Origin of the sequence: Calothrix anomala FACHB-343 (assembly GCF_014696435.1) — a bacterium.
Classification (GTDB): Bacteria; Cyanobacteriota; Cyanobacteriia; order Cyanobacteriales; family Nostocaceae; genus Aulosira; species Aulosira anomala_A.
Genome location: NZ_JACJQG010000042.1, coordinates 1 through 57,671, shown reverse-complemented (window position 1 = coordinate 57,671; position 57,671 = coordinate 1). Strand labels below are relative to the sequence as shown.

The window sequence follows — 57,671 nt, the reverse complement described above, 5'->3', positions numbered from 1 at the left end:
CATAGTAAAAATGGTCTCTAAAAAGGCATAACTTTATATTGAGTACGTCAGTTTACAGTAGGGCTAACGACTTTTGTTTGACAACTGTTTTTCCTTAAGGATTTGAAGGCTAAGTATTTCCGCTTAGAAAAATCAAAACCTTTATTTTATACAACCTCTGGAGTTGAGACACGTTAGTCCTACTGTTTTTATAAATGCTGGCAAAAGTTGACACCGACTATTGAGGAATACAAATATTACAAAAGGTTGCATAGAAAAATTTAACAATTCCTTTAGGTGTATTTTGGACTGTGAATAAAAATCTGAATTAACCAAATAGGAGAAAACATAATTGGCTAGTAAAGATGATTTTCTCTACCCGCGTAGTCGCTACTACGGTCAAGTCCAGCCCAAAAACCTAGTTTTCAATGCAAATTTACAAGAATTTAGCCAACGCATAAGCTATATCTGTAATTTGGAAACTGGGGGAAAAATTCCGCCTGCGGAAGCTTATAAGCAAATTAAATTGCTGTGGAAAGAACTAAAACGCAGTAAAAAACAACTGCAAATTGGGAATAAAGATATTCTATAGCTAAATAGCATTTTTTTAAAGTTTTAGTTAAATAATTTAGGAATATGCCGTTTTGGCAATCTCGAATATTAGGCGATCTCTACAAATAAAGTAGCTCAATCAATTGCGTTAAGCTATCTTAGCCCTTTGCTTAGTCTTGCTATTTCAAAGGAGCTTTTGTGTAAAAATTATGATGCGTTCCTCTAAAGACAATTAACTAGCACAACTGAGTTGAAATAAAAGCCGATGACGGGATTTGAACCCGTGGCCTGCTGATTACGAATCAGCTGCTCTACCACTGAGCCACATCGGCGCATACAGTTCGTAATTATAGCATAGTTTTTACGCATGGTAGAACAAAATCCCAAAAGTCGCCTAAACTCGGAACAATATGCTCGCCTGAAAGCAGAAATGAAGGCTCCTTATCGTGGCTTAAGAAAATTTAGCTATGTTGCTTTTGGTGCTTCTGCTTTTATTGGCGCATTCGTATTTTTTTTCAAACTGCTAGCGGGAAAAGATGTTGAGAGTGGATTACCTAATTTCTTATTGCAGATAGGAATTGTCGCTTTGATGATATTTCTTTGGCGTTGGGAAGAAAACAGACAAAAACGTTCATAAATTAAGTCAAAGTTAAGCAATTAATTTGCAACTGCTTTTACTTTATATATGTTTATAGTCTTTAAATTACTTAACTTTTATTCAATTTTAGAAACCTAAAGACAGAAAACATAAAAAAAATATTAGAAAAACTGAAATTAAAAAAATTTCTGAGAAACTGAAAATTGTTCAAACGGGGTCAGCCCATATAAAGACCCTGAATATAAATCCATAAATAAGGGTCAGTTAAATTATGAGGCCCTGATTTAATAAAATTAGTAATTTTTAAAGCGTCAAGCTAACAAATTGTTAATCTTGGCGCTTTAATGTTGTATGGATTTTGAACTCTCCTGGCTTTGAAAAAAGCAGGATTTCAAACTGATGTTGCTGCGCCTGGGTAGGGGTGGGTTCACCGATATCTCTGCTTGTGAACAAAGATCCAATTAACAATTCAAAATTCAAAATTCAAAATTCAAAATTCAAAATTAAAGACATTTTCAGTCGGGGATTTAAACCCCGACTGAGAATGATACTACGTATAGACGCAGGGGTCTTAAACCCTTTTATTTACGATAAAAAACGCCACCTACAAGAGAATGGCGCATTGTGAAGAAATCACCAATGCCCCAAGCGGCGGGGCGGCTATCTTTCTCCACCCACGGATCAGAGTTTCCCGGCGCTTTCTATAAAAAGGTACCCTTCGGGGTACTATACATACTACTCTCCTGCCTAATAGTGTAAAAACACTGAAAGTTCAACCTTCTCAGTAATACACCTCGTTTCTTTATCAGAAAGTAACGAGTTAGTTTCTTTATATTTTCATGGAAGGAGATACTTATTATGGCAATTATTAACGGCGACAATAACCCTAACAATCTGCCCGGTCAAATTGATCTAATCTTTGGTATTGATCAACCTGATATCATTAACGGATTTGGCGGTAATGACACTATCAACGCTCTTGGCACTAACGATACCCTCAACGGCGGCACGGGAAGAGATACCGTCAACGGCGGCGCTGGCAACGATAGGGTTATCGATGACGATGCTGTAAGCTTTGATGTCCACAATGGTGGAACTGGTATCGACACGATTGATTATTCCAGTGTTAACTTCTCTTCCACAGTCACCATCAACTTGGCAACAGGTGTCACTTCAGTCAGTGGTGGTAATACGGAAACTATTCTCAACTTCGAGAATGTCGGGGGTAGCCAAGGCGGTGAGACAATCATTGGCTCCAGCCTGAATAACGTCCTAAACGGTAATGGCGGCAACGACACAATTAATGGCGGCGCGGGTGACGATATCCTTAACGGCGGCTTAGGTAACGACTCGCTCATCGGCGGCACTGGCAGAGATACCCTCAACGGTGGTGATGGTAATGACATCATCCGTTCAGACGGCGATGGCGGTACTTACCGTGGTGATGCTGGCAACGATGTGATGTTCTCTGGACTCGGCGGCGAGACGATGGATGGTGGCACAGGTGTTGACCTAATCGACCATACTGCCTTCAATGGGAACTATGTCTTCAACATGGCAACCGGTCTGACAAACTTTGGCGGTGAAAGCTACATCAACTTTGAGAACGCGACGATGGGTGGGGGTAATGACAGCGTTACGGGTAACGCCTCTGCCAACACGATCAACGGCGGTGCGGGCAATGATACCCTCAACGGCGAAGGCGGCAATGACACGCTCGACGGCGGCACGGGCAACGACTCACTCATCGGCGGCACGGGCAACGACTCGCTCATCGGCGGCAGTGGTAGGGACACGCTCAACGGCGGTGATGGTAATGACATCATCCGTTCAGACGGCGATGGCGGTACTTACCGTGGTGATGCTGGCAACGATGTGATGTTCTCTGGACTCGGCGGCGAGACGATGGATGGTGGCACAGGTGTTGACCTAATCGACCATACTGCCTTCAATGGGAACTATGTCTTCAACATGGCAACCGGTCTGACAAACTTTGGCGGTGAAAGCTACATCAACTTCGAGAATGCGACGATGGGTGGGGGTAATGACAGCGTTACGGGGAACGCTTCTGCCAACACGATCAACGGCGGTGCGGGCAATGATACCCTCAACGGCGAAGGCGGCAATGACACGCTCAACGGCGGCACAGGCAACGACGCGCTCATCGGTGGTACTGGCAATGACATCTTGACCGGTGGTGGAGATGGTCAAATAGATGTGTTGACAAGCGGTAGTTCCTTGGATCGAGATACCTTCGTACTGGGCACGGGCGGTATATTTGGCTCGATCCTCTATGACTCTGCCGGCAATGCTGATTTCGCTCGCATTACTGATTTTGACCTCAGTAATTCTCTAGGGGCACCAGAACCAACAAATGAGTTAGATCGAATTCAGCTTAGGGGGGCAGCAGCTGACTATCGGTTAGTAAATAGTGTTATTGCAGGAGGATTTACAGGAGTGGGTATTTATGACATAAATTCAACCGCCAGTACTACAGATGATGATCTAATTGCTCTTGTTCAAGGCGTTACCGCAGGTGCTGCTTTTGGCCAATTGAACCTCACCAACACAACTCAGTTTGTGTTCGTGTGACATACTCCCACACTGACTGCAAGCAGTACAGTGTGGGCTTCTCACCCAATCCAGCTATTGCTTCTCCTGACGGAGACGCTACGCGAACGGAGGCGATGAGCTTTGTTTTAAGTCTACGGAATGCCCTACCGCAGACTAAGTAATTTCTTACCTTGTACCCTACAAATTTTACTGTCCTGGATGAAATGCTGGCTTATTTGCACTATTGGACAAACCCGGAGGTGATTTGTATTTATCAAGATGTGCCTACTTACTTCGCTTGCTGTGCAACGGAGTCGCTTACCAATGGTCGCAATGCCACTGGGCAGAGGCTTATCAGACACCAATACGGGTGAAGTTAACCAAGCTTATTGTACCAAATTATGAAATATTTTGCTCGTTTCCTCCATGTCCTCCTGCCTAATTTCGCGCTCTGCGATTGGGTCGGTCACAGGACTGTCGTCATCTCGCTCGCAATTCATCTCAACACCTCCCTATCGGGTAGGTGTGAGGCTTCTTCCTGTTCTAGCTAATTTAAGAACGATCAAATAGTAGAGGGAGAGGTAAGCTAAATTTACCTCTCCCTTTTGATGCTAGGACTTTTTCAGCCCATTGCCGGTTCAAATTTTCGGCTTTTGGGTTGTGGACAATAGTCCTAACTACTGCTTACTGAGCTGTAACTAAATAGGCTGATGGAATGGCTGGCGCGCGTCCAGCATTGACTAGTGCTTGGTAGACAAAGGCTGCTACTTCAGCTCTGGTTGCATCCCGATTAGGATTAAGTTGCTTCACTGTAGGATAGTTAACCACTAATTGCTTGGCAGTTGCCGCCGCAATTTGATTTAGGGCATATTTGGGAATTTGGGCAGCATCAGTGTAGAAACTGAGGATATTTTGATTGTCTGTAGTTAAATTAAGACCACTAGCTAAAGCTACTAAAGCTTGTACTCTGGGAATTTGTTGCTGTGGTTTAAATGTGCCATCAGGATAGCCAGAAACAAACTGACTTTGGTAAGCAGATTGAATTGCTGCAAAAGCCCAAAAATCACTTTTGACATCCTTAAATTGAATGGCTGGGCGTTTTGCTGGCGGTGCAAAAGCTTTATTAATAATGGTGGCGAATTGAGCGCGAGTTACAGGATCGTTGGGTTTAAAGGTACCATCAGGAAAACCAGCAATAATTTTTTGCGAGGATAAGGCTTCGATATAAGCCTTAGCCCAGTAACCTGTTGGCACATCATTAAAGGCGGTAGCACCACCAACATTAGCAGCAACAAATTCTACGGAACCAAAGATGCGCTTTTGATCGATATCGTTGCCAATAGCACTAATCTTATTACTAGTTGTGGCATTATGCACATCATAACGGGTGTTATTTCGGATGAGGTTACCACCAGGATTTTCCGTAGTTCCCAAGTCTGGAAGGGCGCTAATAGTCGCTACCACCCCATCCCGCTTATTGCTCTGAATGATATTTTTGCGAAGGACAGGTTTAGCAGTTTCGGAGATAAAAAGACCATCTTGGTTTTGGATAATTTGGTTTTCGACTACTAAAGGTGTGGAAGCTCCACCGATCGCAATTCCAAAACCAGTATCCTGAAATAAGTTGTTGCGAATTTCACCTTGGGCAGATCTAGTTACGGAAATTCCATTACCTGTGTTCTGCACAAAGATATTATTTTCAATTTTGGGATTCCCTGTACCTGTGACAAAAACTCCGTCTCTTACACTTTTAGTAAAGGTGTTATTTGTAATCAGGGGATTAGTGGATTCTACCCAGACAGCCGTACCCCTTGTATTAGGGTTGGTGATAGTCAAACCGGCGATCGCTGTATTGTTTTCCGCCAGAATTGTAATATCCTGTCTGGCAAAGGTACGGCTAGTATAAAAACCGCCACCTGTAATTATGACGGTTTGCCCTTTGCTGGCTTCATCACCGCGCAGTGTAATCCCTGATTTCATTAACAGAGGGAAAGTTTCTCCACTTTGCTGGTTATAATTTCCCGCAGCGAGTTGAATCACTGTCCCTGCTTGAGCTTGACTCAGAGCAAAGGTAATAGTTTTAAAAGGTGCAGCTTGTGTTCCCCCACCGGCTGTATCTGCACCGGTGGCTGGGTTCACGTAAATTACAGTTCCAGTGGCGGGAACTTGGGCTATGAGATTTGGCGCGTAGGCGTAGCCCGTCGTAGACATCGCTTTCTGGGGACTGGGATCGGCATTGACCCCACCTGGTAAGATTAAACCAGTGGCAATAACTAATGCAGTAGTTAATCCGGCTCGCAATGGTAGATGAGATGTAGGACTACTGCCAAAAACAGAACTGAGATATTTGGCGGACAAAATTTCAAAACCCCGATATTTCATTTTTTAAGTCTGTGAAGTGCTGAATTAGGTTACCTTAAACAAGGTTTGAGGTAGCAGCTATCTAGCTACCAAACCCATGCAAAACTATACCGGATTGTTAGCGAATGATCAGCTAAATTCTGAAATACGTAAGTAAAAAACTTTTTTTGTTTTGTTAATAAATATTACAGTGCCAGAATTAATAGACAAAATATGGTAACAAAATCCAATAGGGCACGTTAACAAACTTTAACGCACCCTATTTATGAGTGAGATATTTTTTTTTGACGCTCCCCACCCAAGGGTTAGAAACTGTTGACTAAATTCTGCCCAGATACAGACAAAGCTTCCTAATCGTCCACATCTTGAATTAACTGATCAACATATTCTCTCAACCGTTCCTGCCAGTCTGGAACGGTTTTTAATTTCTCCCTCACACCTGGCAGAACTTTGAACTGTACAGGAGCTTTATCAAAAGCCACTTTATTCTTAGGCTGGAATTTGATTTTCGGCATACATAAAGAGCAATGTATCTGATATACTAGATATTATAGCCTACATTGAAGGTCGAGCAATGTTACTCAGTTTCAAAACAGCATTGATGCCAAATAATCAGCAACAAACAGCATTTAAAAAAGCTTGTGGTGTGGCGCGTCATGCTTATAATTGGGCAAATGCTGCAATTATAGAGGTTTTGAAACAGCGCGAAACTAACAAAGCTGTAAAAATTCCATCAGCAATTGATTTACATAAAAGATTAGTTGCAGAGGTGAAATCACAGCATGATTGGTATTATGAAGTTAATAAAAATGTTCCACAAAAAGCGTTAGCGGATTTACGGCAGGCTTGGGATAGATGCTTTAAAAAGGTATCAAAACAACCTCTTTTCAAAAAGAAAGGTCAAAGAGATTCTTTCTATTTAGAATCGGGAACCAAAGCCAAGCCAATGATTAAAAATGATGGTAAGCGTGTTAAATTACCGTCAATAGGTTGGGTAAAATTAGCCGAACCATTACCATGTACGCTCATTCATAATTGTGTCATTTCACGCCAAGCTAATAGATGGTTTATTGCCATCAAATATGAGATTGATAAACCATCTGTTGCGGCTAATAGACCGATTGTAGGCGTTGATATTGGTATCAAAGAATTAGCTGTAACCAGCACAGGCAAGGTGTTTAAAAATCCCAAAGCTTACAAACGTATGAATAGACGCATGAAGCGTTTACAGCGTAGTGTTAGCAGGAAGGTAAAAGGCTCTAAAAATAGAGCTAAAGCTGTTAAGAAACTAAGTAGAATACACGCCACAGTCAGTAATATTCGCCAAGATGCAATACACAAATTAACTCACTATTTAGCTAAAAACCACAGCGAGATAAAGATAGAGGATTTGTCAATCAAAGCATTCTTGAAAAATCATAAATTAGCAGGTGCTATTGCTGATTGTGGTATGTATGAATTCAAGCGTCAGTTAGAGTACAAGACTGAAAAATTTTCTAGCAAATTAACGCGCTTTTGATAGGATGTTTCCTAGTTCTCAGATTTGCTCTAATTGTGGTCAGCATCGTCATAAGATGCCTTTAAAAAATCGCGTTTACGTCTGTCCAGAATGCAATCACATTGAGGATAGAGATTTAAACGCATCAAAGAATCTAGAGCGTTGGTTTGATGGAATTCATATTCCAAAATGTTCAGATGTGGTGAGCCAGTGACGGGTACGCAGGGGTTTCTCGTAGGCGAACTGGCTCTCCCGTTGGGCGGTAAGCTCTACCGTGTCAGCTTGCGGAGTGGACAAACCTCTTAGGAGTCATCCTAAGACCACAATGAAACAGGAAGTTAACACCAAAATTTTGCATGTCCAGTTAAGTCTAGACTTGGGTAATTTTGGGTAGGTTTAACAGAGCGGCTTACGCTACATACGGGGATTTGCCCCGAAGCTTGTACCTCATTTATTTGAAATATGCTGTAAGTATTTATAATTCATTGAGGATTGCTATAGAGAATTGGTATGAGTAATTAAATTGCAATTTGAATGTAGAGACGTTTAAGGAAACGCCTCTATACGCTGAAAATGTTTTAAATATCAGCCGAAGGTTCTAACAACTGAACAGTGGTTTGTGGTGCTACTTTCACTGTGACTTTTTTATTAAAAGTCAGTCCGGTTTCACCTTTGTCAATCTGAATTGTGTCTCCAGAAATAAAGCTATTTTCTAGTAATTTAGTAGCGATGGGGTTTTCAATTTCCCTTTGAATTGCTCGTTTTAGGGGACGCGCACCATAAACGGGATCGTAACCTGTTTCTACTAAATAGTCGCAAGCAGCAGCAGAGATTTCAAAAGAAATTTTTTGCTCTTTCAGGAGATTTTCTACACGTTTCAGTTGAATGTAGATAATATTGCGCATTTCAGAACGACTGAGGGTATGGAAGATCACAGGTTCATCCACACGATTGACAAATTCTGGGCGGAAGTGCGATCGCAAAGCTTCCATTACCCGATTTTGCATCATTGCATACTTGGAGTCATCACCAGATACATCGAGGATGTGTTCGCTACCGATGTTACTGGTCATCACAATCACAGTGTTGCGAAAATCTACTGTTCTGCCTTGGGAATCAGTAATTCTACCGTCCTCCAATACTTGCAATAAAATATTGAACACATCGGGGTGAGCTTTTTCGACTTCATCCAATAACACCACAGAGTAAGGATGACGGCGCACAGCTTCGGAAAGTTGACCGCCTTCTTCATAGCCAACATACCCTGGAGGCGCACCTACCAACCGAGAAACCGAGTGCTTTTCCATGTACTCGGACATATCTAAGCGGATTAAAGCATCATCAGAATCGAAGAGAAACTGTGCTAAAGCGCGAGCGAGTTCTGTTTTACCTACGCCTGTAGGCCCCATAAACAAAAATGAACCAATTGGGCGACTGGGGTCTTTCATCCCCGCCCTAGCACGGCGAATGGCTGCAGCTACGGCTGTGACTGCTTCTTGTTGTCCAATTACTCGTTGATGTAAATGATGTTCAAGTTGCAGTAATTTCTGTCTTTCTGACTCCATCAGGCGATTTACGGGGATTCCTGTCCATTTAGCGACGATTTCCGCAATATCGGCTTCTGTAACTTGCTCTCGCAGTAGGGTAGCGCCTGTACTTTGAATTTTTAACAGTTGTGCTTCTTTAGCTTCGCGATCGCGCTGTACTCCTTCTAATTTGCCATACTTCAATTGAGCAGCTTTATTTAGGTCATAATCTCGTTCTGCTTGCTCAATTTGTACCCGTAAAGCGTCTTCTTCTTTCTTTAAAGCACTAATTGCTTCCAATAGCTGCTTTTCACCTTGCCATTGATCGTTAAATTTTTGCTGTTTAACTGTCAATGTGCTAATTTCTTCTTCAATTCGCTGCAAACGTTCCTTGGTTTGCGGCGTACCTTTATCTTCCCCAGCTAATGACAGCTTTTCCATTTCTAGCTGCATCAGGCGACGGTCGATAGTTTCCAATTCCGCCGGTTTGGAGGTGATCTCCATTTTCAACTGGGCGGCGGCTTCATCTACTAAGTCAATGGCTTTATCTGGTAAAAATCGGTCAGAAATATAACGCGCTGACAAAGTGGCAGCAGCTACTAAGGCGGAATCAGAAATTTTAACGTTGTGATGCACTTCATAACGTTCTTTCAACCCCCGCAAGATGGAAATTGTATTTTCTACAGTGGGTTGATCGACAAATACCTGCTGAAACCGCCGTTCTAAAGCTGCGTCTTTCTCAATGTGTTTGCGGAACTCATCTAGAGTAGTCGCGCCAATACAACGCAACTCACCCCGCGCTAACATGGGTTTAAGTAAATTCCCTGCATCCATTGACCCTTGTTGATTGGAACCCGCACCCACAACAGTGTGCAGTTCGTCAATAAACAAAACGATTTGCCCGTTTGATTCCGTAACTTCCCGGAGAACTGCTTTTAATCGGTCTTCAAACTCACCTCGGTATTTGGCACCAGCAATTAAACTACCAATATCTAGAGAAATTAGCTGACGGTTTTTTAGCGATTCAGGAACGTCACCGTTTACCATGCGTTGAGCTAAAGCTTCCGCGATCGCAGTTTTTCCAACTCCCGGTTCGCCAATTAATACGGGATTATTTTTACTGCGACGCGATAATACCTGAATCACCCGGCGAATCTCATCATCGCGCCCAATTACTGGGTCAAGCTTGCCTAATTTTGCTTGTTCTGTCAAATCTCTGCCAAATTTTTGCAAAGCTTCATAGCGAGACTCTGGATTTTGATCGGTAACTTTTTGACTACCACGCACAGTTTTGGTTACCGATTCTAGCTTACTAATATCTAAATTAAAGCCTTTCAGGAGTCGTCGCCCAATCCGCTCATCTTCAGCAAAAGCCAGCAATATATGTTCTACAGAAATAAAGCCATCTTTCATCCTGACGCGATTTTCTTCAGCGCGATCGAGGAGAACATCTAAACTACGTCCTAAGTACAGTTGATCGCTTTTACCCACTCTCGGTTGTTTTTTGGTAAAAGCTTCCAGTTGCTCTTGCAAGCGAATCGGATCGACCTCAGAGCGGGCGAGAATACGTATTGCTAAACTAGTAGGTTCTTCTAACAGAGCAATAATTAAATGTTCAACATCTAATTGCTGTTGTTGATAAGCACGGACTATATCCTGAGATTTAACAATTGCTTCCCAGGCTTTATCAGTAAATTTATTGGGATCTGTAGGTTGCATCTTGAGAATTTTCTGGTGGAGATTTCAAATTTAAGAGCCACTGTCAGGTTGACTTGACTGACATTAGGTGGCGAATTTTACTGTATAAATTGGCGATTAGGGAGGAATAAACGCACAAAAAGCGCAATATATAGCTAGGACTTACGCAGTGTCAGATATTTTTCATGCTTTTTGTCAATGGTCAATAGTCCATAGTCCAAAAACTTGAATTTTGACCATTGACTTTTGACTTTTGACCACCCTGGTGAGGGTTTTTGTGTTCGGTGCGTAAGTCCTAATAGCGATGTTCTTACTGCCTGAGAAAAGGGGCTAGGGGCTAGGGGCTAGGGGCTAGGGTTTTGGATTTAATGCAAAGGAAAAGCTTTATATCCTAACTTCATATCAAATATCGAAACATTATTGCCATGTATTAGCTTGTATCTGAAGTTGCAATTTAAACTTAGTAATTGATTGTAGTGCAACACATTACCTATTTTGTGAGATCTGCCTATAAGTCATGCTATCGCATAGAGTTGAGCTTTCTCACCGCATCTAGCTACTGCTGAGTAGACTCAGGAAAATCACAAAAGGCATTTACAGTGAATTTGTTAATCAATTTTCCGATGAGTTTGTTAACAGATAAATCTTTCAGTTCCATAACATAGAGATACTTCAACAAACAGCTATTTGTGGTATGAGTTTGTTTGGAGAAGTACGAAGTAATCGAAATTACTTCTTTACAATTTTGAGCGATCGCGATCGCAATGCCTGAGTCATCCAGTCTTGACTGAAAATCCGATAACTCGGAAAATTAATCTTTAGCCCCAGGCACTGCTTCGCGCTAAACTGGGCGAGCCGAATTATTTTTTGATAATTACTGCGCTACCAGTGTTTGTGATTCCTGTTTTTTCTCGTGTCCCTGAGTACCCAATTGAATCAGTTCTACTTTATACCCATCTGGATCTTCTACAAATGCAATGACGGTAGTCCCGTGCTTCATTGGGCCAGGTTCCCGCACTACCTTACCGCCACGTTTTTTGATTTCTTCACAGGTGCCGTAAATGTCATCAACACCAAGGGCAATATGACCGTAGGCATCACCTAAATTGTATTTTTCCACCCCCCAGTTGTAAGTTAGTTCGAGAACCGTATGGTCACTTTCGTCACCATAGCCCACAAAAGCTAGTGTAAATTTCCCATCTGGATAATCTTTTCGCCGCAGTAATTTCATCCCCAGGACTTCACTGTAGAATTTCAAAGACTCTTCAAGATTGCCCACCCGTAGCATTGTATGAAGTAAGCGCATCATTAACTCCTGATTAGTTCTTTACCGATTTTAATTTGCTACGCAGGGACAAGGGGGACAAGGAGGACAAGGGGGACAAGGAAGACAATTGTAGAGACGCGATTCATCGCGTCTGCCCCATGCCCAATGCCCAATGCCCAATGCCCAATGCCCCATGCCCATACCCAATTGTCAATCAGTTGACGTAATCACCGGAAATATTCTTTAATCTCAGCCTACAGCGTCACGTAAACGCCTATGCTAGCGATTGGGTAAATGACTGACTGTACTGTTGGCGATTGTTAAGCGATCGCATTTCTAAACAAGGAAACAAAGGATCAACCACACATGAGTACAATTTTAGATTCTGCCATTGAGGCAATTGTTGCCCGTGAAATTCTCGACTCGCGGGGTAGACCTACAGTTGAAGCAGAAGTACATTTGCTCAACGGTGCTGTCGGACTAGCACAAGTTCCCAGTGGAGCCTCTACCGGCACTTTTGAAGCCCACGAACTCCGGGATAAAGATAAAAGCCGTTATGGCGGTAAAGGTGTACTCAAAGCAGTACAAAATGTCCAAGAGGTACTGGCACCAAAGTTATTAAACTTGGATGTCCTAAACCAAGAACTCCTCGACCGGACAATGATTGCCCTCGATGGTTCTGCCAACAAAGCTAATTTAGGTGCAAACGCAATTTTGGCAGTTTCTCTCGCCGCCGCCAAAGCTGGTGCTGAATCCCTGGGAATTCCCTTATATCGCTATTTGGGCGGGCCTTTAGCGAATTTGTTGCCAGTACCATTGATGAACGTCATTAACGGTGGTGCCCACGCAGCAAACAACGTAGATTTTCAAGAGTTTATGATTGTCCCAGTTGGCGCTTCTTCTTTTAAAGAAGCTTTGCGCTGGGGTGCGGAAGTATTTGCAACCCTGAGCGAGGTATTGGATGAAAAGGGTTTACTAACTGGTGTGGGCGATGAAGGTGGCTTTGCACCCAACTTAGAATCGAATCAGGTAGCCTTGGAATTGCTAGTTGCAGCCATCGAGAAAGCAGGTTACAAACCCGGAGAACAAGTAGCCTTAGCTTTAGATGTAGCCGCTAGCGAATTTTACAAAAATGGGCAGTATGTTTACGATGGTAAACCCCATGCACCCACAGAATTTATTGATTATTTAGCCCAGTTAGTTAGCCAATACCCCATTGTCTCCATTGAAGACGGCTTACATGAGGAAGATTGGCAGAGTTGGCAATTGCTCACCCAGAAGTTAGGTTCCCAGGTGCAATTGGTTGGCGATGACTTATTTGTAACTAACGCTACTCGCTTGCAAAAAGGCATTGAACAAAAAGCCGGCAACGCCATTTTGATTAAACTCAATCAAATTGGTTCTTTGACCGAGACTTTGGAAACAATTGACCTCGCTACCCGCAACGGTTTCCGCTCAGTAATTAGCCATAGATCCGGCGAAACAGAAGACACCACAATTGCGGATTTAGCGGTTGCTACCCGTGCCGGTCAAATCAAAACAGGTTCTTTATGTCGTAGCGAAAGAGTTGCCAAATACAACCGCTTGCTGCGCATTGAAGATGAATTAGGCGATCGCGCCCTGTATGCCGGTGCAGTTGGCTTAGGGCCGAAGTAGGGGCTAGGGGCAGGGAGAATTTTAGATTTTAGATTTGCGATTTTGGATTCCAATCTAAAATCTAAAATCCAAAATCCAAAATTTTTTTCAATGCCCCATGCCCAATGCCCAATGCCCCATTACGGATAAAACCCCAACTTAGGCAACCCTAAGGTTTCATCCCAACCCATCATGATGTTTAAACACTGAATCGCTTGACCCGCTTGCCCTTTAATTAGGTTATCGATTGCTGACATCACAATCACGCGCCTGGTACGCGGGTCAACTTCTATACCGATATAGCAAAGATTGCTACCGCTTGCCCACTTAGTCTGCGGGTATACGCCGCTTTCGCAGACTTTGACCCAAGGAGCATTACGGTAAAAGGCATTATAAATTGTTACCATATCATCCCTGACAAGACCGGGATCGCGGAGTGTGGCATATACAGTAGCCAAAATCCCGCGCACCATTGGGATGAGATGGGGTGTAAATTGAACTGTGAGTTCGTGTCCTGCCAATTCACTACAAATTTGCTCAATTTCTGGGGTATGGCGATGACGCGCAACTCCGTATGCAGCGAGGGAGTTGTCTGCCTCAGCTAAGAGCATATTAATTTTCGCTTGTCTTCCGCCACCAGATGTACCAGATTTTGCGTCAATAATGGCGGTTTCGGGCATAATTAAGCCCTGCTTTAAGAGTGGTGAAAGCGCTAGAAGACTAGCTGTGGGATAGCAACCGGGACAGCCTACTAGCTGCGCTTCGGCAATGCGATCGCGATAAAGTTCTGGTAATCCGTAGACTGCTGAAGCTGCTACTTTTTGATCGCTTCTCTCTGTCCCATACCAAGTGGTATAGGTTGCCAAATTCGTAAATCGATAATCAGCACTGAGATCCAGCACTTTAATGCCTTTTTCTATCAGTTTTGGCGTAATTTGGCAAGCCAGACCATTTGGTAGAGATAAAAATACTGCTTCACAGCGCTGGGCGATAATTTCTGAATCTACCGCTTCAATTGGCAGGTTAACTGCATGAGCCAGATGGGGGTAGAGATCCGCAAAGGGTTTACCTGCACTACTCTCACCGCCTAAATAAACTAGTTCGACTTCTGGATGATCCATTAGTAAGCGAACTAACTGTACTCCGCCATAGCCTGACGCGCCAACAATCCCAACTGGTACGCGTCCATTTTTGCCCATAATGATAAAATCCTTATCCGCTTTTGTTTATGAGTTCTTAGCTATCAACATATCAGCGACCAGAAGCGCAAGGCGCAATTAGCCACGGAATTGAGCCAGGGTATAGATGGCTCCAAACTTAATAGCAATGAGATTCTATGGTCTCACCAAAAGTCAGTTTTTGCGTTTTTTCTTCCCAGGGGTGGGAGTATCAACTGCTTGCTGACTTCAGTACATAACAAATCAAACCTTGTGAAAATGTCATATTCACACAATCCCACACCTGTTATTTAATGGTATGAGCTTGACAGTATACTGCCGTTAAAGACGTATTGCTGCTGCATTTGAGTAATAAACCTTAATTTTAAAGCACAAATTCTGGTCATGATATCAATTCAATGCCAATGTACTCCTATGCCCATTAAACGAGCTACAATCTAAAAGAAGAAATTGTAAAAAAAATTTACTTTTGGTAGCTGGAATTACTCTGTGTCAAAGCCTAAGACTAAACAGCAGTCACAAGCCACTTCTTTAAACTCTAGCGACCAGAGCACTGGAATCGCTCCGCTAGAGCAAACGCTCGATCGCTCGCCTGAGTCAGAAAATGATGGCGCAGCGTCAGCTGATAACGGTAATAGTTCACCATTTAAGTTTGATTCCATTGATGCAGCTTTAGCGGATTTAAAAGCTGGTCGGGTGATCGTCGTGGTAGATGACGAAAATCGGGAAAATGAAGGCGACTTAATTTGTGCAGCCCAATTTGCGACACCCGACACCATTAATTTCATGGCAGTGGAAGCTAGGGGATTGATTTGTCTGGCAATGACAGGCGATCGCCTCGATGAACTAGACTTACCGTTAATGGTGAGCAAGCTTACAGATACTAACCAGACAGCTTTTACCGTCAGCATTGACGCTGGGCCGCATTTGGGTGTCAGTACCGGGATCTCCGCCGACGATCGCGCCCGGACTATTCAAGTAGCCCTGAACCCAGCCACCAAACCTTTAGATTTACGTCGTCCTGGTCATATTTTCCCGATTCGCGCTAAAGAAGGTGGCGTACTCAAGCGGGCGGGACATACAGAAGCAGCTGTAGACTTATCTCGATTAGCAGGGTTATATCCGGCTGGGGTCATTTGTGAAATTCAAAACCCCGATGGTTCAATGGCGCGGTTACCCCAGCTCATTGAGTATGCTCGCAGTCACAATCTCAAAATTATTAGTATTGCTGACTTAATTAGTTATCGGCTCCAGCACGATCGCTTAGTTACTCGTGAAAGCATTGCTGAGTTACCGACTCAGTTCGGTCACTTCAAAATCTATGCTTACCGCCACACCCTCGATAATTGCGAACATGTAGCCATTGTCAAGGGCGATCCCGCCAGCTTCAAAGACCAAGAAGTGATGGTCAGGATGCACTCAGAATGTTTAACTGGCGACGCCTTAGGTTCTTTGCGCTGCGACTGTCGAATGCAGCTGCAAGCCGCATTAAAGATGATTGAAGTGGCTGGACAAGGTGTTGTCGTATACCTGCGTCAAGAAGGACGAGGAATTGGGTTAATTAACAAACTCAAAGCCTATTCCTTACAAGATATGGGCTTGGATACAGTAGAAGCCAACGAGCGCTTAGGATTTGCGGCTGACCTGCGAGATTATGGTATGGGTGCGCAAATGCTCATGGATTTGGGTATCAAAAAAATCCGCCTGATTACCAATAATCCCCGGAAAATTGCGGGGGTTAAAGGCTATGGCTTGGAAGTAGTCGATCGCGTTCCGTTATTGATTGAGGCGAATGACTACAATTCTTACTACCTAGCCACCAAAGCACAGAAACTAGGTCACATGCTACTGCAAACTTATTTAGTCACAGTAGCAATTCATTGGCAAGACGATCCCGAATCGGTGACACAACGCTATGAACGCCTAGAAAAAATTCGGAATTTGGCGAAAAATCATCACCTATTGCTACAAGAAGAAGCGCGACCATTAGCGATCGCTCTTTTTGATAAACCATCCTTAACAGTACACTTAGGTTTTGACCAACCGAAAGTAGCTGCTAGCGATTGGTATCAGCAAAGAAATCATCCTTATCTCCAAGCGATCGCCCAAATTCTCGACCATTTACTGAGTTTACCGGAAATTCAAAAACTCGAATTTCTGATTTCAGTCGGTAACGATCCGCTAACGAACCTACAAGTTCAACTAGATCGCCAGACCTTTACAGATGGTACATTACCCTCAGCAATTTGCGATCGCTTAGAAACTCAGCAAATCTATAGCTTTAGTAATTCGTAATTCGTAATTATCATGAATTACAATCCTCCTCTTCTCTCTGTGTTCTCTGCGCCTCTGTGGTTCAATAAAATACAGCAGATTGCAACTTGGTGAGGTATAGATAATTATTAAGGGCATGGCAGTGCCCATTGGTGTCAACTTAACGAGAAACCCTTGCCAAGACTCGATTTTTAATTCCATCACTTACCATTAAGCTCCGCGTTACCCCACCCCAGTTTTGTCTAAAGCCAAAACTTCCCCTCCCCTTGGCAAGGGGAGGGGTGAGGGGAGGGGTAAAAGGCTTGTGGGGTAAGCATTTTAATTTAAGTTGACACCAATGGGCACTGCCATGCCCCTACTCGCCATAAAATATGCTGTATAGGAATCCGATTTGATTTATGAAAAAATCTATGTATCTGTAGTGGCGTGACAAGCTTAAAATAGTGCATTAACAAACCGCAGAGGCGCAGAGAACACAGAGTAGAAGCAGAAATTTATTGCAACATTTTAGCCTTGCCATGCCACTACGTGTATTTCAGAAATCAGATATGAGTCCTATATCGTGTGTAAATAATTACGAATTATCAATTAGGAAATACTTTGACGGTAAGAATGAAGTAAATAGAAAAACTTATTAAAATCAAAACTGAGCGGATCGACTCTTTGACCTGAACGATCTACAGCTTGATGAGTTGTGATGCGATCGTCAGGAACTTGGCTTTGAGCAATTAACCAAGCCAGAGAATAATATTGTGCATCAGTATAGCCACTATGCGATTGGATACGATTATTTCCCCAAGCTTCCGGCGGTGTTTCCAATGAAACATGATAGGCAAAATTGTTCACCGATGGCGGTAAATTCGGGTTAGTTTTCACCGTTTCCAAACCATCAGACCCCTGAAATACCGAATTACCTGCACCAAAAGCCCGCTTTTCTGGTGGAATGAGATAAACCACCGTTCCATCTCGCCTAATTAAAGTGTGATAACTCGCTTGGATATTTTCATTGTCATGAGGTGTTTGAAAAAAGTTAATCGCGCTCGATGCAGAATTACTCGTTTCATGTAGCACTATAATCGGCTGATTGCGTAATACTGCACCATAAATATCTTTAGCGTATCTTTCACCGTAGTTAGTTGGATTTACAGGTCGAACTTCATACCGAGGTTTGTATTTAGCAAAAGCCGCAGTTGTTTTATACCTAGCTAAAGGCGGACTTTTTTTCACCCGTGATTTCAGTAATTCCTCCTGAGATTCACGCTCCTGAGTTTTTGCTGATTGTAATTGTGCCTTAGGATACTCACTCCACGATGTAATATCTGACATCGCGCTTGCAGTATCGCTCTGTGGTTTGGTGGATTTTCCAGCAAACAGCGCCAAAATTAGAGTGGCGAACAATAGGCAAATTAGCATAACCTTAGTCGCCCATTCTCTAAATCTCATTTTTTTATACTTATAAAACAGCTATTGTAATTTTAATATCTTGAATTTATTGAAAACTAGGTTACTAGTATACTTGTTAAACTTCCGTAATTTTGTTAAGCCAGCCTGATATTGTTTGTAACTCAGGATTTTAGACAGTGGCTTAGAAAACCAATTGCTCAACTAACAGAAACGCTAAAGCCGCACTTCCTAGAGGAACTGTTAAATTATCAATACCTAACAGCGAAACCGCTTCTAAAGCTGTAGCTACAACCGCCACTAACAGAGATATTACCCAAGTTTGCCAAATATTCCCTTGAACGCCGAGCAAAATTAAACTGCTGACGAGGTAACTAACTAGAGTCATCGTCAAAGAACCTTCCCAGCTTTTTTGGGAGCCAAAAACTTTATACTTATGTTTACCAAAGCGCTGACCGATTAAAGCTGCTAGTCCATCTCCCCATGTCATGACTAAAATACCTAAGGCTGCGTAGTGGGGTTGTTGCAAATACCAAAAGCAAGCAATGAGGACGCCAAAACTAACAGCGTAGAAAAATGTCCCCAAACTTTGACGCCCAACGCTATTAATTCCTGGGAGAATCGGCAAACGGTAGGACAATAAGGTGACTGCGCTACCTAAAATTGAAGCTGTAATGCCAAGACTAGCCGGAATATTTAACCACCAAGCGAGTAAAATCACATTACCAATGCCAATATGCGCTATCTTGCGGACAATTTCTGGATCTTTATGGTCGAGGCGATTAACTGCCCAAGCGATCGCTAAAATAAATAACACCCAAACCGCAACGATCGCAATTTGTAGCCATAAAGGAGAAATTGAGTCTAAAGCAGGAAAAGTATTCACCAAAGATATTACTAGAAAGAAAAATTGGCGTCCTCATTCTACTTTATTAGATTTGGTTGCGACTATGAAAATAATATTGATTTGGCTGATTCAGGGCTACAGAATGTTTATTTCACCCCTATTTCCCCCAACCTGTCGCTTTCAGCCGACTTGTTCTATGTACACCATGCAAGCCATTGAGAGATTTGGTGCTTTACGGGGGACTTGGATGGGAATTCGCCGCATATTACGCTGTCATCCCTTTCATCCCGGTGGTTACGATCCAGTACCAGAGGTAGTTGAAAAAACCAAAGATTGCTGCTGATGTTTCATTTGATGAATTTTGATTTAACCTCGTCCATTTTGAAACCAGGAGTAGTGCGGGCATCTTGCCCGCTACTACCACCAGGGAGCAAGATGCTCCCACTACTTTTAAAACTATGGTTCTCAAAATAGATGTGGTTTTGTTTCTAGATCCCCGACTTTTAGAAAAAATCGGGGATATAATTAGCACTCTCAATCCAAAATCTAAAATCCAAAATCCAAAATAGAGAATGAGACCCTATCACCAAATCCAAATCTGCGAATGTGGTGAACCATTAGTAGAGATTCCTTTACAACTATTTGCTGTGGAATCTCCCCATCCTTATGAAAAATTAGGCGCACCTTATGGAGTACATTCTCCCTATTATTTGCGGCAGACTGTGGTAGAAAATTTAATTCAAGCGCAAAATTATCTTCAATTACTGCGTCCTCATTGGTACATTCAAATATTTGATGCTTATCGCCCGGTAGCTGTGCAACAGTTTATGGTCGATTATAGTTTTGCTCAAGCCTTAAATGAGAGAGGATTGACTGAAGCGGAGTTATCACCAACCCAACGCCAAGAACTGTGGGAATTAGTTTATCAAATTTGGGCGGCTCCTAGCTTAGATGAGAAAACGCCCCCACCTCATAGTACAGGTGCAGCAATAGATGTGACTTTGGTAAACGAGCAAGGACAAATTGTTGATATGGGTTCGCCAATTGATGAAATGTCAGCGCGATCGCTTCCTGATTACTATGCTAATAATCAAGATCCACAAGCACAGCAATATCATGCACATCGTCAGTTATTATGCGATGTCATGTTAAGAGCTGGTTTTCAACGCAACCCTAGAGAATGGTGGCATTTTTCTTTTGGCGATCAAATGTGGGCTTGGTTATCTAATCAATCTAACCCGGAAAATTCTTTCACAGCTCGCTATGGACGCCTAAAAATAGATGCTTAATATATTTTTGAGTTAGAATTCTCTTACTGAGGAGGTTATTTGAAACAGCGTTCATTTGGCTTAAAAGCCATTGTTTTTTACAAGGCTTTTACTGCTTCACTATTGATGATTACTGCTATAGCTTTATTATTTGCATTAAAAAATTATCAATATCTGCAAGACTTTTCTCAAAATTATGTTTTAGAAGGTAAAGCCAGAATTATTGATTGGATTGTAGAAAAAATTCTCAACTTTAATCCTAAAACTTTAGCTTTTAGCGGAATTGGTGCTGGTATTTATGCCATTGTTACTGCCATTGAAGCTATTGGTTTATGGTATGAAAAGCAATGGGCACATATTTTAGTATTAGTCCTAGTTGGTATCAGTATTTCCCCAGAAATTTATGAACTAATTCGGGGAATATCCCCCATTAAATTAATTGTATTTATAATTAACGTAGTGGTTTTATGGTATTTATTTCGGAATTTTCCTAAGCATAAATAATCAATTAACAATGTCTTTAATTTTGAATTTTGAATTTTGAATTTTGAATTTTTATCTTCTCCCCTTCTGCCATCTGCCCTCTGCCTTTCTTCCCTGACAATTATTTTTGCAAAAGCGCGATCGCACAATGCATAATTTTAACTTCATTGACAATCCGCTCTAACTCGGTGGATAGGGTAGTTTGTTCGCGCACGGCTTGTAATGTCGGCGTTACAGCATGAGGATTTGTGGCTATTTCTGATATCCGCACTGTATGTAGCTGTTCAATTTCATTGTGAATTGCTTCGAGATAACTATCTAGTTCTGGTAAGGGTTGTGGTGACTGTTGTTGTTGCAGTGCTTGGGCTAAGTTCTCTAAAACTTGGATAATCGCATCAGCTAATCGCTTGAGTTCAGTAAATTGATAATCGCCGCTAAATTCCTGTAAATGTTCGCCTAAGGTTGTCACTGAACTAAAAAAAGCGCGAATATAAATCATTAGCGTCATTACAGGTTCGATTTCACCTTGAACGTGACGGGGTTCGCTAAATAATCTTTGTGCAGACGCCTCAGCATTGACGTTTTCTATTGCAGCTTGATGGCGTAGCTTGTTAATAGCATCAGTAGTATCTTGTCGAGAATTGAGATAATTAGCAATGACTTGTTGAAAGTAGACAAGATTTGCACCTATGGTTTTTTCTAGTTGGGTGGGGAGTTGCTGACGTTCCCAACGGGGAAACAACAAATAACTACCCAGCAGTACTAATACTCCCCCAGCGAGGGTATCAATAATCCGCAATACTCCAATCTGCCAGCCACCTGTACTAATAACATTCAGTAACAGAATGATTACGGGAGTCTGCATCATAGTAAATAGGCTGTAGCTTAACGATCGCACTGACATCGCCGTAAACATCAGCAGCAAAATCCAAATTGCGATCGCCACGGGATTCTTGATCAGCACAACCAGAGTAATACCAATTATCCCACCAATAAAAGTACCAAGGACACGTTGCACTGTTGTCTGGGTAGTTCCGCCAAAATTCGGTTTAAGTGCAACTACGGCTGTTAGCGTTACCCAATAGCCTGTGGGAAATTGCAATATTGAGGCTACCAGTTCGGCAATTGTGGTAATTAATGCTAGGCGTAGGGCATGACGAAACAAAACTGAATCAAAATTAAGATTATCCCGTAGCGTATTTATCCAAGAAAAGCCCTCTGATGGCTGTGGAGGCGAAATTTCTCGGCAAATGTGGCTATGGCGTTTTCCTGTACGCAAATTAGCTACAATCTCACCATCGGTATGAAGCTGTTGAGTCAGCTTTGTCAGACTAGTTGCAATCTTCCGTAAGTTAACTAAATCCGCATATTCATCTATTTGCAGATCGTTTGTTCGACTAACAACTTGACTGCGCAATATTAACCATTGATGTTCTAATGCTTCAATCTTTCTATCTAAATCTCCCAGGTGAACTGAACTTCTACCTTTAACAATTGCGGCTGAGAGAGTTTGTAGTGCAATTGCCAACTCTGCCATTACTTGCCAAATTTCCTGCTGTAACCCAGAAAACAAGGGGCTTGAAGAAGCGATCGCTAATAATTCTACCTCAGCCACCACAGAATTAATAATTTGGTTGGCATCCTCGATTAAAATTAGTAACTGATTGCCCCGTAAATTCACGGTTTTTTGTCTAGTCCACACAGATGCCCAATTATTCCGCGCATCAGTTAAATCCTGTGTCACAGTATCCTGGGCTTGCAAAAATTGTTGTGCCCAATTTTGCATATCTTCCAGATTTAACACTCTCTGGCTGGCTAATTCCACGAATTTACTCAATGAGAGATAACATTTAGCAACAGACTCCATCACGGGTGTGTAAGGACGTATCGTCCACAACCCTAAAGACAGCACCATTGCCCAAATTCCCCCAGCTAGAGATAACAAACATTGCCACAACACAGCAGATAAATCGGGAAATGAAGCAAATTTCGCCAGCGCCACCACATACATAATCGAAATCACCAAGCTGACAGAAGCCGCCACACTGCCAAACAGCCCCGCTAAACCTGCGAAAAAGATGACAATGAATGTTGTGGGAAGTGCTAACCAAATAGTGCTGCTGACTAAATTTGCTAACAGGAACGCTACAGTTACCCCAATAGTTGCTGCCATCATCGCCGTGGCTTTTTGACGATAAGCGCCGCCCACATCCACCATATTCACGAACATCGCCGCCATAACTGCGATCGCACTAGCTGCACCATAACCAGTGATAATTCCGACAGCAATCGGAACACCTAGCGCCAAAATAGTCCGCAATCCGTAGACAAATGCTGGCTTACCTGGCTTGAGTTGAAACTGTTGTAACAGCCAACTAAAAGAACCTATATCTGTAGATGGCATTATTTAGGCTGGGATTGTGGGAAACAAGTAAAGCGCGATCGCTTCTTAGAGAATTGTAACTAGTGGAAGACGGCAGGAGGCAGACGGCAGAAGGCAGAAGCTAAGAAAATTTTGGCAGTTACAGCTTTGAACATGAATTTTTGAGAAAAAAGAGTGACAATTCGAGTTGCGAACACCATCGTTCAAGTTCGGAACTCGGAAGTTGCAGCTTTGAACATGAATTGTCGAGTAAAAAAGGCGAATGTTTGACTTGCGAACACCATTGTTCAAGTTTTGAACTCGGAAGTTGCAGTTTTAAACATGAATTGTCGAGCAAAAAGGGCGAATGTTTGACTGGCGAACTCGGAAGTTGCAGCTTTAAACATGAATTATCAACTAAAAAAGGCGTAAGCGCATCCTACCGCAGGCATTACACGACTTCAAAACGCGATCGTTCCAGTTTTGAATTCTGTAGATATAGTTAGAGTAACGCCAGAACCATCCGCAGACCATCTTCAACGAGAAACATTACGCGATCGCTAACTTGGCTAACCTGCTCCGTCAAAAATGACTTGTCTAAAGTAATGATTTGAGACACATTCACAACAGAATCTTGGGGTAAACCTGTCTCATCAGTAGTAACTAAAACATTACCCGGAGCATCAGCCAATCGCAGGTTAGTAGTTAATGCAACTACAATCACAGTTCTAATTCGGCTGCGATTAAAATCATTAGATTGAACAATCAAAACTGGCCTGCGGTATCCAGGTTCAGACGCAACAGATGTTGGCAGTTCTGCCCACCAAATTTCACCTCGTTGCATTACCAGGTGTCCTCAGACAAAGTTTGAAGCTCAAGCTGAACAAGCAACGGATCGAGGCTACTGTCTTCCTCAGCGTACACAGCATTCAACTGTTCCGTAATGCGATCGCCGCTATGCGCTTTTAAGTATTCTTGGATTGCCTTAGCATATAACTCGCTACGGGATAGCCCCATTCGTTTAGCAAAATTTTCCGCAGCTTCAAACAGTGAATCGGGAATGGAAATGGCTGTTTTCATAGACTGGTATAACTACGGTTATACCCTTATCTTATCGCTCAGTTTTAACCTAATGGTGCGGAATGCGATCGCACTTCTGATTTTATATTTCTTGAGTTTTCTTTTCGACTATGCCAATAAAGCATTAAATCTCATCAGGATTATTGGGAGGTTCGCCAAGAGTTTGCTGTGCAGCATGACGTATATGAAGAACTCGAACTGTAGATACTTCTTGATTCTCCAAAATTGTAAAAAGTATACGGTATGAGTTACGTCCTCGACCATAAAGAATCTGACGAATTTCTTGGCTAAAGTACTCGTTTTCTCTTGCTAGAGAACATCGCTTTGGCATTTGCGACAAAGATTCAATCACCAGTAGTAATCCTGCATACCATTGACTCGCTTTGCTAGGGGATGTAAGTTGAGACAACTGTAAAAAAGCACGATCTGCCTCAGCCTCAGCCACACTAGAAATTTCAATGCGGTATTTCATGAATCAGCTGGCAGATTATACTTGCGACGTTTTTCTTCAGCAAACTCCTCAAAACTACGAAACATACCTGCATCAAAGTCATTTAATCCTTGCTGAATACCCTGGATAGCCTCCTGTGAGTCTTGCAACTCCCACTCAAGAGCGCTAGCTAGTAATTCGGCTGCTACAAAACTCACATCTTGCCCTTGTCTTGCAGCTTTCTCTAGCAATCGTGCTTCTAATTCAGGACTAAGGGAAACAACAATCGTCATATTGGTATATTCTGCCAAAGGTTGCTCAATATCATTCTAGGGAAGAACTGACGAAAAAGCTGCTGAATCAGGTGCAACATTACCGCTCAACCCGATCCCAGTCAGTTGTATTTAAGTCATCTAGGAGAATATCATCCTGTTATTCTGCCATTGCTGCAAAAGCTTCGTCCCAAGCAACCCGTAATTTTGGCGCTGGACGAAGAATTAGGTGTCACGTTTTTATATATAAATGTGTAGGCGTAGCCCAACCAAAGCATCACTTTCCCTCACTTACACTGTTACCGTTTCCGGTACTGAATCAGGAGAAGTTGGTTCAAAATGTAACACCATAATTTGCTCTGAGCGTAAACCGACAGATTCGTATGTGCGCCCATTGCGATCGCTAAATTCAACCTCAAATGCAGCTCCACCAGCTAATAATTCTACTACTGTGCCAACTTGACCACGCCACAGATTATATTCAGGTAGATCAACTGTCAGTGCTATTACATCCAGTAACTTAATTGTACTTTTAGTCATCTTGTATCACATCCAAATATTACAGAGGATAGCAGGTAGTTAATCTTGGTACATCAGAACCTTCTTCGATAATCCAAGCACTGCGAATGGTCGCACTTCTATCTTGCCATTCCAATGTGAAATCTAGAGTGTAGCGTTGTCCAAATTCATCACGCCTTCCCAAACGAACTTCATGAGTTTTGACAACTTGAAGAATAATCTGACGCAATTCCTCAGCATTGTCAGCTGTCATACCCAGAATTGATGAAAAGAGACGGGCTTTATGTTTGCCTTCATCATGCTCTGGATTGAGGCAGTAGTCACGCAATTTACGAATATCAACGACTGCATTTTCTGCATTTGGAAGCAAATTAAGTGAATTAGACATAATTTTTATTTTTAGAGTAATTAGAGATTCTGGGGAATATAAACATAGAAAATGCCTAATAATGGTATTACCACTTACAGTAGTTACTGAATTCAAAATGGCCAACAAAGAATTTCCGGTAAAAAAGCGAGTATGTGGATGGAATAAACCAGGATAATGAACGATAATTAACCTCTATAGCTAAAAGCCATCAGCCATAAGCTGAAATGCTGAAAGCTTTCGATTCAACTCCACAAATTGACTATGAATCCAGAATCAGTCAAAAATTCTCTTAATATTTCGCCAGCGATACGAGTAGGAGTACTGGGTTTCGGCGGACTCGGACAAGCAGCCGCCAAGGTACTTGCTGGTAAACGGGAAATGATTTTAGTAGCAGTAGCAGATCAAAAAGGCTTCGCTTATGCTGCTGAAGGTTTAGATATCAAAGAATGTATTGCTACCTACCAATCTCAAGGTTCGGTGGGTTATTTAGAGCCAGTTGGGACTTTAACAAACAACAGTATTCAAGATTTAATCGATACTCAGCAACCTGTAGATGGGTATTTTCTAGCATTACCTAATTTACCCAACGATTTTATTCCCTCTGTTGCCAAACAATTTATCGCCGCAGGTTGGCAAGGGGTTTTAGTAGATGCAATTAAGCGCACCAGTGCAGTGGAACAACTACTGGCGATGAAAGCAGAACTGCAAGCCGCAGGTATCACCTACATGACAGGATGTGGCGCGACACCAGGATTATTAACAGCCGCAGCCGCTTTAGCCGCCCAAAGCTACGCCGAAATTCACAAAGTAGAAATTACCTTTGGGGTAGGAATTGCCAATTGGGAAGCTTACCGCGCTACCGTTCGTGAAGATATTGGACACATGCCTGGTTATTCAGTAGAAGCAGCTAGGGCAATGAGTGATGCGGAAGTCGAAGCCCTACTAGATAAAACCAACGGTGTGCTGACCTTAGAGAATATGGAACACGCCGATGATATTATGCTAGAGGTAGCCGGGATATGCGATCGCGATCGCGTCACTGTTGGTGGTGTAGTGGATACGCGCAATCCCAAAAAACCCCTCAGCACCAACGTTAAAGTTACAGGACGCACCTTTGAAGGTAAAATTTCCACCCATACCTTTACTTTAGGTGATGAAACCAGCATGGCAGCCAATGTCTGCGGCCCTGCCTTTGGTTATCTCAAAGCCGGTCAGCAATTGCACCAACGCAGCATCTATGGAATCTTTACTGCTGCCGAAATTATGCCGCAATTTGTGAAATAGGGGCATGGGGCATGGGGCATGGAGCATTGGGCATGGGGCATTGAAACAATTTTGGATTTTGGATTTGCGATAGCGCAGCGTAAAGCCTTCTCCTGTCGGAGACGCTACGCGAACGGCATAGCTTCGCTTAGAGCGAGTCCGCGAGCGTCTTTTGGATTGTATTTGAATCTAAAATCCAAAATCTAAAATCTAAAATTCCTAGTCCCTAGCCCCTAGCCTCTAGCCCCTCTTCATCCCTGTTTTCATCTTCATCTAGGTATTCCGGCTTTTGCATAATAAAGGGTAGTTCTGCACCTACTAGTCCCCGTTGAATACGTTCGGAAGTCTCGCTAAAGACTACAAACAAGGGATAAACAGAATTAGCCCCTTCACTAAAAATATGATGGTGGCGTTCGGGCATTAACCACTCATAATTACTATCGAGAAGAACTTGAGTTTTGCGCCACCGTCCCAACAAATCAGAAAAATCTTCATGGGGACGATGAATAAAAATTAAAATCTCCGCTCCCGTTTTAATTTTCCATTCTGGATCGCACATTAATATAGCGATATCACAAGGCACACAAGTTGTTTGGGCAGGTGTGGTTTCAGTTTGACGCAGACGCACAATAGGTAATGGAATAGAGATCACACTTTCATGAGGACGGCGCAGACTGGGAATCATCTCTAAGTATGGTCGATACTGTTTTAATAAAGCGATCGCTGCTTGATGATGACTATACTCTGCTAAAGTAACTTCATAATCAGATTTTTGCACAGGCATATTTTTACAAGTCGAAAATATGAATAGTCAATAATAAAGTCGGAAGCAGAAACATTTCATACTTCCGACTTTGTTGTACAATCTTTTTTTTAGCCCATCTTTTCAAATACTTTGAACATCGGCAAATACATTGCTAACAAAATCGTCCCCACCATTCCCCCTAAAACCACAATCATCAGTGGTTCTAATACACTCGTTAATGCTTTAACAGCTTGCTCAACTTCATCTTCATAGAAATCGGCAACTTTCATTAACATTCCATCCAATTCCCCAGTTTCTTCACCAATACTAATCATCTGAATAGCCATAGCTGGAAAAACTGCCTCTTTTTGCAAAGCAACACTAATCATGCCACCTTGCTGAATTTCTATCCGGGCTGCATCTATGGCATTAGCTACAATTTGGTTACCTGATGTATCCCGAACAATTTCTAAACAAGTTAGAATTGGTACGCCAGAACGAGTCAACGCCCCAAAAGTCCGGCTAAAGCGGGCAACTGCGGTTTTTTGAATCAAATCACCAAACAAAGGCATTTTCAAAGCAACACGGTCCATAGTAAGTTTACCAACGGGGGTTTTGTAATACTGGTTATAGGCAATTTTCAATCCTATAAATCCAGCAATAATTACTAGCGACCAAAAACTGCGTAAGACCTCACTACAATTCATCAAAAATTGTGTTAGAGCAGGTAATTCTATACCGATATCTTTAAAAATTTTGGCAAAAATGGGAATCAAAAAAACCGTCATCCCAACGAAAATACTAGTTGCTAAAAAACCCACAACAACTGGATAAGACAATGCTGCTTTAATTTGGTTTTGTAACCGAGCAACATCTTCTAATAACTTAGCTAAACGATTTAAAACTTCATCGAGAACACCACCAATTTCCCCAGCTTGCACCATACTGACATATAAATTATCAAAGCACTGAGGATGTTTCCTCATTGAATCGGAAAGATTTGTACCGGTTTGGACATCATTCCCAATGTCAGTTAAAGCCGCTTTTAATTTAGGATTGCTGCACTGCTCTGCCAGTACACCTAAACTTCTGACAATAGCTACACCTGCATTAGTTAAAACGGCAAATTGACGCGAAAAAACCGCTTTATCCTTTACAGACACACTAACCATCGAGTTCTTGAATTTCTGTAGATCAAAACTGAATCTACCTTGAGATTCTTTTAAGTCTTGAACCACAAAACCTAAATCTCTTAGATTATTACGGGCTTGAGCCAGAGATTCAGCCGTTAATTTTTCAGTTCTGGATTTTCCTTGTGCATCCCGAACACGGGCAACATAGTTAGGCATAGGCTATAAATTCACAATAGTCAAGAGTCAATAGTCAATAATTAAGGGTAAAGAGGCAATATGTAATCAGCAATAGTTCTGATTTATTGTGCAACTGATTCCTCTGCCTCATTTACACCCTTTGCCCTCTCATTTGTGCATTAATTAGTGGTGAGCTTTAGCCCCAGCACCAGCAGCTTGTGGTGGCGCTCCACCAATTAGACGTTGAATTTCATCCGGTTTAGAAGTCTTAGACATCGCTGCTTCAAAGGAGATAGTTCCAGCTTTATATAAATCGGCTAAAACTTTTTCTAGAGTTTGCATACCCAATTTACCGCCAGTCTGAATTGCTGAGTAAATTTGCGATGTTTTTCCTTCACGAATCAAGTTAGAAATAGCGGGGGTAATAATCATAATTTCTTGTGCCATTACCCGACCATATTCACCTGGTTTAGGATTTTTCTTGGGTACTAAAGTTTGGCTAAATACTGCCACTAAAGAGTTAGATAATTGTACCCGCACTTGAGTTTGTCTTTCATGGGGAAAAACGTCAATAATCCGGTCAACTGTCTGAGCAGCAGAGCTAGTGTGTAAGGTACCAAATACTAAGTGTCCGGTTTCCGCAGCCGAAATAGCCAAGGAAATTGTTTCTAAATCTCGCATTTCCCCTACCAGAATAATATCTGGATCTTCCCGCAAAGCTGCTTTCAAAGCATTAGCAAAACTTTTGGTATCCTCACCAAGTTGGCGCTGATGCACCAAGCTTTTAATTGGTTCATACACAAATTCAATCGGGTCTTCTACTGTCAAAATATGCTCGGCTTTGGTGCGGTTAATTAAGTCAATCATCGCCGCGAGAGTAGTTGTTTTACCAGAACCAGTCGGCCCAGTCACCAAAATTAATCCTCTGGGCTTTTCTGTCATTTCCCTAACCACATCTGGTAGTCCCAATTTATCAAAGTTGGGAATTTTGGAACTCAGCGCCCGCAAGCAAGCAGCATAGGAACCACGATCCTTATAAACATTGACGCGAAAACGAGCCAAACCCTTGACCCCATAAGAACAATCCAGTTCCCAAGTCTGCTCTAAGGTTTTACGTTGGGTATTATTGAGCATACTAAAGATCAGTCTCTGACACTGATCTGCGGTTAATACATGGTCGCCTATGGGGGTGAGTTTGCCACTGATGCGGAAATAGGGAGGTAAACCTGCGGATAAATGCATATCCGAACCACCCATTTCAATCATCTGTTCCATCAAGTCTTCAATCATCATTTCCATAGTTTTACTTCCCTAGTTAGTTGTTAGTTGTTAGAGACGCGATTAATCGCGTCTATACAATTTTTAGTTGTTGTTCGTGCATAAATATTTAGGCGATCGCCAATAAGCAATAACCAATGACTATTGACTAATCCGAAAAACGCGGTGTCATACAGTAGGGACAATCTAGCCATTCTGGTTGTAATGTGGCGTCACAAGTGCGACATGTTAATCCACTCTTGCGTTTAGCTTTTAATTCAGCTTCTAAACCGGTATCAGTGAATGTCACCCGCTCAACTTCTTCTAGGGTGGTGGAACCTTGGCGAACTAAATCCAAGCTGTAAGCCAGCAAGGTTTTCATTCCTTCTTCCACAGCTACTTCTTTAATGCGTTCTGTTGGTGCTTCTTCGTTAATCAGGGTTTGTAGGTTTTCGGTGATTCTCATGACCTCGTAAACACCACAACGTCCTTTGTAACCAATACCACTACAAGTTGGGCAAACCTGACCTTTAGCTTTGGCTTCGGTTTGGGCTTCGTTGGATAAGGTGTTAGCTTTGTAAAAAGTGACATTCACCTCTTGAGAAGCAGATAAACCATAACGCGCTAGTTCTTCGGTTGTCGGAGTATAGGGAACACGACAATCAGGACAAACACGTCTCATCAAGCGTTGTGCTAATACCCCAATCAAAGAACTGGAAACCATGAAAGGTTCAATACCCATTTCGCCCAAACGAGCGATCGCGCCTGGGGCATCATTGGTGTGTAAGGTAGTTAATACTAAGTGACCTGTTAAAGCTGCTTCAATCGCTGTTTTCGCGGTTTCCTTGTCTCGAGTTTCACCCACTAGTAACACATCCGGGTCTTGTCGCAGAAACGCCCGCAAAGCGGTGGCAAAATCTAGCCCTTTTTCCCGAATTACCTGTACCTGGGTAATCCCTGGCAAACTGTACTCAACCGGGTCTTCCACTGTACTGATGTTAATTCCCGGAGAGTTCTTTTCGGCTAATGCTGAATACAGCGAGGTGGTTTTACCAGAACCAGTCGGGCCTGTGACCAAAATCAACCCAAAGGGACGACTAACCATGTCCTTAACAATATCTAAGGTTTCCTGGTCAGTAATCAACTTATTCAAACCTAGTTGGGTGGAGGAGTTATCCAAAATCCGCAGACAAACCTTTTCCCCATAGCGACTGGGTAGAGTATTAACTCGGAAATCCACCTTGCGTCCCTCAAACATCCGGCGAATGCGTCCGTCTTGGGGTAAACGTCTTTCGGCAATGTCTAAGCTAGAGATGATTTTGAATCGAGCTGTAACTGCCGGAATGATTTTTTTCGGTAGCGGATCGAAAGCTTCACGCAGCACCCCATCCTTACGAAAGCGAATGCGCAGGTTTTCTTCCTGTGGTTCAATATGAATATCTGAAACCTTCTCGTGTAAGGCTTTCGCCAAAATTCTATTAACCAGATTGATCACCGGCGCATCTTCTGCACCCTTCATCGCTGCGCCTAAGTCAGCTTCCATCTCATCCGGCGCATCATCTATATCGAGATTGTTAAGATTTTCCAGATCCTGATTGATATCTGTAAACTTTTCTTGCTCTAGATGTTTTTGCCGAATAGCTAATTCATCTAGGTATTGATTGATCAGCTTTTGGTAGTCCTCTTGGGTAATTACCATGCGCTGCAAAGCTAAACCTTGGGGGCGCAAGATGCGATTCAGGTCATCAGAAGCTTCCAGGTTATCTGGATCGACCATTGCCACTAAAACACAGGGTGGATTTTGGTCTTCATGTTTTGATAGAGGGATTAAGCGATGGCGACGGCAAATATCTACCGGGATGAGGGTTTCAATGAGTTTCCCCACCATCGTATTACCTAGCTGGTTGACTTCCGGATCGAGGAATTCAACACCGTATAGTATTTTGAGTTCAAATAACTGCTGTTTCTTGTATTGTCTGAGTAACTCAGGTGATAGTTGTCGCCCAGTAATTGACTCCAGCGTCTCCGTTAACGGAGTGCCGGATTTGCGGCTTTCCATCAAAGCCTGCCGCATCTGTTCGCTATTAACATAGCCAGACTGCACTAGCTTATTGCCAAAGGGCGAAAACTCTGTTTTGGTAGTGAGAGCGGTACTGCGCCGTTGCGGGGACGAGTAAGTCATAATTGAGCAATGAATAGGGAAAAACCTCTGAATAAAGTATTCCCAGGCTGTGGCAGATAATTCTCATTGACATTGAGTAAATTCCTGACAAAAATTTTCCTTGCTGCCGAAAAAATCCAGCACCACCAATCCAGCAGAAGCCATCTATACTCGATCCGCAACAGCAGCACTATAGCTTTTGCGCAAGCTAAAAATTTTCTTTTCAGTATTTTTATGTTAAAAACAATACTTGTATCTCAAAATTAAGGACAAAAAATATTAATTACCACTCATTCTCTGGATGTACTGCTAAAGCTACTAAATCCGTTCGGGTTACCGCCCTTGGAAGGTCTACGCTAAGACCTTGGCTATTTGTCACAATAATAGGACAGTGACATCACTTCCTAGAAAATTTGGCAAAAAACTCGCCGCATTCATCAGCCGTAAATCCCAACGGTTGCTAGATGTGGTGTAATGCCGTAAATAGTATCTGGGATGAGTGGACAATGATAGACGAAAATAAACAGGTAAACAATACAAGCCAACAATTGGGTGAACCCACAGAGGTAAAGCAAGCAATGAAGAGTGACTCCCCAGTCGAAATCAACGCCAACGACTCTGGCAGCGAAGTAACTGAGCCAGTAGCGCAAGATAATCTATCGGGAACTGCATTTACATCAGAAAATTCTGCCGCAGCGACTGAGAAAGTTGAACCGAATACAGCAGCTTTAGGAGAATTGACTCAACAAATCGAGTCACTCAAAGCGCAATTAGAAGAACGCGGCAATCAATATATGCGAATTGCGGCAGATTTTGAGAATTACCGTAAACGTAATCAAAAAGAAAAAGAAGATTTAGAAGTGCAGGTGAAGCGCAACACGATTACGGAACTATTACCAGTAGTCGATAACTTTGAGCGGGCGCGATCGCACCTCAAACCACAAACCGATGGTGAAATGACTATTCATAAAAGCTACCAAGGCGTTTACAAACAATTAGTCGATTGCTTAAAACGTCTTGGTGTCTCCCCCATGCGCCCTGAAGGTCAAGAATTCGACCCTAATCTCCATGAAGCTGTAATGCGCGAACCTACGGATGAACATCCAGAAGGAACAGTGTTAGAAGAGTTAGTACGTGGTTATTACTTGGGCGATCGCATACTGCGCCATGCAATGGTGAAAGTAGCTGCGCCTAAAGAAGATGCACCAGCACCAGACGATCAGTCGAGTCCCGCTAACTCATAAACTGTAGTTGCTCGCCTCACTGACCAAAAGTGCCTTGGTTTTTGTCAGGGCGAGCAAAACTGAGCTGAAGTGCAAATAAAGATACTAACTGATGGATCGGATAGGAGAAAGGGAGACGAGGAAATTATCCGACAGGGAAACAAATTCCCCAAGCTTTATGCCTCAGACCCGATCTCTTATCAATATTTCCGTCAGTATTTGTCTGTCACAAAAAAATCAAATAAGATAGTCCGCATAGTCCGCAGAGATTTGTAGCTACAAAAATCCGTAATAATACTGAATTGTATGGGAAAAGTTATAGGAATCGATTTAGGCACTACTAATAGTTGCGTCGCTGTTTTGGAAGGCGGGAAAGCAGTTGTAATTGCTAATTCCGAAGGTGGGCGCACAACTCCAAGTATTGTAGGATTTGGCAAGGGGGGCGATCGCTTGGTCGGTCAGCTAGCCAAGCGGCAAGCCGTGACTAATGCGGAAAACACAGTCTTTAGTATCAAAAGATTTATCGGTCGTCGTTGGGAAGAAACCGCAGCAGAACGCGAGCGATCGCCTTATACCTGTGTTAAAGGTCGAGATGATACCGTAGATGTACAAATTCGCGGACGTAACTATACACCCCAAGAAATATCTTCCATGATTCTGCAAAAGCTGAAGCAGGATGCAGAGAATTTCTTGGGTGAAACTGTAGATCGGGCAGTAATTACCGTACCAGCCTATTTCACCGACGCTCAAAGACAAGCAACTAAAGATGCTGGGACAATTGCTGGGCTAGAAGTTTTAAGAATCATTAATGAACCTACAGCCGCAGCTTTAGCTTTTGGTTTAGATAAACAAGACCAAGAGCAGCTAATTCTTGTCTTTGACTTGGGAGGTGGCACTTTTGACGTATCCATCCTGCAACTGGGAGATGGGGTTTTTGAAGTTAAGGCGACTAATGGTAATAATCAGCTAGGCGGCGATGACTTTGATGACTGTGTATTGCGCTGGATCATTGAAGGTTTCCTAGAACAAGAGAAGATAGACCTGTCACAAGATAAAATGGCATTGCAGCGCCTGCGCGAAGCTGCAGAAAAGGCAAAAATTGAACTTTCGAGTATGCTGAGTACCTCGATTAACTTGCCTTTTATCACCGCCGATGAAACAGGCCCAAAACATCTAGAACTAGAACTTACCCGCTCAAAATTTGAAGAACTTACAGGACATTTAGTCGTAGCCACCATCGAACCGATGACTCAAGCGATGAAAGATGCCGAGTGCAAAGCACAAGACATCGATCGGATTATTTTGGTTGGTGGTTCTACTCGCATTCCAGCAGTCCAAAACGCCTTGATCAAGTTTTTTAATGGGAAAACTCCCGATCGCTCCGTTAACCCCGATGAAGCAGTAGCTCTTGGTGCGGCGATCCAAGCTGGGGTGATGGGTGGAGAAGTTGATAATCTTTTATTGTTGGATGTCATTCCTCTATCTTTGGGTATTGAAACCTTGGGTGAGGTATTTACCAAAATCATCGAACGTAACACCACAATTCCTACCAGTAAAGGGCAAATTTTTTCTACAGCCGTTGATGGACAAACTTCAGTAGAAATTCATGTCCTGCAAGGTGAACGAGCAATGGCAAGAGATAACAAAAGTCTGGGTAAGTTCTTGCTAGCAGGAATCCCGCCAGCACCCCGTGGTGTGCCCCAAATTGAAGTTGCTTTTGATATCGATGTCAATGGTATCCTCAAAGTTTCTGCCCAAGACAAAGGCACAGGTAGAGAGCAAAGTATCAGAATTACTAATACTGGTGGTTTAACTAGTCAAGAAGTTGAAAGGATGCGCCAAGCTGCTGAAGTGTTTGCTGAAGATGATAGAAGGCGTAAAGAACTAGTTGAACTGAAAAATCAGGCTGAAAATCTATTCTTTAGCTACGAATCGACTTTAAAGGATAATGGCGAGTTCATTCCCGAAGAAATGAAAAATTTGGCTAATGAGAAAGTCAAACAACTGCAAGCAGCCATGACTAACTCTCAAATTTCTCTACAGGAATTCCAGCAGAACTTGGACGACTTCCAAAAAACTCTTTTTGCTATCGGTGCTAACGTCTACAACCGTGCTAACACCCAAACTGGGGAAGAACCAAAAGTTGCCCAACAAGAAGTGGTTTCAGAACCAGAACAACCAATTAGTGGAACACTGATACCACAATTTAACTTTGATTTTGATGAAGAAAATACTGCACAGGCTGATTATGAAGCCATAGATTAGAGATTAGAAATTGGCGACAGGAAATTGACGACAGAGAATTGGCGACAGAGAATTGGCGACAGGTAATTAAAAAATTAAGAATTAAGAATTTACGTTTAATGTGAATTAAGATTTAAAACCCTTGTAATTTGGTTGGTAGCCCCAAAATCATTATTTTGGGCACATCTAGAAAAATTGATGGGATCAAAGGTGTTTCTAATTCGCATCAGGCGTAATTTAGTATTAGGGCTTGGGAGATAAGGTTCTAGGGATTGGTATGAGGAATTAGAGATCAAGTCTTTCCTTGTCCCTAGATCCCGATCCATAGTTCCTCATCTCTAATTTTGCTAGATTGTAGAAACAAATTGCCGTGGGCTAGATACATCCCAGCACAGATACCAAAACACTAAAGGGGGGTTTTCCACACCTAATAGTGCGGCTAGCCCCTCTGGTGGATGGGCGGGTTTTTCCTTACCTACGTAGCACAATTGTAAAAGAGACAGCATCAGGTAGTGAGAAGTCAGAGCAGGGTTCTGCTTTGCTCGTCCTTTCCGTAGCTTTTATCGTCTCTCACGAGCAAAGCACCTGTTGCTTAATACTTGCTGGTGATTTTTGTAAAGGGGAAAAGGTAAAATCAATTATTAACAAAATTTAACTACTACCTTTTGCCCTCTACTTTCTGCCACGCCACATCCTACCAAGCTTATACAAGCTGGAAAATCTCTAAGGACGCAGTGGCTCTTGTGCTTTCTTCCTTCTAACTTTTACCTTTGCTATATGGCCCGCGACTATTATGAAATTCTGGGTGTCTCTCGTGACGCCGACAAAGAAGAAATCAAACAAGCTTACCGCCGATTAGCCCGGAAGTATCACCCAGATGTGAACAAAGAACCGGGAGCAGAGGAGCGGTTCAAGGAAATTAACCGCGCTTATGAAGTGCTTTCTGAGCCAGAAATGAGAGAGCGTTACAACCGTTTTGGAGAGGCTGGTGTCTCTGGTGCGGCGGCGTCTGGCTTTCAAGATATGGGTGATATGGGCGGCTTTGCCGATATTTTTGAGAGCATTTTCAGTGGCTTTGCTGGGGGAATGGGCGGCCCGACTCAAAGAAGACGTAGCGGCCCGGTGCGGGGTGACGACCTGCGATTAGACCTGAAGTTAGATTTTCGAGAAGCGGTATTTGGTGGTGAAAAGGAAATTCGCATTTCCCATCTAGAAACCTGTGATGTTTGTAGCGGTTCAGGTGCGAAACCAGGTACTCGCCCACGCACTTGTTCAACTTGTAGCGGTTCGGGTCAAGTCCGCCGCGTTACCAGAACGCCTTTTGGTAGTTTTACCCAAGTTTCTACTTGTCCTACCTGTAATGGGACAGGAATGGTGATTGAAGATAAATGTGATGCCTGTGAGGGTAAAGGCACAAATCAAATCACCAAGAAGCTGAAAATTACGATTCCGGCTGGTGTAGATAACGGTACTCGTCTGCGCATTTCTCAAGAAGGAGATGCAGGTCAAAGAGGCGGCCCTCCCGGAGACTTGTACGTCTACTTATTCGTGAATGAAGATGCCGAATTTCAGCGTGACGGCATTAACATTCTCTCAGAAATCAAAATTAGTTACCTGCAAGCAATTTTAGGCTGTCGTTTGGAAGTAGAGACAGTTGATGGCCCGGTGGAATTAATCATTCCCGCAGGTACTCAACCCAATACAGTGATGAAATTAGAAAATCGTGGTGTACCGCGCTTAGGTAATCCTGTGAGCCGTGGCGACCATTTGCTGACAGTGCTGATTGATATTCCTAACAAGGTCACCCCAGAGGAGAGAGAATTGTTAGAGAAGCTAGCTAAAATTAAGGGAGAGCGCACTGGTAAGGGCGGTCTAGAAGGATTCTTGGGTAATCTGTTTAAGTAATGACTGTATCTTCTCTATCATCTCCTGATGCTCAATTGGATTTGCGCGGTACTCCTTGCCCGATTAATTTTGTGCGGACAAAGTTACGTCTGGAAAAAATGCCACCGGGAAGTTTGCTAGAAGTGTGGCTAGATCCTGGCGAACCAATTGAGCAGGTTCCTGATAGCTTGTCTATGGCAGGCTATCAGGTAGAACAAATTGCAGATTGCACTGGTTATTTTTCCTTGTTAGTACGCCGTCCTGCGATCGCCCAATGACAGGAACAGTTAATTTCACCACTGGACAGTTATTAGGTACAGTGCTAGCTGTACAAGCTAATTTTTATCAAGTCCAGTTGGATGTCACAGACAAGGAACCCCAGGAAAATAATGACGCAGAGAATTTATCACCAACAATTTCTGCGTCTTCCACTCCCCCTATGCTCCTCTGCACCCGCAGAACGCGCTTGAAAAAAATTGGTCAGCAGGTAATGGTGGGCGATCGCGTCGTCATTGAAGAACCAGATTGGGCTGGGGGACGCGGTGCGATCGCTGATGTCCTACCCCGGCAAACTCAGTTAGATCGTCCGCCAATTGCCAATGTCAACCAAATTCTCCTCGTCTTCGCTGTTGCCGATCCACCTCTGGAAGCTTACCAATTAAGTCGCTTTTTGGTGAAAGCGGAATCTACAGGCTTAGATGTGGTTCTATGCCTGAATAAAAGCGATTTAATCTCGCCACAAATGCAACAGCAAATTAGCGATCGCTTGCTAGCTTGGGGTTATCAACCGCTATTTATTAGCGTGCAAAACAGTATAAATATTGACCAAATATCTCATTACTTAAATCAGAGAATCACTGTAATTGCTGGCCCGTCTGGAGTTGGCAAATCTAGTCTCATTAATTCCCTAGTTCCCGATGTAAATTTGCGCGTCGGTGAGGTTTCGGGTAAATTAGCGCGGGGTCGTCACACTACCCGCCATGTAGAATTATTTGAATTACCTAGCAAAGGTTTACTCGCAGATACTCCAGGTTTTAACCAACCAGACCTCGATTGTACTCCCGAAGAATTAGTTTATTATTTCCCTGAAGCCAGAGAGCGGTTAGCAACGGGTAGCTGTCGCTTTAGCGATTGTCTGCACCGAGATGAGCCTGATTGTGTGGTGCGGGGAGACTGGGAACGCTATGAGCATTATCTCGAATTTTTGGCAGATGCGATCGCCTATCAAACTCAACGCCATCAGCAAGCAGATCCTGAATCTACCTTAAAGTTAAAAACTAAAGGTAAAGGTCAGGCTCAGTACGAACCAAAGTTAGAAAGTAAAAAATATCGTCGTGTAGCTCGGAAAACCCAACTCCAAGCTTTGCAAGATTTGTATCAAGATAGTGAAGAATAGGCGGATAATAAAGCTGGTAACGCTAGCAGAGATCCTCAATTATCTTATTACCTATACTTTTTTACACCAAATGTTCTGATTTTGGTAGTCTGTGTAGTCAGGAATTTATTTTTTGGCTTCAGAGTTGTATTTACTCGCTAAAAAGTCCAAAAACTTTTGTGCAAAGTTTATCTTAGCGATCGCCCTACAGCAGATCATTTCTGCTGTGGAAGAATATTTATTGAGGAAAAAAACATTAACTAATGTCACAATCCCAATAAAGTCTTAAAATATTGTTAATTTCTGCCAAACACCTCTCGACCTTCAATTTACACGTACCACCCCAGAATAATTATGGCTATAGGCTACGTCGCGCTTGTTCTCCATGCACATCTACCCTTCGTTCGTCACCCAGAAAGTGATTATGTGTTGGAGGAAGAATGGCTATATGAAGCCATTACAGAAACTTATATTCCCTTATTGAAAGTATTTGAAGGACTAAAGCGAGACGGCATCGACTTTAAAATCACGATGAGCATGACACCACCTTTGGTATCAATGCTCCGCGATCCTCTGTTACAAGAACGCTATGATGCACATTTAGCCAAGCTAGAAGAACTAATTGAACTAGAGGCTGAACGTAATGTCCATAATGGGCATCTTAAGTATTTAGCAGAACATTATGCTACGGAGTTTAACGAAGCGCGTCAGGTATGGGAACATTACAAGGGTGATTTAGTAACAGCATTTAAGCAGTTCCAAGATACTAATAACTTAGAAATTATTACTTGTGGTGCTACTCACGGCTACCTACCACTGATGAAAATGTATCCCGAAGCTGTTTGGGCACAAATTCAGGTAGCTTGCGAACATTACGAAGAAACTTTTGGTCAAGCACCTAGAGGCATTTGGTTGCCTGAATGTGCTTACTATGAAGGTTTAGAAAGAATGCTGGCTGATGCAGGCTTGCGTTACTTCCTAACTGATGGTCATGGTATCCTTTACGCCCGTCCTCGTCCCCGCTTTGGTACCTATGCCCCCATTTTTAGCGAAACTGGTGTAGCTGCTTTTGGACGCGATCATGAATCTTCGCAACAGGTATGGTCTTCTGAAGTAGGCTATCCTGGTGCAGCAGAATATCGTGAATTTTACAAGGATTTGGGCTGGGAAGCAGAATATGAGTACATCAAGCCCTACATCATGCCTAACGGGCAGCGTAAAAATACTGGTATTAAGTATCATAAAATTACTGGGCGAGGCTTAGGACTTTCCGATAAAGCACTGTATGACCCTTACTGGGCAAAGGAAAAAGCAGCAGAACATGCTGCTAACTTCATGTATAATCGGGAACGGCAAGCTGAACATTTACATGGAATAATGCAGCGTCCGCCGATTATCGTTTCACCCTACGATGCTGAGTTATTTGGACATTGGTGGTATGAAGGCCCCTGGTTTATTGATTATCTGTTCCGTAAATCATGGTATGACCAAAAAACCTATGCCATGACTCATTTAGCAGATTATTTACGCGAACAGCCAACTCAGCAAGTATGTCGTCCTTCCCAATCGAGTTGGGGTTACAAAGGATTCCATGAATATTGGTTAAACGACACCAATGCATGGATTTACCCCCATTTGCACAAAGCTGCGGAACGGATGATTGAAATCTCCCATATAGAACCAGAAGATGAATTGCAATGGAAGGCTTTAAACCAAGCTGCAAGGGAGTTACTATTAGCACAATCTTCCGACTGGGCATTTATCATGCGGACAGGGACAATGGTACCCTATGCTGTAAGAAGAACGCGATCGCACTTAATGCGGTTTAATAAACTCTACGAAGATGTGAAAATTGGCAAAGTTGATAGCGGTTGGTTAGAAAAAATTGAGTTGATGGATAATATCTTCCCCAATATCAACTACCGTGTTTATCGTCCTTTGTAATCAGTTTTTGTCATTACAGCATCTTCCTATAAATAGACCACGCTGTAGGGGCACGGCATCAGTAAAATTATTGTATGTACCAAAAGATTGTCGGTGTTCCCTACGATAGATGTGGTTCAAATAGGTGAAAACTGCTGTAAGTTTACAACCAACTCCATAGAGGTAAACATTTTAGGGTGGGTAATACCTACCCTAATTTTCTTGGCGAAATTTGATTGTTGGTTTTTGCTTTTCCACATATCAAAAACAATGTGCGGCTGTTAACATTCACAGGCGCACATCAGGTTTTTAGGTTTTCATGGAAATGGCGATCGCAGATGGTTGTAGTATGTATATTTAACCAAATCTGCCGCTTACATAATCTCTGGTATCTTCCTGCTTAGGATTGTTAAAGATTGATTCGGTAGCATCATATTCTACCAAGTAACCACTACGACCACCTTTTTCTGAGCGTTGGACGTTAAAGAAAGCTGTCATATCGGAAACCCGCGCCGCTTGTTGCATATTGTGGGTAACGATGACAATGGTATATTGCTCTTTTAACTCATGAATCAATTCTTCAATCCGCAGAGTCGAAATTGGATCGAGCGCAGAGCATGGTTCATCCATTAAGATAATTTCTGGTTGAACTGCGATCGCTCTAGCAATACATAAACGCTGTTGTTGTCCGCCAGATAAAGATAAACCACTTTGGCGCAGTTTGTCTTTTACTTCATCCCATAAAGCTGCTTGACGCAAACTTTTCTCAACCAATTCATCCATATTACCTTTGTAACCATTAATTTTGGCTCCAAAAGTGATATTGTCATAAATTGATTTGGGAAATGGATTTGGCTTTTGAAATACCATTCCGATTCGGCGACGCACCTCTACTGGATCGATATCAGGGGCGTATAGGTTCTTATCGTAATAATAAACCTTACCCTCTGCCCGAAAAGATTCAATCAGGTCATTGAGACGGTTATAGCATCTTAGTAAGGTACTTTTACCACAACCAGAAGGGCCAATAAAGGCTGTAACTCTATTTTTCGGTATATCTAGCCAAATATCCCGCACAGCTAGGAAATTGCCATAGTAAATATTTAGGTTTTCTGTACGTAATACAGTTTCGGTACCATTCACTGTGCTAATGTTAGAAGCCATAAATAGTCTAGTGTAAGTTTGGGGGTAATAATATGCCCAGAAAACGATGCTGCACTAAGCTTTCTGGCGAGTTGCCCAACGGGCGATGATACTGGTTATCAGCACCATTAACACCAAAATCAGAGAAGCTGCCCAAGCTAGTGACTGTAAGTTTTTAAACGGAGTAATGGCGAAGTTATAAACCAATACAGCCAGAGAAGCTGTGGGTTTAAATAGCCCATTCGGCCAAAACTGAGAGAATAAAGCGGTAAACAATAAAGGAGCCGTTTCTCCAGCTGCGCGAGCGATCGCTAAAGTTGTTCCAGTAACAATTGCTGGTAAAGCTGCGGGTAACACTACTTGCGTTACCGTTTGGAATTTAGTTGCGCCTAAACCCAAAGATGCTTGTCGCAAATCTTGTGGTACTAACTGCAAAGCCTCATCAGTAGTGCGGACAATAATTGGCAGCATTAAGATAGATAGTGCAAAACCACCACCTATCGCTGAGTAAGAACCTAAGTTTAGTTTTACTAGAGTTAAAACTACAATCCCATAGGCAAACACCCCAGCAATAATAGAGGGCACTCCACTTAGGATATTAGTTGCAAATCGTACTACTCTTGCTATTTTACCAGAACTAAATTCTGTCAAATAAATTGCTGCTAAAACTCCAAAGGGAATGCTAATGAATGCACCAATTCCTACCATCATTAGCGTGCCTAAAATCGCATTACCAAAGCCGCCGCCTTTGCGCAATGGTGCCGGTGGTAGTTCAGTAAATATACTAGGACTAAGACTGCTAAAACCTTGGATTATCACATAAGACAAAACTGCCAGCAATGGTAGTAGAGCCAATATGCCACAAGTAAATGCTAAAACAGTCATCACTGTATTAAACAGCGTCCTCTGAGACATAGGGGCGCGTATCAGGCTGCTTTCCGGATAACTACTAGAAGTCATAATTCAACCCACAACTACCCTAAATTCGCTTCATGCGCATCACAATCAATTCTGCAAATATATTGACTATGAGCGTTAACACAAACAACACTAAAGCTGCATACATTAAAGCTGCTACTTGCAAACCGCTAGCTTCGGAAAATTGATTTGCTAGTAGAGAAGAAATTGTATTGGCTGGTGCTAAAAATGAAAGACTAATATTGTTAGAGTTACCAATTAACATTGTTACAGCCATAGTTTCTCCCATAGCTCGCCCTAGTGCTAGCATCACAGCACTAACTATGCCAGAAAACGCTGCTGGAATTAAAACTTGAAAAATTGTTTCCCAACGAGTCGCACCTAATCCCACAGATGCTTGACGCAAAGTCGGAGGAATCGAAATCAAAGCATCTCGTGATATGGCTGTGATAATAGGTAAAGTCATAATTGCTAGGATCACTCCAGCCGGTAGCATTCCTGGCCCTGTAGGTACGGTACTAAAGATTGGTAAAAAACCCAAGGAACTATGGAGCCACTTTCCTAAGCCCGTGACAATCGGTACTAAAACGAAAATGCCCCAGATACCATAGACCACGCTAGGAATAGCTGCGAGCAATTCTACCAAAAATACCAATACCAATCTGACTTTTGATGGCAAAAAATCTTCGCTCAATAAAACAGCAGTACCAACACCAATAGGTACAGCTAACAGTAGACCAATGAAAGAACTGACTAAAGTTCCGTAAACTTGCGGTAGAACTCCATATTCATCATTAACCGGATTCCAACTACTCTGAGCTAAAAAGCTGACACCAAAAGTTTGGATAGCCGGCCAAGCACCTATAGCTACCTGTATTGTAATCCACAATAAGGTAGCCGCAATGGATATCGCAAAAATCCGCGTCAGCCAAATAAAGCTCCGATCTAGGGATTTTTCTACTTCTGAGCGATTTTTGATGACTGATGGCAGATTGTGTGTGTTTGTAGCCATGTATACTGACTGGAAAAAGTTAGCTCAAAAAAATGTGGAAGAGAACCAGACTGAATAGAATTGTCGCCAGGTAAACTATTGAACCTGAAATCAATATTTTCAGATGGGAGCAACAAAGCGACAAATCTAGCAATTAGTTAACACTGAATTGACTTATAGCTCCCCATCCTTTGACTTTTGACTTTTGTTGTCAAAAAGCCTATTTACTGCTAGCGCTAGTAGCACCGCCAACAGCAATCTTATAATCGGGAGTGATTTGATCGGCAGCAGCAGCTACCTTTGTAATCACATTTTGAGGTAAAGGTACATACCCTAGTTCGGTAGCAAGTTTTTGACCATCAGTTAAAGCGTACTCGATTAAGGCTTCCATTGCCTTACCTTTTGCCGCATCATCATACTTTTTGTAAGCCAAAATCCAGGTATATGTAACTACAGGATAGGAATCTGCACCTTCTGGATCTGTAATGAAAGCGCGAAGATCTGCTGGTAGGGTTACGGATTCCAGAGTTTTAGATGCGGACTGATCGGTAGGTGTAATAAATTTACCGCCTTTATTTTCTAAAGCTGCAACATTGAGTTGATTTTGTTTGGCGTAGCCATACTCAATGTAGCCAATTGCACCTTGAGTTTGTTGAATTTGGGCTGTAACGCCTTCATTACCCTTAGCGCCAACACCTACTGGCCATTTTACACTCTTACCATCACCAACTTTTGTTTTCCACTCTGGGCTGATAGCGCTCAGATGTTTTGTAAACACACCTGTAGTACCGCTACCATCAGAACGATAAACAACTGCAATTGGCTGTTTAGGCAGTTTGGCATCAGGGTTAGCCTTAGCAATTTGGGGATCATCCCAGGATGTAATTTTTCCTAAGAGAATGTCAGTGTAAACGGCTCGTGGCAGATTGAGTTTAGGAACATCAGGTAAATTGTAGGCAAGAACAATGCTACCTGCGGTCACAGGTAGTAAAATTACACCTTTATCTACCTTTTGAATTTCTTCATCTTTCATTGCCACATCGCTAGCACCGAAATCTACAGTGCCTTTGATAAATTGCTCAACACCAGCGCCGCTACCAACCGATTGATAGTTAACTTGCAAGTTGGGATATTTTTTATTCAAATCTGTAAACCAACTTGCATACAGAGGTGCGGGAAAAGATGCACCAGCACCTGTTAAGGAAATGTTGCCACCCAGATCTAATTTTTTACTAGGGTTAGAAGCAGTAGCATCTGTAGCAGTACTAGGTGTCTCTTTAGTCGCTGTATTATCTGGAGCTTGTTGTCCGCCACAAGCAGTTAAGCCAATTGTCAGTGCTAATACTGATAGTGTTTTAACTACTAGAGTATTTTTTTGCACACTTAAGTATGAAAGCATTGGTGTCAGTTTTCGTCAACTTCCAAGTTAGCGATTCTACGATACCTCTAAAATGTCACCTTGAGGGTAAAAAAGAGGTTAACAAACTCCAAAAATTTGTCTTTTTTTGGTAAATTTTATATTTGGTAGTTTTGTAACTTAAGCTAAAATTTATACATAGTGCTTAAAGCAACAAAATAATACTTAAGTAATTTATGTATTCTAGATTTAGAAAACAATCTCTAGTTCTGTGGTGTTTGGTGCTATGTCAAAAAAATGCGATCGCAGCATAGTTCAATTCCGAAAGAACAAGGTACTATCTATGAAAAAAATTACAGTTCAGCATGATAGCTAGGCATAAGCCATTGAGGTGCTAGCTTGATTTCACTAGCATTACAGAATATATAAAAATCTCAAAAACTCTTGCTCGATTTAGCTGTAATCAGCTCTAGCTTAATTCAATCTGAAGCGCTTCACTGTTCAGCAATTACTAATTATCCATACATAAATGTGATTAATACACAAGATTGACTTTCCCTGCAAGCTTTAGTGCTTATACGCCAATACCTCACAGTTAGCGCCGAAAGCCTTCAAAAATGTAGGTTGGGTAAAAAATAATTTTGAAGTAATCTGCGTTGCCTTGACTACCTTGCTGGGGAATGGTGCGATGCTTCATAATATTATTCTCTACGATGAGAATATATATTGCTTGATATAAATCACTCCAACTGTGAAGCTTATTTACAGAGGATGACTATTAACCGAGTAAATTGGTAGAAAATTTCACAAAAAACTTGATTGTAACCGCCTACGAAAAACCAGGTTTATTTCTGAAATCTGAGTTTGGTTGAGTTTCAGAATTTGTAATCTTTGTGCTTGTTTTTGACCAAGATTACAAATATAGCAAATTGCACCTGCAATAAAACCTGTATCGAGGTTGGGTTTTTCCCATAATTTAGTTAGACTTTTTACCCAATTCGTTAGTTGGATGAGGTAAAAGAGATAGTAAAAGATATGCAGCAATTGAAAATGTATATTTAGTATAAAAACTTACTTTATATCCGAGAGAAAAACACTGATAACCCTAATTTTGAGTATTAGATGAGTATTTCAGATACAAACAAGGTTGAAAGCCCTATAAATATGGCAACTGTTCAATTATTATGGTCTATGATTGGCTTACTCTTGACTATGGGTAGTACTTTCCTCGAAGCCTATGGAATTACATTACCTTGGAGTTGGAGTAAGCACGGAATTCAAACTTTTTCTTTAGGTGTCAGCTATCAAATTGGAGCCGTACTTCTCGTAGGTTGTTTAGGTGGTAAAAATGCTGGCGCGCTTTCACAAATTGCTTATTTAGTTATGGGCTTAACATTTTTACCAGTTTTTTCTGAAGGTGGTGGTATCGGTTATGTCAAGCTAGCTCATTTTGGTTACTTACTGGGTTTTATCCCCGGTGCTTGGATTTGTGGATTTTTAGCATTTAAAGCTAGACCTAGATTGGAAACTCTGGGATTTAGTTGTTTGTGTGGATTGTTATCTGTGCACATCTGCGGTATTACTTATTTAATTATTAGTTATATTTTCCAATGGCAAGGCACAGAAGATTTGAGCTTAATGCAAGCAATTATTAAATACTCTTGGTCTGTGCTACCAGGACAATTGACTGTAGTTTGTGCCGTGACTGTAATAGCATATATATTGCGACATTTAATGTTTTATTAGTTATGGGGGGCTGAGTAGTGAATAGTTTGGGTTAAACAAACAAAATTACAACCTATGCTTCTCATTCCTACATCCCATTCCATATTGCCTAATCCATAGTTTCTAGTCCCTAATTTCATGCGTTTAAAAAATCACCTGTTCTGGCTTGCAGCCTTCATAGCTTTTTTTATTGACCAAGTAACAAAATACTGGGTGGTGCAAACCTTTAAATTGGGGCAAACCTTACCAATTTTACAAGATATATTTCATTTTACTTATGTAACCAATACTGGTGCAGCTTTTAGTATTTTAAGTGGAAAAGTTGAGTGGTTGCGCTGGCTATCTTTAGGAGTGAGTTTGGTTTTAATCTGCCTAGCATTATTTGGTTCCTTATTAAATTTTTGGGATCAGCTTGGCTATGGTTTGATTTTAGGTGGAGCAATGGGTAATGGTATCGATAGGTTTATTTTAGGTTATGTTGTCGATTTCCTCGATTTTCGCTTGATTAATTTTGCTGTTTTTAATATGGCAGATTCTTTTATCAGTATTGGTATTGTTTGTTTGTTAATTGCATCTTGGCAAAAGACACCAAGTTCTCCTAATAGATAGGGCGATAGTAATTCTATTTGATTTGCGAACAAAAGAAGGAAGACAAAGGAGACAAGGAGGACAAGGAAGATAGGTATTTATGAATCATTGAGGATATTGAATACTAGTTAAAATATCTTATCTGAATGTAATTTTTTACATAATTAAGCCTGAGAGTGTTGACTCTCAGGCTTATACTTTGATCATCCTGAATTTTAGGATATGCAACGAGAATTTGAGATATTTACTTTCGCCACTTGGTATTGCATATTATGCAACTTTATCAACTAGTGCGATATATCAGATGAACTGACTATTGATAAGGGCAAATTAATCTCAAAATTCTGTTTTACCTGTTATTGTCCGGTAGATGGAGTTGATGGCGAACTAGTAGCTGGAACTTGAGTTGGAGAAGTTGCACCTGGTTCGCTAGTAGTACCTGGGTTGCTAGGATCGGGTGTAGTTGTGCTGCCTGGTGCTACACTTCCTGGATTGCTAGAATCAGGTGGGGTTGTGCTGCCTGGTACTGGAGTTAGACTACCAGGGGTAGAAGTACCTGGTTCAGGAATATTAGTGCTACCTGGTACTGTAGTTCCAGGTGTGCTACTACCTGGTGCTGGAGTGCTGTCAGTAGGGCTAGTAGATCCTGGTGTGGTAGGGTTGCTGGGAGAAGTTGTATCGGAAGGACTAGACCCTGGTGCAGTATTGCTGTTTGGTGTTGTACTTTCAGGTGTGGGGCTGGTTGTACTACCGCTATTAGGAGAGCTAGTATCAACTGCTGTGCCACCTTGACAGCGTGAATTTAGCGGAAAATGTTCACACAGAATTTTCATTCCTTCTGGTGACATCTGGATTTCCGTTGGTGAATTAGTGGATGAGCTATTAGATTGAGCTATGGAGGATTTACTTGATTCGGCACCAGCAACATTGGCGCTTAGAGCTAATGTTAGGGCTGTACCAATCAGGCTCAGAGTTTTTCCCTTCATTCTGAATTAACCTCAACGGAACACTCCGCCCATTAAACCAAACAAAATTATTTATAAAATCTGTCTAAATGGGGATGTATATTTTTGCTGCGATGTATGTGGATTTATTAAAGCGGTAAAATTTACACCGGGAACTTTTTGATTTTGAGTTTAGACAATTACAAAAGCAAATCTGCTATCTTAGGTTTTGATTATTGCTAATAGTATATATAATAGGCATTTTAGGCGAAAAATACAATGAATTGTTTAGGTAAATAATAGCTCAAGACAAATTTGGTAGATATGCTGAATAACTATATTTTAGATGTAAAATATATTCAAAAAAAATCAGTACAACCAATTTCTCCTTAGGCTTATGAGTAAAATGGTGTAAGACTACCATTAAAATTGTAAATCTTCTGATTGTTAGTTAATAGGCGTAATGTAAATAGCCAATGAGTTCCCCGCAACCTCCTCAAAAGCCCCAAACCATACTTGGTCAACTGACGCAAGCAGTACATACAATTCAAGCTAGGGTGGATTTTTCCAAACTAGCACTTAAGCCCAATGCCAAAGTACCGGAACTGTGGGTGCAGGATGCGGGAGCAGATAAGGCGGAGGTATATCCGTTGTTAGGCGATCGCTATGTGTTAGGACGCAGTTCCAAATCTAGCGATATTGTGGTGCGTAACCCGGTAGTTAGCCAAATTCACCTGTCATTATCGCGGGATTCTAGCCAACGTACCCCTGTTTTCATCATTAAAGATGAAAACTCTACTAATGGTATTTACCGAGGTAAGCGCAGGGTCACCTCTTTAGAATTACGTCATGGCGATATTCTCACCTTGGGGCCACCAGAATTAGCTGCTTCCGTGCGTCTCCAATATGTCGATCCACCAGCTTGGTATGTGAAAGCCGCAACTTGGGCGACTTATGGCGTTGGTGGGGTGGGAGCCTTATTCGCTTTGGTGATTGGCGTGGAATGGCTGAAATTTTCCGTCAGACCGTTACCTACAGCTACCCGTGCGCCTGTGGTTGTTTACGCCCGTGATGGTTCTACACCACTACGGGAGCCGAGAACTACTTCTCACATAGATTTAAAGCGATTGGATGATTTTGGCCCTTATTTAGCAAAAGCTGTGGTGGCTTCGGAAGATAGCCGTTATTTTTGGCACTTTGGCGTCGATCCTTTGGGAATTATGCGTGCTTTGCTAATTAATAGTCGAAGCGGTGATGTGCAGCAAGGAGCCAGTACAGTTACGCAACAAGTTGCTCGCAGTTTGTTTCGGGATTATGTAGGTAGACAAGATTCTCTGGGGCGGAAATTGCGGGAAGCTGTTGTGGCTTTGAAGCTGGAAACTTTTTACAGCAAAGACGAAATTTTGCTGACTTATTTAAATAGAGTATTTTTAGGTGGAGATACCTCTGGCTTTGAAGATGCGGCTAAATATTACTTTGAAAAGTCGGCTAAAGAATTAACTTTGGCGGAAGCTGCAACTTTGGTAGGCATTTTACCAGGCCCCAACGCCTTTGATTTCTGTGGAGAAGGCCCGAATAAACTAGAAGCGGCTGAATACCGTAACCGCGTAATTAAGCGGATGGTAGAAATGGGTCAAATTAAACCAGAGGAAGCAAACCGCGCTAGACGTTCGACTGTACAAGTCAGCCCAAAAGTTTGCGAACAGCAAGCAAAAACAATCAGTCCTTATTTTTATAATTATGTCTTCCAAGAACTAGAAGAAATCTTGGGGGAGGGAGCAGCGAAAGAAGGCAATTATATTATTGAAACTCAGCTAGATATAGCTATTCAAGCGCAAGCGGAAGCCGCGTTACGTAATTCCGTAAATACTGCTGGGTCAAGTTTTGGGTTTTCCCAAGGAGCGATCGTTACCTTAGATTCCAGCAATGGCAGTATTTTGGCTATGGTTGGGGGAACAGATTACAGAAAAAGCCAATTTAATCGGGCGGTGCAAGCCAAAAGGCAACCAGGCTCTACTTTTAAAATTTTCCCTTACACTGCTGCTTTAGTGCAAGGAATTTCCCCATTTAAAAGTTATTCTTGTTCGCCTTTAACTTGGCAAGGCTTTACATATAAACCTTGTCGCGTGGGTGGAGATACGAGTTTAGATATGACCACAGGGTTTGAGTTGTCAGAAAACCCGATCGCTTTACGAATAGCACGAGAAGTTGGGTTGGACAAAGTGGTAGCAATGGCTCAACGTTTAGGTGTCAAATCAGCACTCGATCCTGTTCCTGGCTTGGTACTGGGTCAAAGTGTTGTCAATGTTTTGGAAATGACTGGTTCTTTTGGGGCTATTGCTAATCGGGGGGTATGGAATCCTCCCCATGCAATTAGCCGGATTTTAGATAGTGGTGATTGTCGCGAGCCTAAGGATCTTAAAACCTGTCGTGTAATTTACTCCTTTGACCAAGATCCCGATGCTAATAAACGAGTGCTATCTAATGATGTAGCCGATCGGATGACTACAATGATGCGGGGGGTAGTGACCAGGGGTACTGGTCGGGGTGCTTCTCTGGGATTAGGGGAAGCTGGGAAAACAGGTACAACAGATAAAAACGTTGACTTGTGGTACATTGGCTTTATTCCCAGTCGGCGCTTGGTTACTGGGATTTGGCTAGGTAATGATAACAACTCCCCCACATCTGGTAGTAGCGCCCAAGCGGCTCAGTTATGGGGTAATTATATGAGGCGAATTGTTAAGTAATTGGTCAATGGTCAATGGTCATTTGTCATTTGTCATTGGTAAAGAGTTGTTCTCTTGTCGGTAATACCTCTATTTCCTGTTTCATCATTGATATCCATTCCAGGGAGAGATTTCTAGTTTACCGCTAGGCTGAAATATGAGTTGGAAATGGGCTAGGGGTTCTTTGGTGTTGGGGGCGACCAAATTAGAGCCGTAAGCTGCTTGTAGCAAGACAGGAAGGGGAGTTTCTCTAGCATAATCATAGGCAACTTGGTTAAGCGGTTCATAATCTGCGATCGCACCATCTTTATTTACCGCTACCCGATATTTCAAATCTCGGTCAAAGCTGGGTTTGCCACCCCAACGTTGGCGAACTGTATTATAAAGGTTCTGGCTTAAACTCTTGACTGCATTTGGTTCAGTAATTTTTACACCTACAACTTCTGGTGTCTTGGTATATCCCCGCCAAGGACTTACTTGCAATTCACCTGTTCTTGTCAAGACAACTTTAAATTGGGCAATTGGTTCTTTGCCAATAGGGGTACCTTGAGCAGGATTGTACAGTAAGTTAGGTAAAGGAGTTTTTTGGATATCATCATTAGCTTTTTTATTGACTGGTTTATAGCCAATAATTGCGCCATCTGCTGCCGTACCTACACGATAAACTAAATCCTCTTGTAAGCCTGAGCGATTAGTCCAAGCGGGGTTTATTTGGTTATACACTTGGCGATTTAATGCCCGCAGCTTCGATGCATCTGTAATTTCGGGAACGGTGGTTAATAATGCTTCTAAATCTTGAACTGTGGTTGCTGTTGTAGGTGCGGGACTAGCTGTGGGAGTTACTGAAGCCGTTGGTGTAGCAGTATCAGTAGGTGTCACAGTTGGGCTGGGTGTAGGCGTAGACTCAACAGCCACAGGAGTAGCGCTAGGGGTAGCTGTAGGCGTAGACTCAACAGCCACAGGAGTAGCGCTAGCTATAGGGCTAGGGGTTGTAGAGCTAGTAGGCTCTTGTGATTTTGTCTCTGGTGTACGTAGTTGCGGCGATGGTACCAAGGTTAAAGCTAATGCTGCAACTGCCAAACTAGAAACGCCAACACTAGCAGGTACTACTTGCTTTAAAAGAGCTTGGTTGGCAATACTACCGCGTCTAGCAACTGGTTGTAATTCCAGTGATAATTCTGGTAAAGTTTGGGTGTCAGCAAAAAACTGATCGACTGCTTCTACTAAGTCAAATAACTGAACCGTATTCAAATCTACTTCAATAGGTTCTTTACTCCGGTTAGGGTTAGTATCAAAACCTTCGGCTTCGCCCTCAGAATGGACAATCAATCTGTGTCTATTGATGTCTATTTTCTGGATTTCTACTAACTCGGAATCGCGATTATGTGCTTGGGGATTGGGAACATTACTCAAAAATTCTTGAGCATAACCACTAACAGCTCTCACCAAACTTTCAAAAAATTCTCTTCCTCCCCTTAAGGGCTGCTTATAGCTAGATAAATAGCATTCTGCATTTACCAATATTGATAATTCTGGACGCAGTTCTTGAAATTGTGCAGCCCTAGTAGCATCGCTTAAGCCTTCTAATAGCAATGTACAATTAGGTAGACTATATTTACGTTGAATATTCATTCTACTTCCCCATCAAAAAGACTGATCCAGAACCTCTGCATTCCAGCTGTGCCAGTACAGAATAGTAGTTGTCCCAATAAATCTATAGCTAGCTCATCTAATTTTTCATCAGAATTTAACGCTAGCACTCCCGATCGCCGGGAACTCATCCTACTTCTAAAATGCGTTCTAAATCGCTCCAAATAATTAGAAAGGCGCAAATTTTGTTCTAGTGGGAGTTGCTTTTCATTCATTTGTTGGTAAATCATCAGCAACTGGCGGATGACAACTGTTAAACGCCGCGCTATGTAACAAGCAATTACCACTAAAGCTTTGGCTTCCATGATACTTAAAGGGCGGCGCATGTGCGCTCGGCGCAGTGGATTAGAGCTGCGCATCCGCCATAAATTAACTCTATCTTTAATAATTCCTTTGAGGTCTAATTCATCGGCAAAAGCAAGGATGGCTTCAGAACCACCGAGTTCTAAAGCTTCAATTGCTAGTAAAATCAGATCTATTTGCACCCGTGTTCTCCGGGGACATCCTTGTCCCTCAGTCGCCGGATCGGGTAATGTATCCAAAATCATAGGCAATGAGGGGGGAGGCGGACTGTTGAAAGGCGTTAAACTTGCGGAGACATTCATTCTATAGATACCTTGTGCGGTTCCAACAGACTAGGTAAAACAAATTTAAAATAAATAGCCTAATAAAAAAATTGGGCTTGTAACAGCAGTAATAGTACTGCCTGATATATACATTACTTCTTCTAATCAAAGGTTTCCGTATACTGAAATCTAAGTTTTTAACACATAAGTGTATCAGCCTCAATAGGTAGTGCAATTCCATCCTTAGCTTGAATTAGATTCAAGTTATCGTCAATGGATAAGGAAACTAGAGCTTCGATCCCCAGCGTAAGACATTATAGTGTACGATTTGTCAGGTATCTGGAATTGGGAGCTAGGGGCTAGGGACTAGGGGCTAGGAACTAGAGTCTAGGGTTTAGGGTCTAGAAATAAGTTTTTTCTTATGCCTAATGCCCAATGCCCCATGCCCCATGCCCCATGCCCAATTCCCAGTTACCAATTCCCAACACTCAATCCCTAATATCAATATTTTATGGATTTGAAGTCGCTAATTCGTGATATACCAGATTTTCCTAAACCTGGAATTTTATTTCGAGATATCACTACGCTGCTACGCGATCCTGAAGGACTGCGCTACACGATTGACTTTTTCGCCCAACAGTGTATTGAAAAGGAATTAATCCCAGATTACATTGTGGGGATGGAATCGCGGGGCTTTATTTTTGGCTCTCCTTTGGCTTATAAGTTAGGTTCTGGGTTTATTCCGGCTCGTAAAAAAGGTAAGTTACCGGGAGCAGTACACTCGATTGAGTATGAATTAGAGTATGGTACAGACTCTTTGGAAGTGCATCAAGATGCGTTACACCCAGGTAGCCGAGTTTTGATTGTGGACGATTTGATCGCTACAGGGGGAACTGCGGGTGCGACGGCGAAGTTGGTGCAGAAGATTGGCTGCGATTTAGTGGGCTTTGGGTTTATTATCGAGCTACGGGATTTACAAGGACGGAAACATCTGCCGGATGTGCCAATTATCTCTCTGATTGAGTATTAGTCAAGAGTCAAAAAGTCCACAGTCCATAGTCCATAGTCAACAGTCCATTGATTATTGACCTTTAACTTTTGACCCTTGACTTTTGACCTTTGACCATTGACCCTTGACCATTGACTAAACTGCAATGACATCTACAAAAATTTCCCTGGAGACGAGTCTGAACTGGCTAATTAGGCTGGTGACAAGTGAGACTTTTATTTATGTAATCAAAAGGATTTTACAGGCATTGTTGACGTTATTTTTGGCGTCAGCGTTGTCATTTTTCATTATCCAGCTGGCTCCAGGGGATTATGTAGATACTTTGCGGCAAAACCCGAAGATTTCTCCGGAGAGAATTGAGGAACTGAAGCGTCAGTTTGGTTTGGATAAATCTTGGCCGGAGCAGTTTTGGCTGTGGTTGTGGCGAATCTTCAGTAAGGGAGATTTTGGCACGAGTTTTGTTTATCAACGTTCTGTGGTGTCGCTGTTGCAGGAACGGATACCAGCGACTTTGTTGTTAGCGATCGCATCTTTAATTGTCACATGGGCGATCGCTATTCCTTTAGGTATTATCGCGGCGGTGAAGCAAAATAAGCTGGTTGACCGGGTATTACAAGTCATCAGTTACACCGGACAAGGTTTCCCCAGCTTTATTACGGCGCTATTTCTGTTGATTGTGGCGCAGCTTACCTCACCTTTGTTTCCAGTGGGTAGCATGACTAGCATTAATCACTCAGAATTATCCTGGTTTGGTAAACTCCTGGATCTGGGTTGGCATATGATTCTACCAACGATCGCACTTTCAATTACTAGTTTTGCGGGTTTGCAACGGATTACTCGCGGTGAATTATTGGATGTTCTGCGTCAAGATTATATCCAAACGGCGCGGGCGAAAGGTTTGCCAGAAAATCGGGTAATTTACGTTCATGCTTTGCGTAACGCTATTAACCCCTTAATTACCTTGCTGGGTTTTGAGTTGGCTGGGTTGTTAAACGGTGCATTTATTGCGGAACAGTTCTTTAACTGGCCTGGTTTAGGAAGGTTAACTTTACAAGCTGTACAAGCACAGGATTTGTATTTATTAATGGCCAGCTTGGTGATGGGTGCGGTACTGTTGATTGTGGGTAACCTCATCGCTGACTTAATGCTGAAAGCTGCCGATCCGCGCATTAAGTTGGAGAATTTGAATTAGTCAATGGTCATTTGTCATTTGTCAGAGACGCGATGAATCGCGTCTGTACAATTATCCTCCTTGTCTCGGTTATGTTGTCGGAAGTATATTATCTGATACGTTCAAAATCTGATGGTCGTTACCTGACGGCGCGTCCTGATGGGGTAGCGTCGGGCTATTTGTTATTGTTTTCGGAAAATTTTGATGCTTTGAGTTATCTCAATACTCATGCGGCAGATGTGGCAAATCGCCTTGCTGTAGAATCTATTCCACGGACGCAGGTGGGTAGTTTGCTGAAACGCTGGGGTTTTATTGGTGTTGGTGTTGTTACCGATCCTTTGTTACCTAAGATTGATTTTTTACAGCATGGTTAAAGACCACGCTGTAGGGGCACGGCACCGACAATCTTTGGGTACATACAATAATTTTACTGGTGCCGTGCCCCTACGACAGATGTGGTTTAAATAGGTGAAAACTGCTGTAAGCGCGATCGCCTGTGTGTCATGATGATAAGAATTACACATTAGCTAGTTGCTTATAGGCAGTGTATATACCAGAAGTGTTAGAAAGGACTTCAGAAACCATCTTGTCTTGAGGTGACAGGCTATGGATGAAGTTGTGACAAAAGTTGCAGCGTTGGGTTTACCGGGTGTGATTTTGGCGATCGCAATGGCTGCTACAGGTTTTACAGGTGCGGCGGCGATTACCGCCGCTTTAGCTTTTTTAGGCGGCCCGGCGGGAATGCTGGGGGGAATTGCGGTGTTGGGATTGACAGGTTTGATTACTGAAGCTTTGGCGAAAGTCAGCCTGGAAGATTTTCTCACCGCAGTTTATTGTCAACGTCGCCAAACTGAACCGCATGGAAAACTTTTAGAAGAGATTGATTCTTTATCGCTGTTTAACGGCGATATGAAGGAGAGGCTGAAGGTAACTGTTAGTGATGGCTGTGGTTGTGCCACGGTAGTTACTGAGAATACAACTGATGATGCCAAAGATGCGATCGCAATTCTCGAAAATGTCCCTGGTATGACTCGCGCCCACCACCGAGATTTTAAGAGTTCCAACCCAATCATGCGGCTGAGGGATGGTAGCGTGGTGAGAACTTGGAAAAATCAATTTGGCGTTGACCATGTTTTTATTAGCGATCGCCATGACAGAATGATTTATGGTGGCTTTGTCGGTTGGATTCACAGCGAAGGTTTAAACCAAGCGATAAATCGTATTAGGCGAGATTTTACTTAGAGGATGTTTGAAAAGTCGGACAGATTGTAAAAAAGCTCTCTCGGTATACGCTGTGAATAGATAGTAGACAGCACCGAGAGAGCAACATGAGTAAAGCATATCCCA

General features: G+C 42.4%; 49 protein-coding genes and 1 tRNA gene. 24 read left to right on the top strand and 26 right to left on the bottom strand.

Translation table 11 applies throughout. The features are described from left to right. Positions 1–331 precede the first annotated feature (331 nt). On the top strand, positions 332–571 hold the full coding sequence (locus H6G08_RS22515; RefSeq protein ID WP_190546936.1) for a DUF7219 family protein: 240 nt from the start codon (positions 332–334) through the stop codon (positions 569–571). Positions 572–791: 220 nt separating this feature from the next. Here the strand turns inward: H6G08_RS22515 and H6G08_RS22510 are convergent. Continuing rightward, positions 792–863 (bottom strand) — tRNA-Thr (locus tag H6G08_RS22510). A gap of 35 nt (positions 864–898) precedes the next feature. On the opposite strand from H6G08_RS22510, the gene H6G08_RS22505 reads away from it, so the two are divergent. Then, positions 899–1,168 (top strand): DUF3493 domain-containing protein, encoded by a 270-nt coding sequence (locus H6G08_RS22505; protein WP_190546934.1) that lies wholly within the window; start codon positions 899–901, stop codon positions 1,166–1,168. A gap of 819 nt (positions 1,169–1,987) precedes the next feature. Beyond that, positions 1,988–3,721, top strand: a complete 1,734-nt coding sequence (locus H6G08_RS22500; RefSeq protein ID WP_190546932.1) for a calcium-binding protein — start codon at positions 1,988–1,990, stop codon at positions 3,719–3,721. A gap of 645 nt (positions 3,722–4,366) precedes the next feature. Here the strand turns inward: H6G08_RS22500 and H6G08_RS22495 are convergent. Next, positions 4,367–6,064, bottom strand: a complete 1,698-nt coding sequence (locus tag H6G08_RS22495) for a DUF1565 domain-containing protein (protein WP_190546930.1) — start codon at positions 6,062–6,064, stop codon at positions 4,367–4,369. 329 nt (positions 6,065–6,393) lie between these two features. Further along, positions 6,394–6,558, bottom strand: a complete 165-nt coding sequence (locus H6G08_RS22490) for a hypothetical protein (RefSeq protein WP_190546928.1) — start codon at positions 6,556–6,558, stop codon at positions 6,394–6,396. A 59-nt stretch (positions 6,559–6,617) separates the two neighbouring features. Here H6G08_RS22490 and H6G08_RS22485 point away from each other — a divergent pair, with 59 nt between their 5' ends. Both H6G08_RS22485 and H6G08_RS37650 read left to right on the top strand, forming a co-directional pair. After that, positions 6,618–7,562, top strand: coding sequence for an RNA-guided endonuclease InsQ/TnpB family protein (locus H6G08_RS22485; protein WP_242046237.1), 945 nt, complete (start codon positions 6,618–6,620; stop codon positions 7,560–7,562). A gap of 4 nt (positions 7,563–7,566) precedes the next feature. Further along, positions 7,567–7,755, top strand: coding sequence for a zinc ribbon domain-containing protein (locus H6G08_RS37650; protein WP_313942439.1), 189 nt, complete (start codon positions 7,567–7,569; stop codon positions 7,753–7,755). Positions 7,756–8,119: 364 nt separating this feature from the next. Here the strand turns inward: H6G08_RS37650 and clpB are convergent, their stop codons facing one another. Both clpB and gloA read right to left on the bottom strand, forming a co-directional pair. Continuing rightward, complete coding sequence (clpB, locus tag H6G08_RS22480) at positions 8,120–10,786, bottom strand: ATP-dependent chaperone ClpB (protein ID WP_190546926.1); 2,667 nt, start codon at positions 10,784–10,786, stop codon at positions 8,120–8,122. Positions 10,787–11,639: 853 nt separating this feature from the next. Further along, positions 11,640–12,071 (bottom strand): lactoylglutathione lyase, encoded by a 432-nt coding sequence (gloA, locus tag H6G08_RS22475; RefSeq protein ID WP_190546924.1) that lies wholly within the window; start codon positions 12,069–12,071, stop codon positions 11,640–11,642. Between the two features lie 327 nt (positions 12,072–12,398). On the opposite strand from gloA, the gene eno reads away from it, so the two are divergent. Continuing rightward, positions 12,399–13,688, top strand: a complete 1,290-nt coding sequence (eno, locus tag H6G08_RS22470) for a phosphopyruvate hydratase (protein WP_190546922.1) — start codon at positions 12,399–12,401, stop codon at positions 13,686–13,688. A gap of 119 nt (positions 13,689–13,807) precedes the next feature. On the opposite strand, the gene argC is transcribed toward eno, so the two are convergent. After that, entirely contained in the window at positions 13,808–14,866 is a 1,059-nt protein-coding gene (gene argC, locus H6G08_RS22465) for an N-acetyl-gamma-glutamyl-phosphate reductase (protein WP_190546920.1), read from the bottom strand. Positions 14,867–15,334: 468 nt separating this feature from the next. Between argC and ribBA the strand changes: the two genes are divergently transcribed. Continuing rightward, positions 15,335–17,140 carry a bifunctional 3,4-dihydroxy-2-butanone-4-phosphate synthase/GTP cyclohydrolase II gene (ribBA, locus tag H6G08_RS22460; protein WP_190546918.1) on the top strand — a complete coding sequence of 602 codons (1,806 nt, stop codon included), beginning with the start codon at positions 15,335–15,337 and terminating at the stop codon, positions 17,138–17,140. A 567-nt stretch (positions 17,141–17,707) separates the two neighbouring features. On the opposite strand, the gene H6G08_RS22455 is transcribed toward ribBA, so the two are convergent. After that, positions 17,708–18,562 carry a peptidoglycan recognition protein family protein gene (locus tag H6G08_RS22455; RefSeq protein WP_190546916.1) on the bottom strand — a complete coding sequence of 285 codons (855 nt, stop codon included), beginning with the start codon at positions 18,560–18,562 and terminating at the stop codon, positions 17,708–17,710. Positions 18,563–18,704: 142 nt separating this feature from the next. Beyond that, positions 18,705–19,406 (bottom strand): diacylglycerol/polyprenol kinase family protein, encoded by a 702-nt coding sequence (locus H6G08_RS22450; RefSeq protein WP_390625906.1) that lies wholly within the window; start codon positions 19,404–19,406, stop codon positions 18,705–18,707. Positions 19,407–19,470: 64 nt separating this feature from the next. Here H6G08_RS22450 and yidD point away from each other — a divergent pair, with 64 nt between their 5' ends. From yidD to H6G08_RS22435, 3 genes are all read left to right on the top strand, one after another. Then, positions 19,471–19,710 carry a membrane protein insertion efficiency factor YidD gene (gene yidD, locus H6G08_RS22445; protein ID WP_096644164.1) on the top strand — a complete coding sequence of 80 codons (240 nt, stop codon included), beginning with the start codon at positions 19,471–19,473 and terminating at the stop codon, positions 19,708–19,710. A gap of 229 nt (positions 19,711–19,939) precedes the next feature. After that, positions 19,940–20,656 carry a M15 family metallopeptidase gene (locus tag H6G08_RS22440; RefSeq protein ID WP_190546913.1) on the top strand — a complete coding sequence of 239 codons (717 nt, stop codon included), beginning with the start codon at positions 19,940–19,942 and terminating at the stop codon, positions 20,654–20,656. Positions 20,657–20,695: 39 nt separating this feature from the next. Continuing rightward, the gene (locus tag H6G08_RS22435) at positions 20,696–21,139 is read left to right on the top strand and encodes a DUF2127 domain-containing protein (protein ID WP_190546911.1); all 444 of its coding nucleotides are present in this window, start codon (positions 20,696–20,698) and stop codon (positions 21,137–21,139) included. A gap of 100 nt (positions 21,140–21,239) precedes the next feature. Here H6G08_RS22435 and H6G08_RS22430 read toward each other — a convergent pair whose 3' ends face one another. The 7 genes from H6G08_RS22430 to H6G08_RS22400 all read right to left on the bottom strand — a co-directional run bounded on the left by H6G08_RS22430 (position 21,240) and on the right by H6G08_RS22400 (position 26,169). After that, positions 21,240–23,522 carry an FUSC family protein gene (locus H6G08_RS22430; RefSeq protein ID WP_190546909.1) on the bottom strand — a complete coding sequence of 761 codons (2,283 nt, stop codon included), beginning with the start codon at positions 23,520–23,522 and terminating at the stop codon, positions 21,240–21,242. 460 nt (positions 23,523–23,982) lie between these two features. After that, entirely contained in the window at positions 23,983–24,324 is a 342-nt protein-coding gene (locus H6G08_RS22425) for a type II toxin-antitoxin system PemK/MazF family toxin (protein WP_190546907.1), read from the bottom strand. Further along, positions 24,324–24,560: a ChpI protein gene (locus H6G08_RS22420; RefSeq protein ID WP_190546905.1), complete on the bottom strand. Its 237-nt coding sequence runs from the start codon at positions 24,558–24,560 to the stop codon at positions 24,324–24,326. Before H6G08_RS22420 ends, H6G08_RS22425 begins: the two co-directional genes overlap by 1 nt. Before the next feature lie 124 nt (positions 24,561–24,684). Continuing rightward, the gene (locus H6G08_RS22415; RefSeq protein ID WP_190546904.1) at positions 24,685–25,032 is read right to left on the bottom strand and encodes a type II toxin-antitoxin system RelE/ParE family toxin; all 348 of its coding nucleotides are present in this window, start codon (positions 25,030–25,032) and stop codon (positions 24,685–24,687) included. Further along, complete coding sequence (locus tag H6G08_RS22410) at positions 25,029–25,283, bottom strand: hypothetical protein (protein ID WP_190546902.1); 255 nt, start codon at positions 25,281–25,283, stop codon at positions 25,029–25,031. Before H6G08_RS22410 ends, H6G08_RS22415 begins: the two co-directional genes overlap by 4 nt. 270 nt (positions 25,284–25,553) lie before the next feature. Then, positions 25,554–25,802, bottom strand: coding sequence for a DUF4926 domain-containing protein (locus H6G08_RS22405; RefSeq protein WP_190546900.1), 249 nt, complete (start codon positions 25,800–25,802; stop codon positions 25,554–25,556). Positions 25,803–25,821: 19 nt separating this feature from the next. Next, the gene (locus H6G08_RS22400; protein WP_190546898.1) at positions 25,822–26,169 is read right to left on the bottom strand and encodes a DUF6883 domain-containing protein; all 348 of its coding nucleotides are present in this window, start codon (positions 26,167–26,169) and stop codon (positions 25,822–25,824) included. A gap of 243 nt (positions 26,170–26,412) precedes the next feature. On the opposite strand from H6G08_RS22400, the gene bioU reads away from it, so the two are divergent. Next, entirely contained in the window at positions 26,413–27,435 is a 1,023-nt protein-coding gene (bioU, locus tag H6G08_RS22395) for a (S)-8-amino-7-oxononanoate synthase BioU (RefSeq protein WP_190546895.1), read from the top strand. A gap of 205 nt (positions 27,436–27,640) precedes the next feature. On the opposite strand, the gene H6G08_RS22390 is transcribed toward bioU, so the two are convergent. The 4 genes from H6G08_RS22390 to H6G08_RS22375 all read right to left on the bottom strand — a co-directional run bounded on the left by H6G08_RS22390 (position 27,641) and on the right by H6G08_RS22375 (position 32,908). Then, positions 27,641–28,198, bottom strand: a complete 558-nt coding sequence (locus H6G08_RS22390; RefSeq protein ID WP_190546893.1) for a hypothetical protein — start codon at positions 28,196–28,198, stop codon at positions 27,641–27,643. 89 nt (positions 28,199–28,287) lie between these two features. Next, entirely contained in the window at positions 28,288–29,508 is a 1,221-nt protein-coding gene (locus tag H6G08_RS22385; protein ID WP_190546891.1) for a type II secretion system F family protein, read from the bottom strand. A 144-nt stretch (positions 29,509–29,652) separates the two neighbouring features. Then, entirely contained in the window at positions 29,653–30,768 is a 1,116-nt protein-coding gene (locus tag H6G08_RS22380) for a type IV pilus twitching motility protein PilT (RefSeq protein WP_096644156.1), read from the bottom strand. Between the two features lie 127 nt (positions 30,769–30,895). Further along, positions 30,896–32,908, bottom strand: coding sequence for a GspE/PulE family protein (locus H6G08_RS22375; protein WP_190546889.1), 2,013 nt, complete (start codon positions 32,906–32,908; stop codon positions 30,896–30,898). Positions 32,909–33,393: 485 nt separating this feature from the next. On the opposite strand from H6G08_RS22375, the gene grpE reads away from it, so the two are divergent. The 6 genes from grpE to H6G08_RS22345 all read left to right on the top strand — a co-directional run bounded on the left by grpE (position 33,394) and on the right by H6G08_RS22345 (position 41,557). Further along, a complete protein-coding gene (grpE, locus tag H6G08_RS22370; RefSeq protein WP_190546887.1) occupies positions 33,394–34,131 on the top strand; it encodes a nucleotide exchange factor GrpE in 738 nt (245 codons plus the stop codon). Between the two features lie 285 nt (positions 34,132–34,416). Continuing rightward, positions 34,417–36,375, top strand: a complete 1,959-nt coding sequence (gene dnaK, locus H6G08_RS22365; RefSeq protein WP_190546885.1) for a molecular chaperone DnaK — start codon at positions 34,417–34,419, stop codon at positions 36,373–36,375. A gap of 756 nt (positions 36,376–37,131) precedes the next feature. Next, positions 37,132–38,259, top strand: a complete 1,128-nt coding sequence (gene dnaJ, locus H6G08_RS22360; protein ID WP_096644152.1) for a molecular chaperone DnaJ — start codon at positions 37,132–37,134, stop codon at positions 38,257–38,259. Next, complete coding sequence (locus H6G08_RS22355; protein WP_096644151.1) at positions 38,259–38,516, top strand: sulfurtransferase TusA family protein; 258 nt, start codon at positions 38,259–38,261, stop codon at positions 38,514–38,516. Before dnaJ ends, H6G08_RS22355 begins: the two co-directional genes overlap by 1 nt. Continuing rightward, a complete protein-coding gene (gene rsgA, locus H6G08_RS22350) occupies positions 38,513–39,634 on the top strand; it encodes a small ribosomal subunit biogenesis GTPase RsgA (protein WP_190546883.1) in 1,122 nt (373 codons plus the stop codon). Before H6G08_RS22355 ends, rsgA begins: the two co-directional genes overlap by 4 nt. Positions 39,635–39,967: 333 nt before the next feature. After that, the gene (locus H6G08_RS22345) at positions 39,968–41,557 is read left to right on the top strand and encodes a glycoside hydrolase family 57 protein (protein ID WP_190546881.1); all 1,590 of its coding nucleotides are present in this window, start codon (positions 39,968–39,970) and stop codon (positions 41,555–41,557) included. A gap of 336 nt (positions 41,558–41,893) precedes the next feature. Here H6G08_RS22345 and pstB read toward each other — a convergent pair whose 3' ends face one another. The 4 genes from pstB to pstS all read right to left on the bottom strand — a co-directional run bounded on the left by pstB (position 41,894) and on the right by pstS (position 45,987). Beyond that, positions 41,894–42,700 (bottom strand): phosphate ABC transporter ATP-binding protein PstB, encoded by an 807-nt coding sequence (pstB, locus tag H6G08_RS22340; RefSeq protein ID WP_190546879.1) that lies wholly within the window; start codon positions 42,698–42,700, stop codon positions 41,894–41,896. Positions 42,701–42,754: 54 nt separating this feature from the next. Further along, positions 42,755–43,639 carry a phosphate ABC transporter permease PstA gene (gene pstA, locus H6G08_RS22335; RefSeq protein WP_096644147.1) on the bottom strand — a complete coding sequence of 295 codons (885 nt, stop codon included), beginning with the start codon at positions 43,637–43,639 and terminating at the stop codon, positions 42,755–42,757. Positions 43,640–43,658: 19 nt separating this feature from the next. Continuing rightward, positions 43,659–44,609 (bottom strand): phosphate ABC transporter permease subunit PstC, encoded by a 951-nt coding sequence (gene pstC, locus H6G08_RS22330; RefSeq protein ID WP_190546877.1) that lies wholly within the window; start codon positions 44,607–44,609, stop codon positions 43,659–43,661. A 199-nt stretch (positions 44,610–44,808) separates the two neighbouring features. Beyond that, entirely contained in the window at positions 44,809–45,987 is a 1,179-nt protein-coding gene (gene pstS / locus H6G08_RS22325; RefSeq protein ID WP_190546875.1) for a phosphate ABC transporter substrate-binding protein PstS, read from the bottom strand. A 1,122-nt stretch (positions 45,988–47,109) separates the two neighbouring features. Between pstS and H6G08_RS22320 the strand changes: the two genes are divergently transcribed. Both H6G08_RS22320 and lspA read left to right on the top strand, forming a co-directional pair. Next, positions 47,110–47,691 carry a biotin transporter BioY gene (locus H6G08_RS22320; protein ID WP_199322697.1) on the top strand — a complete coding sequence of 194 codons (582 nt, stop codon included), beginning with the start codon at positions 47,110–47,112 and terminating at the stop codon, positions 47,689–47,691. A gap of 117 nt (positions 47,692–47,808) precedes the next feature. Further along, entirely contained in the window at positions 47,809–48,279 is a 471-nt protein-coding gene (lspA, locus tag H6G08_RS22315; RefSeq protein WP_190546873.1) for a signal peptidase II, read from the top strand. Between the two features lie 335 nt (positions 48,280–48,614). On the opposite strand, the gene H6G08_RS22310 is transcribed toward lspA, so the two are convergent. Next, positions 48,615–49,244, bottom strand: coding sequence for a hypothetical protein (locus H6G08_RS22310; RefSeq protein ID WP_190546871.1), 630 nt, complete (start codon positions 49,242–49,244; stop codon positions 48,615–48,617). Positions 49,245–49,678: 434 nt separating this feature from the next. Here H6G08_RS22310 and H6G08_RS22305 point away from each other — a divergent pair, with 434 nt between their 5' ends. Continuing rightward, positions 49,679–51,949: a transglycosylase domain-containing protein gene (locus tag H6G08_RS22305; protein WP_190546869.1), complete on the top strand. Its 2,271-nt coding sequence runs from the start codon at positions 49,679–49,681 to the stop codon at positions 51,947–51,949. Between the two features lie 84 nt (positions 51,950–52,033). On the opposite strand, the gene H6G08_RS22300 is transcribed toward H6G08_RS22305, so the two are convergent. Beyond that, a complete protein-coding gene (locus tag H6G08_RS22300; protein ID WP_190546867.1) occupies positions 52,034–53,560 on the bottom strand; it encodes a DUF4335 domain-containing protein in 1,527 nt (508 codons plus the stop codon). Next, positions 53,557–54,183 (bottom strand): DUF3038 domain-containing protein, encoded by a 627-nt coding sequence (locus H6G08_RS22295; RefSeq protein WP_190546865.1) that lies wholly within the window; start codon positions 54,181–54,183, stop codon positions 53,557–53,559. Before H6G08_RS22295 ends, H6G08_RS22300 begins: the two co-directional genes overlap by 4 nt. Before the next feature lie 472 nt (positions 54,184–54,655). On the opposite strand from H6G08_RS22295, the gene H6G08_RS22290 reads away from it, so the two are divergent. The 4 genes from H6G08_RS22290 to H6G08_RS22275 all read left to right on the top strand — a co-directional run bounded on the left by H6G08_RS22290 (position 54,656) and on the right by H6G08_RS22275 (position 57,566). After that, a complete protein-coding gene (locus tag H6G08_RS22290; protein ID WP_096644139.1) occupies positions 54,656–55,174 on the top strand; it encodes an adenine phosphoribosyltransferase in 519 nt (172 codons plus the stop codon). Between the two features lie 124 nt (positions 55,175–55,298). Beyond that, on the top strand, positions 55,299–56,345 hold the full coding sequence (locus H6G08_RS22285) for an ABC transporter permease (protein WP_190546863.1): 1,047 nt from the start codon (positions 55,299–55,301) through the stop codon (positions 56,343–56,345). 71 nt (positions 56,346–56,416) lie between these two features. After that, a complete protein-coding gene (locus tag H6G08_RS22280) occupies positions 56,417–56,698 on the top strand; it encodes a hypothetical protein (RefSeq protein WP_190546862.1) in 282 nt (93 codons plus the stop codon). 232 nt (positions 56,699–56,930) lie between these two features. Beyond that, complete coding sequence (locus H6G08_RS22275; RefSeq protein ID WP_190546860.1) at positions 56,931–57,566, top strand: hypothetical protein; 636 nt, start codon at positions 56,931–56,933, stop codon at positions 57,564–57,566. Positions 57,567–57,671: the final 105 nt, after the last annotated feature.

Coding starts and splice junctions, on each gene's coding strand:
- H6G08_RS22505 (WP_190546934.1), top strand. CDS start 899: ATGGTAGAACAAAATCCCAAAAGTCGCCTAAACTCGGAACAATATGCT.
- H6G08_RS22500 (WP_190546932.1), top strand. CDS start 1,988: ATGGCAATTATTAACGGCGACAATAACCCTAACAATCTGCCCGGTCAA.
- H6G08_RS22495 (WP_190546930.1), bottom strand. CDS start 6,064: ATGAAATATCGGGGTTTTGAAATTTTGTCCGCCAAATATCTCAGTTCT.
- H6G08_RS22490 (WP_190546928.1), bottom strand. CDS start 6,558: ATGCCGAAAATCAAATTCCAGCCTAAGAATAAAGTGGCTTTTGATAAA.
- H6G08_RS22485 (WP_242046237.1), top strand. CDS start 6,618: ATGTTACTCAGTTTCAAAACAGCATTGATGCCAAATAATCAGCAACAA.
- H6G08_RS37650 (WP_313942439.1), top strand. CDS start 7,567: ATGTTTCCTAGTTCTCAGATTTGCTCTAATTGTGGTCAGCATCGTCAT.
- clpB (WP_190546926.1), bottom strand. CDS start 10,786: ATGCAACCTACAGATCCCAATAAATTTACTGATAAAGCCTGGGAAGCA.
- gloA (WP_190546924.1), bottom strand. CDS start 12,071: ATGCGCTTACTTCATACAATGCTACGGGTGGGCAATCTTGAAGAGTCT.
- eno (WP_190546922.1), top strand. CDS start 12,399: ATGAGTACAATTTTAGATTCTGCCATTGAGGCAATTGTTGCCCGTGAA.
- argC (WP_190546920.1), bottom strand. CDS start 14,866: ATGGGCAAAAATGGACGCGTACCAGTTGGGATTGTTGGCGCGTCAGGC.
- H6G08_RS22455 (WP_190546916.1), bottom strand. CDS start 18,562: ATGAGATTTAGAGAATGGGCGACTAAGGTTATGCTAATTTGCCTATTG.
- yidD (WP_096644164.1), top strand. CDS start 19,471: ATGAAAATAATATTGATTTGGCTGATTCAGGGCTACAGAATGTTTATT.
- H6G08_RS22440 (WP_190546913.1), top strand. CDS start 19,940: ATGAGACCCTATCACCAAATCCAAATCTGCGAATGTGGTGAACCATTA.
- H6G08_RS22430 (WP_190546909.1), bottom strand. CDS start 23,522: ATGCCATCTACAGATATAGGTTCTTTTAGTTGGCTGTTACAACAGTTT.
- H6G08_RS22425 (WP_190546907.1), bottom strand. CDS start 24,324: ATGCAACGAGGTGAAATTTGGTGGGCAGAACTGCCAACATCTGTTGCG.
- H6G08_RS22420 (WP_190546905.1), bottom strand. CDS start 24,560: ATGAAAACAGCCATTTCCATTCCCGATTCACTGTTTGAAGCTGCGGAA.
- H6G08_RS22415 (WP_190546904.1), bottom strand. CDS start 25,032: ATGAAATACCGCATTGAAATTTCTAGTGTGGCTGAGGCTGAGGCAGAT.
- H6G08_RS22410 (WP_190546902.1), bottom strand. CDS start 25,283: ATGACGATTGTTGTTTCCCTTAGTCCTGAATTAGAAGCACGATTGCTA.
- H6G08_RS22405 (WP_190546900.1), bottom strand. CDS start 25,802: ATGACTAAAAGTACAATTAAGTTACTGGATGTAATAGCACTGACAGTT.
- H6G08_RS22400 (WP_190546898.1), bottom strand. CDS start 26,169: ATGTCTAATTCACTTAATTTGCTTCCAAATGCAGAAAATGCAGTCGTT.
- bioU (WP_190546895.1), top strand. CDS start 26,413: ATGAATCCAGAATCAGTCAAAAATTCTCTTAATATTTCGCCAGCGATA.
- H6G08_RS22390 (WP_190546893.1), bottom strand. CDS start 28,198: ATGCCTGTGCAAAAATCTGATTATGAAGTTACTTTAGCAGAGTATAGT.
- H6G08_RS22385 (WP_190546891.1), bottom strand. CDS start 29,508: ATGCCTAACTATGTTGCCCGTGTTCGGGATGCACAAGGAAAATCCAGA.
- H6G08_RS22380 (WP_096644156.1), bottom strand. CDS start 30,768: ATGGAAATGATGATTGAAGACTTGATGGAACAGATGATTGAAATGGGT.
- H6G08_RS22375 (WP_190546889.1), bottom strand. CDS start 32,908: ATGACTTACTCGTCCCCGCAACGGCGCAGTACCGCTCTCACTACCAAA.
- grpE (WP_190546887.1), top strand. CDS start 33,394: ATGATAGACGAAAATAAACAGGTAAACAATACAAGCCAACAATTGGGT.
- dnaK (WP_190546885.1), top strand. CDS start 34,417: ATGGGAAAAGTTATAGGAATCGATTTAGGCACTACTAATAGTTGCGTC.
- dnaJ (WP_096644152.1), top strand. CDS start 37,132: ATGGCCCGCGACTATTATGAAATTCTGGGTGTCTCTCGTGACGCCGAC.
- H6G08_RS22355 (WP_096644151.1), top strand. CDS start 38,259: ATGACTGTATCTTCTCTATCATCTCCTGATGCTCAATTGGATTTGCGC.
- rsgA (WP_190546883.1), top strand. CDS start 38,513: ATGACAGGAACAGTTAATTTCACCACTGGACAGTTATTAGGTACAGTG.
- H6G08_RS22345 (WP_190546881.1), top strand. CDS start 39,968: ATGGCTATAGGCTACGTCGCGCTTGTTCTCCATGCACATCTACCCTTC.
- pstB (WP_190546879.1), bottom strand. CDS start 42,700: ATGGCTTCTAACATTAGCACAGTGAATGGTACCGAAACTGTATTACGT.
- pstA (WP_096644147.1), bottom strand. CDS start 43,639: ATGACTTCTAGTAGTTATCCGGAAAGCAGCCTGATACGCGCCCCTATG.
- pstC (WP_190546877.1), bottom strand. CDS start 44,609: ATGGCTACAAACACACACAATCTGCCATCAGTCATCAAAAATCGCTCA.
- pstS (WP_190546875.1), bottom strand. CDS start 45,987: ATGCTTTCATACTTAAGTGTGCAAAAAAATACTCTAGTAGTTAAAACA.
- H6G08_RS22320 (WP_199322697.1), top strand. CDS start 47,110: ATGGCAACTGTTCAATTATTATGGTCTATGATTGGCTTACTCTTGACT.
- lspA (WP_190546873.1), top strand. CDS start 47,809: ATGCGTTTAAAAAATCACCTGTTCTGGCTTGCAGCCTTCATAGCTTTT.
- H6G08_RS22310 (WP_190546871.1), bottom strand. CDS start 49,244: ATGAAGGGAAAAACTCTGAGCCTGATTGGTACAGCCCTAACATTAGCT.
- H6G08_RS22305 (WP_190546869.1), top strand. CDS start 49,679: ATGAGTTCCCCGCAACCTCCTCAAAAGCCCCAAACCATACTTGGTCAA.
- H6G08_RS22300 (WP_190546867.1), bottom strand. CDS start 53,560: ATGAATATTCAACGTAAATATAGTCTACCTAATTGTACATTGCTATTA.
- H6G08_RS22295 (WP_190546865.1), bottom strand. CDS start 54,183: ATGAATGTCTCCGCAAGTTTAACGCCTTTCAACAGTCCGCCTCCCCCC.
- H6G08_RS22290 (WP_096644139.1), top strand. CDS start 54,656: ATGGATTTGAAGTCGCTAATTCGTGATATACCAGATTTTCCTAAACCT.
- H6G08_RS22285 (WP_190546863.1), top strand. CDS start 55,299: ATGACATCTACAAAAATTTCCCTGGAGACGAGTCTGAACTGGCTAATT.
- H6G08_RS22280 (WP_190546862.1), top strand. CDS start 56,417: ATGTTGTCGGAAGTATATTATCTGATACGTTCAAAATCTGATGGTCGT.
- H6G08_RS22275 (WP_190546860.1), top strand. CDS start 56,931: ATGGATGAAGTTGTGACAAAAGTTGCAGCGTTGGGTTTACCGGGTGTG.